This is a genomic window from Halomonas kalidii (assembly GCF_030010475.1).
GTDB lineage: Bacteria > Pseudomonadota > Gammaproteobacteria > Pseudomonadales > Halomonadaceae > Halomonas > Halomonas heilongjiangensis.
Genome location: NZ_JASCQN010000052.1, coordinates 56971 through 111927, shown reverse-complemented (window position 1 = coordinate 111927; position 54957 = coordinate 56971). Strand labels below are relative to the sequence as shown.

At 66.3% G+C, this 54957-nt stretch carries 54 protein-coding genes and 6 tRNA genes (2 of these 60 cut by a window edge); 30 read left to right on the top strand and 30 right to left on the bottom strand.

The features are described 5' to 3' along the window. Together QLQ85_RS19835 and QLQ85_RS19830 are read left to right on the top strand one after the other, a co-directional pair. On the top strand, nt 1-174 hold the 3' end of the coding sequence (locus QLQ85_RS19835) for an efflux RND transporter periplasmic adaptor subunit (protein ID WP_282740572.1). It extends 912 nt beyond the left edge of the window; the window shows 174 of its 1086 coding nt (coding positions 913-1086); its start codon lies off the left edge, out of view; its stop codon occupies nt 172-174. Further along, nucleotides 174-3287 (top strand): efflux RND transporter permease subunit, encoded by a 3114-nt coding sequence (locus QLQ85_RS19830; protein ID WP_282740571.1) that lies wholly within the window; start codon nt 174-176, stop codon nt 3285-3287. Before QLQ85_RS19835 ends, QLQ85_RS19830 begins: the two co-directional genes overlap by 1 nt. 80 nt (nt 3288-3367) lie before the next feature. On the opposite strand, the gene QLQ85_RS19825 is transcribed toward QLQ85_RS19830, so the two are convergent. From QLQ85_RS19825 to QLQ85_RS19815, 3 genes are all read right to left on the bottom strand, one after another. After that, nucleotides 3368-3793, bottom strand: a complete 426-nt coding sequence (locus QLQ85_RS19825; protein WP_282740570.1) for a DUF3617 domain-containing protein — start codon at nt 3791-3793, stop codon at nt 3368-3370. 144 nt (nt 3794-3937) lie between these two features. Next, nucleotides 3938-4558 carry a class I SAM-dependent methyltransferase gene (locus QLQ85_RS19820; RefSeq protein WP_282740662.1) on the bottom strand — a complete coding sequence of 207 codons (621 nt, stop codon included), beginning with the start codon at nt 4556-4558 and terminating at the stop codon, nt 3938-3940. 150 nt (nt 4559-4708) lie between these two features. Then, nucleotides 4709-5050, bottom strand: a complete 342-nt coding sequence (locus QLQ85_RS19815; RefSeq protein WP_282740569.1) for a YbjQ family protein — start codon at nt 5048-5050, stop codon at nt 4709-4711. Nucleotides 5051-5570: 520 nt separating this feature from the next. Between QLQ85_RS19815 and QLQ85_RS19810 the strand changes: the two genes are divergently transcribed. Further along, the gene (locus tag QLQ85_RS19810; protein ID WP_282740568.1) at nt 5571-5786 is read left to right on the top strand and encodes a hypothetical protein; all 216 of its coding nucleotides are present in this window, start codon (nt 5571-5573) and stop codon (nt 5784-5786) included. A gap of 170 nt (nt 5787-5956) precedes the next feature. Here QLQ85_RS19810 and QLQ85_RS19805 read toward each other — a convergent pair whose 3' ends face one another. Then, the gene (locus tag QLQ85_RS19805) at nt 5957-7327 is read right to left on the bottom strand and encodes an MFS transporter (protein ID WP_282740567.1); all 1371 of its coding nucleotides are present in this window, start codon (nt 7325-7327) and stop codon (nt 5957-5959) included. Between the two features lie 40 nt (nt 7328-7367). Next, nucleotides 7368-7643, bottom strand: a complete 276-nt coding sequence (locus QLQ85_RS19800) for a metal-sensing transcriptional repressor (protein WP_282740566.1) — start codon at nt 7641-7643, stop codon at nt 7368-7370. 811 nt (nt 7644-8454) lie between these two features. Here QLQ85_RS19800 and QLQ85_RS19795 point away from each other — a divergent pair. The 14 genes from QLQ85_RS19795 to QLQ85_RS19730 all read left to right on the top strand — a co-directional run bounded on the left by QLQ85_RS19795 (nt 8455) and on the right by QLQ85_RS19730 (nt 16523). Then, the gene (locus QLQ85_RS19795) at nt 8455-9738 is read left to right on the top strand and encodes a tyrosine-type recombinase/integrase (protein WP_282740565.1); all 1284 of its coding nucleotides are present in this window, start codon (nt 8455-8457) and stop codon (nt 9736-9738) included. Between the two features lie 68 nt (nt 9739-9806). Beyond that, nucleotides 9807-10172 carry a hypothetical protein gene (locus tag QLQ85_RS19790; protein ID WP_282740564.1) on the top strand — a complete coding sequence of 122 codons (366 nt, stop codon included), beginning with the start codon at nt 9807-9809 and terminating at the stop codon, nt 10170-10172. A gap of 182 nt (nt 10173-10354) precedes the next feature. After that, nucleotides 10355-10885: a hypothetical protein gene (locus tag QLQ85_RS19785; protein ID WP_282740563.1), complete on the top strand. Its 531-nt coding sequence runs from the start codon at nt 10355-10357 to the stop codon at nt 10883-10885. Between the two features lie 94 nt (nt 10886-10979). Further along, nucleotides 10980-11162: a helix-turn-helix transcriptional regulator gene (locus QLQ85_RS19780; RefSeq protein ID WP_282740562.1), complete on the top strand. Its 183-nt coding sequence runs from the start codon at nt 10980-10982 to the stop codon at nt 11160-11162. Continuing rightward, a complete protein-coding gene (locus QLQ85_RS19775; protein ID WP_282740561.1) occupies nt 11159-11434 on the top strand; it encodes a helix-turn-helix domain-containing protein in 276 nt (91 codons plus the stop codon). Before QLQ85_RS19780 ends, QLQ85_RS19775 begins: the two co-directional genes overlap by 4 nt. A gap of 4 nt (nt 11435-11438) precedes the next feature. Then, nucleotides 11439-11834, top strand: a complete 396-nt coding sequence (locus QLQ85_RS19770; protein WP_282740560.1) for a MarR family transcriptional regulator — start codon at nt 11439-11441, stop codon at nt 11832-11834. Beyond that, entirely contained in the window at nt 11831-12136 is a 306-nt protein-coding gene (locus QLQ85_RS19765) for a hypothetical protein (RefSeq protein ID WP_282740559.1), read from the top strand. The genes QLQ85_RS19770 and QLQ85_RS19765 overlap by 4 nt, the downstream gene beginning before the upstream one ends. A 726-nt stretch (nt 12137-12862) precedes the next feature. Then, a complete protein-coding gene (locus tag QLQ85_RS19760) occupies nt 12863-13000 on the top strand; it encodes a hypothetical protein (RefSeq protein WP_282740558.1) in 138 nt (45 codons plus the stop codon). After that, a complete protein-coding gene (locus tag QLQ85_RS19755; RefSeq protein ID WP_282740557.1) occupies nt 12997-13692 on the top strand; it encodes a hypothetical protein in 696 nt (231 codons plus the stop codon). Before QLQ85_RS19760 ends, QLQ85_RS19755 begins: the two co-directional genes overlap by 4 nt. 9 nt (nt 13693-13701) lie before the next feature. After that, nucleotides 13702-15312 carry a methyl-accepting chemotaxis protein gene (locus tag QLQ85_RS19750; protein WP_282740556.1) on the top strand — a complete coding sequence of 537 codons (1611 nt, stop codon included), beginning with the start codon at nt 13702-13704 and terminating at the stop codon, nt 15310-15312. Between the two features lie 4 nt (nt 15313-15316). Beyond that, nucleotides 15317-15733 (top strand): DUF5681 domain-containing protein, encoded by a 417-nt coding sequence (locus QLQ85_RS19745; protein ID WP_282740555.1) that lies wholly within the window; start codon nt 15317-15319, stop codon nt 15731-15733. Further along, nucleotides 15720-15956, top strand: a complete 237-nt coding sequence (locus QLQ85_RS19740) for a hypothetical protein (protein WP_282740554.1) — start codon at nt 15720-15722, stop codon at nt 15954-15956. Before QLQ85_RS19745 ends, QLQ85_RS19740 begins: the two co-directional genes overlap by 14 nt. Next, nucleotides 15943-16233 carry a hypothetical protein gene (locus tag QLQ85_RS19735; RefSeq protein WP_282740553.1) on the top strand — a complete coding sequence of 97 codons (291 nt, stop codon included), beginning with the start codon at nt 15943-15945 and terminating at the stop codon, nt 16231-16233. Before QLQ85_RS19740 ends, QLQ85_RS19735 begins: the two co-directional genes overlap by 14 nt. Further along, a complete protein-coding gene (locus tag QLQ85_RS19730) occupies nt 16230-16523 on the top strand; it encodes a hypothetical protein (RefSeq protein ID WP_282740552.1) in 294 nt (97 codons plus the stop codon). Before QLQ85_RS19735 ends, QLQ85_RS19730 begins: the two co-directional genes overlap by 4 nt. Nucleotides 16524-16650: 127 nt before the next feature. On the opposite strand, the gene QLQ85_RS19725 is transcribed toward QLQ85_RS19730, so the two are convergent. The 7 genes from QLQ85_RS19725 to QLQ85_RS19695 form a co-directional block, all read right to left on the bottom strand. After that, nucleotides 16651-16738 (bottom strand) — tRNA-Ser (locus QLQ85_RS19725). Between the two features lie 127 nt (nt 16739-16865). Further along, complete coding sequence (locus QLQ85_RS19720; RefSeq protein ID WP_282740551.1) at nt 16866-17369, bottom strand: YiiD C-terminal domain-containing protein; 504 nt, start codon at nt 17367-17369, stop codon at nt 16866-16868. Between the two features lie 179 nt (nt 17370-17548). After that, nucleotides 17549-18109 carry a nitroreductase family protein gene (locus QLQ85_RS19715; RefSeq protein ID WP_282740550.1) on the bottom strand — a complete coding sequence of 187 codons (561 nt, stop codon included), beginning with the start codon at nt 18107-18109 and terminating at the stop codon, nt 17549-17551. Nucleotides 18110-18151: 42 nt separating this feature from the next. After that, nucleotides 18152-18982 (bottom strand): NADPH-dependent 7-cyano-7-deazaguanine reductase QueF, encoded by an 831-nt coding sequence (queF, locus tag QLQ85_RS19710; RefSeq protein WP_282740549.1) that lies wholly within the window; start codon nt 18980-18982, stop codon nt 18152-18154. A 4-nt stretch (nt 18983-18986) separates the two neighbouring features. Next, nucleotides 18987-19760 (bottom strand): ABC transporter permease, encoded by a 774-nt coding sequence (locus tag QLQ85_RS19705; protein ID WP_282740548.1) that lies wholly within the window; start codon nt 19758-19760, stop codon nt 18987-18989. Then, nucleotides 19757-20719: an ABC transporter ATP-binding protein gene (locus tag QLQ85_RS19700; RefSeq protein ID WP_282740547.1), complete on the bottom strand. Its 963-nt coding sequence runs from the start codon at nt 20717-20719 to the stop codon at nt 19757-19759. Before QLQ85_RS19700 ends, QLQ85_RS19705 begins: the two co-directional genes overlap by 4 nt. 70 nt (nt 20720-20789) lie before the next feature. Beyond that, complete coding sequence (locus QLQ85_RS19695) at nt 20790-21248, bottom strand: MarR family winged helix-turn-helix transcriptional regulator (RefSeq protein ID WP_282740546.1); 459 nt, start codon at nt 21246-21248, stop codon at nt 20790-20792. 59 nt (nt 21249-21307) lie between these two features. Between QLQ85_RS19695 and QLQ85_RS19690 the strand changes: the two genes are divergently transcribed. Continuing rightward, nucleotides 21308-21871: a YIP1 family protein gene (locus QLQ85_RS19690; protein ID WP_282740545.1), complete on the top strand. Its 564-nt coding sequence runs from the start codon at nt 21308-21310 to the stop codon at nt 21869-21871. Nucleotides 21872-21941: 70 nt separating this feature from the next. Here the strand turns inward: QLQ85_RS19690 and QLQ85_RS19685 are convergent. The 5 genes from QLQ85_RS19685 to QLQ85_RS19665 all read right to left on the bottom strand — a co-directional run bounded on the left by QLQ85_RS19685 (nt 21942) and on the right by QLQ85_RS19665 (nt 22522). Continuing rightward, nucleotides 21942-22017 (bottom strand) — tRNA-Glu (locus QLQ85_RS19685). Between the two features lie 117 nt (nt 22018-22134). Continuing rightward, nucleotides 22135-22209 (bottom strand) — tRNA-Gly (locus QLQ85_RS19680). Nucleotides 22210-22249: 40 nt separating this feature from the next. Next, a tRNA-Glu gene (locus QLQ85_RS19675) sits at nt 22250-22325 on the bottom strand. A gap of 23 nt (nt 22326-22348) precedes the next feature. Further along, a tRNA-Gly gene (locus QLQ85_RS19670) sits at nt 22349-22423 on the bottom strand. A 23-nt stretch (nt 22424-22446) separates the two neighbouring features. Continuing rightward, a tRNA-Glu gene (locus QLQ85_RS19665) sits at nt 22447-22522 on the bottom strand. A 198-nt stretch (nt 22523-22720) separates the two neighbouring features. Here QLQ85_RS19665 and msrB point away from each other — a divergent pair. The 6 genes from msrB to QLQ85_RS19635 all read left to right on the top strand — a co-directional run bounded on the left by msrB (nt 22721) and on the right by QLQ85_RS19635 (nt 29391). Further along, nucleotides 22721-23122, top strand: coding sequence for a peptide-methionine (R)-S-oxide reductase MsrB (gene msrB / locus QLQ85_RS19660; RefSeq protein WP_282721447.1), 402 nt, complete (start codon nt 22721-22723; stop codon nt 23120-23122). 81 nt (nt 23123-23203) lie between these two features. Then, nucleotides 23204-24184 (top strand): ribosome biogenesis GTPase YlqF, encoded by a 981-nt coding sequence (ylqF, locus tag QLQ85_RS19655; protein WP_282740543.1) that lies wholly within the window; start codon nt 23204-23206, stop codon nt 24182-24184. Nucleotides 24185-24228: 44 nt separating this feature from the next. Then, entirely contained in the window at nt 24229-25458 is a 1230-nt protein-coding gene (locus QLQ85_RS19650) for a pyridoxal phosphate-dependent aminotransferase (protein WP_282740542.1), read from the top strand. 106 nt (nt 25459-25564) lie between these two features. Then, nucleotides 25565-26470, top strand: a complete 906-nt coding sequence (gene htpX, locus QLQ85_RS19645) for a protease HtpX (RefSeq protein WP_282740541.1) — start codon at nt 25565-25567, stop codon at nt 26468-26470. Between the two features lie 141 nt (nt 26471-26611). Continuing rightward, the gene (locus tag QLQ85_RS19640; RefSeq protein WP_282740540.1) at nt 26612-27115 is read left to right on the top strand and encodes a molybdopterin-dependent oxidoreductase; all 504 of its coding nucleotides are present in this window, start codon (nt 26612-26614) and stop codon (nt 27113-27115) included. 5 nt (nt 27116-27120) lie between these two features. Beyond that, entirely contained in the window at nt 27121-29391 is a 2271-nt protein-coding gene (locus tag QLQ85_RS19635; protein ID WP_282740538.1) for an ATP-binding protein, read from the top strand. 21 nt (nt 29392-29412) lie between these two features. Here the strand turns inward: QLQ85_RS19635 and pdxB are convergent, their stop codons facing one another. Beyond that, on the bottom strand, nt 29413-30576 hold the full coding sequence (gene pdxB, locus QLQ85_RS19630; protein WP_282740537.1) for a 4-phosphoerythronate dehydrogenase PdxB: 1164 nt from the start codon (nt 30574-30576) through the stop codon (nt 29413-29415). A 91-nt stretch (nt 30577-30667) separates the two neighbouring features. On the opposite strand from pdxB, the gene QLQ85_RS19625 reads away from it, so the two are divergent. After that, complete coding sequence (locus QLQ85_RS19625; protein ID WP_282721440.1) at nt 30668-30949, top strand: hypothetical protein; 282 nt, start codon at nt 30668-30670, stop codon at nt 30947-30949. 18 nt (nt 30950-30967) lie between these two features. Here QLQ85_RS19625 and QLQ85_RS19620 read toward each other — a convergent pair whose 3' ends face one another. Both QLQ85_RS19620 and rlmKL read right to left on the bottom strand, forming a co-directional pair. Continuing rightward, nucleotides 30968-31312, bottom strand: coding sequence for a glutaredoxin family protein (locus QLQ85_RS19620; RefSeq protein ID WP_282740536.1), 345 nt, complete (start codon nt 31310-31312; stop codon nt 30968-30970). A 79-nt stretch (nt 31313-31391) separates the two neighbouring features. After that, the gene (gene rlmKL, locus QLQ85_RS19615) at nt 31392-33605 is read right to left on the bottom strand and encodes a bifunctional 23S rRNA (guanine(2069)-N(7))-methyltransferase RlmK/23S rRNA (guanine(2445)-N(2))-methyltransferase RlmL (protein WP_282740535.1); all 2214 of its coding nucleotides are present in this window, start codon (nt 33603-33605) and stop codon (nt 31392-31394) included. A 277-nt stretch (nt 33606-33882) separates the two neighbouring features. Here rlmKL and rmf point away from each other — a divergent pair, with 277 nt between their 5' ends. Next, a complete protein-coding gene (gene rmf / locus QLQ85_RS19610; protein ID WP_102627532.1) occupies nt 33883-34089 on the top strand; it encodes a ribosome modulation factor in 207 nt (68 codons plus the stop codon). An 86-nt stretch (nt 34090-34175) separates the two neighbouring features. Here rmf and QLQ85_RS19605 read toward each other — a convergent pair whose 3' ends face one another. The 5 genes from QLQ85_RS19605 to QLQ85_RS19585 form a co-directional block, all read right to left on the bottom strand. Continuing rightward, nucleotides 34176-35210 (bottom strand): quinone-dependent dihydroorotate dehydrogenase, encoded by a 1035-nt coding sequence (locus QLQ85_RS19605; RefSeq protein WP_282740534.1) that lies wholly within the window; start codon nt 35208-35210, stop codon nt 34176-34178. A gap of 109 nt (nt 35211-35319) precedes the next feature. Then, nucleotides 35320-40161, bottom strand: coding sequence for an NAD-glutamate dehydrogenase (locus tag QLQ85_RS19600; RefSeq protein WP_282740533.1), 4842 nt, complete (start codon nt 40159-40161; stop codon nt 35320-35322). 190 nt (nt 40162-40351) lie between these two features. Further along, nucleotides 40352-41458, bottom strand: coding sequence for a tRNA (uridine(54)-C5)-methyltransferase TrmA (gene trmA / locus QLQ85_RS19595; RefSeq protein ID WP_282740532.1), 1107 nt, complete (start codon nt 41456-41458; stop codon nt 40352-40354). A gap of 55 nt (nt 41459-41513) precedes the next feature. Further along, the gene (gene murI, locus QLQ85_RS19590) at nt 41514-42290 is read right to left on the bottom strand and encodes a glutamate racemase (RefSeq protein ID WP_282740661.1); all 777 of its coding nucleotides are present in this window, start codon (nt 42288-42290) and stop codon (nt 41514-41516) included. Between the two features lie 210 nt (nt 42291-42500). Then, nucleotides 42501-43046, bottom strand: coding sequence for a hemerythrin domain-containing protein (locus tag QLQ85_RS19585; RefSeq protein WP_282740660.1), 546 nt, complete (start codon nt 43044-43046; stop codon nt 42501-42503). A 221-nt stretch (nt 43047-43267) separates the two neighbouring features. Here QLQ85_RS19585 and QLQ85_RS19580 point away from each other — a divergent pair, with 221 nt between their 5' ends. Continuing rightward, nucleotides 43268-44617, top strand: a complete 1350-nt coding sequence (locus QLQ85_RS19580) for a replication-associated recombination protein A (protein ID WP_282740531.1) — start codon at nt 43268-43270, stop codon at nt 44615-44617. Nucleotides 44618-44828: 211 nt separating this feature from the next. Here QLQ85_RS19580 and lolA read toward each other — a convergent pair whose 3' ends face one another. Continuing rightward, a complete protein-coding gene (gene lolA, locus QLQ85_RS19575; protein ID WP_282740530.1) occupies nt 44829-45458 on the bottom strand; it encodes an outer membrane lipoprotein chaperone LolA in 630 nt (209 codons plus the stop codon). A gap of 134 nt (nt 45459-45592) precedes the next feature. Continuing rightward, on the bottom strand, nt 45593-48709 hold the full coding sequence (locus QLQ85_RS19570; protein WP_282740529.1) for a DNA translocase FtsK: 3117 nt from the start codon (nt 48707-48709) through the stop codon (nt 45593-45595). Nucleotides 48710-48875: 166 nt separating this feature from the next. On the opposite strand from QLQ85_RS19570, the gene aat reads away from it, so the two are divergent. The 3 genes from aat to infA all read left to right on the top strand — a co-directional run bounded on the left by aat (nt 48876) and on the right by infA (nt 50722). Further along, the gene (gene aat, locus QLQ85_RS19565; protein ID WP_282740528.1) at nt 48876-49634 is read left to right on the top strand and encodes a leucyl/phenylalanyl-tRNA--protein transferase; all 759 of its coding nucleotides are present in this window, start codon (nt 48876-48878) and stop codon (nt 49632-49634) included. Beyond that, nucleotides 49631-50368 (top strand): arginyltransferase, encoded by a 738-nt coding sequence (locus tag QLQ85_RS19560; protein WP_282740527.1) that lies wholly within the window; start codon nt 49631-49633, stop codon nt 50366-50368. Before aat ends, QLQ85_RS19560 begins: the two co-directional genes overlap by 4 nt. A 135-nt stretch (nt 50369-50503) precedes the next feature. Next, nucleotides 50504-50722, top strand: coding sequence for a translation initiation factor IF-1 (gene infA / locus QLQ85_RS19555; protein WP_013332816.1), 219 nt, complete (start codon nt 50504-50506; stop codon nt 50720-50722). Nucleotides 50723-50828: 106 nt separating this feature from the next. On the opposite strand, the gene clpA is transcribed toward infA, so the two are convergent. From clpA to icd, 3 genes are all read right to left on the bottom strand, one after another. Then, entirely contained in the window at nt 50829-53105 is a 2277-nt protein-coding gene (gene clpA / locus QLQ85_RS19550; RefSeq protein ID WP_282721429.1) for an ATP-dependent Clp protease ATP-binding subunit ClpA, read from the bottom strand. 140 nt (nt 53106-53245) lie between these two features. After that, on the bottom strand, nt 53246-53575 hold the full coding sequence (gene clpS, locus QLQ85_RS19545; protein WP_102627574.1) for an ATP-dependent Clp protease adapter ClpS: 330 nt from the start codon (nt 53573-53575) through the stop codon (nt 53246-53248). Between the two features lie 211 nt (nt 53576-53786). After that, nucleotides 53787-54957, bottom strand: partial view of an NADP-dependent isocitrate dehydrogenase gene (gene icd / locus QLQ85_RS19540; RefSeq protein WP_282740526.1) — the 3' portion only. The gene runs 86 nt beyond the window's last position; the window shows 1171 of its 1257 coding nt (coding positions 87-1257); its start codon lies off the right edge, out of view; the stop codon is at nt 53787-53789.

Below are 54957 nucleotides of genomic sequence, written 5' to 3'. Positions count from 1 at the left end.
CGACGCCTCGGCCAGGCCGAGATCCTCGAGGGGCTCGCGCCCGATGAGCTGGTGGTGTCCCACGGCGTGCAGCGGGCCCGCGAAGGTGACCGCGTGCGCCTGCTGGGCATCGCCGGCGACGAGGCCTCGATCCGCGAGATCCTCGAGACACAACGCGACGAGGGAGACGCCTGATGCGCCTCTCCGACATCTCGGTGCAACGCCCGGTACTGGCCACGGTGCTGGCGCTGCTGATCGTCGCCTTCGGCCTGCTCTCGCTGCAGCGGCTCTCGCTGCAGGAGTACCCGGCCATCGACCCGCCGGTGGTCAGCATCGACACCCGCTACCCCGGGGCCGCCGCCTCCGTGGTGGAGTCGCGCATCACCCAGGTGCTCGAGGACCGCATCGCCGGCATCGAGGGCATCGAGGTGGTCACGTCGTCGAGCGAGGACGGCCGCTCGCGGATCGACATCGAATTCCGACTCGACATGGACATCGACGCCGCGGCCAACGATGTCCGCGACCGTATCGCCGGCGCCCAGCGCAACCTGCCCGACGACGCCGATCCGCCCGAGGTGCAGAAGGCCGACTCGAGCGAGGAGATCGTGGTGTGGCTGAGCCTTTCCGGCGAGGGCTACAGCATTCCCGAGCTCACCGACTACGCCAACCGCTTCCTGGTCGACCGCCTCTCGGTGCAGCCCGGCGTGGCCCGGGTACGGGTCGGCGGTGGCAGCGACTACGCCATGCGCGTGTGGCTCGACCGCAATGCGCTGGCGGCACGCGACCTCACCGTCGGCGACGTGGAGAGCGCCCTGCGTGCCGAGAACGTCGAGCTGCCCGCCGGCGCCATCGAGTCCCGGGAGCGCCAGTTCATCGTGCGCCTGCCCCGCGGCTTCGCCGAACCCGAGGACTTCCGGGGCCTGGCACTGGGCCAGGGCAGCGACGGTTACCTGATTCGCCTGGGAGACGTGGCCCGCGTCGAGGTCGGCTCGGTGGACGACCGTTCGATGTTCCGTGCCAACGGCGTGCCCATGGTCGGCCTGGGCATGATGCAGCAGTCCACCGCCAACGTGCTGGAGCTCTCCCAGGGGGTGCAGGCCGAGATGGAGCGCCTGCAGGGTTCGCTGCCCGAGGACATGGAGCTGCGCCTGAACTTCGATGCCTCGGTGTTCGTCGCCGGGGCCATCCAGCAGGTGGTCATTACCCTGTTCATCGCCATGGGCCTGGTGGTGGTGGTGATCTTCATGTTCCTCGGTAATGTGCGCACCACCCTGGTGCCGGCGGTGACGGTGCCCATCGCGGTGATCGGCTCCTTCACCGCCCTGGCGGCCATGGGATTCTCGATCAACCTGCTCACCCTGCTGGCACTGGTACTGGCCATCGGCCTGATCGTCGACGACGCCATCGTGGTGCTCGAGAACATCAACCGCCGCATGCACGACTACGGCGAGACGCCGCTGGTGGCGGCCTTTCGCGGCACCCGCCAGATCGCCTTCGCGGTGGTCGCCACCACCCTGGTGCTGATCGCGGTGTTCGTGCCGCTGAGCTTCCTGCAGGGCAATGTGGGCCGGCTGTTCTCGGAGTTCGCGCTGACCATGGCGGCCGCCGTGGCCATCTCCAGCCTGCTGGCGCTGACGCTGACGCCGATGATGGCCTCCAAGATCCTCAGGCCGACCATGTACGACAGCGCCGCGGCACGGGGGGTCCAGTGGCTCCTCGAGCTCTCCCAGCGCCTCTATCGCACGCTGCTGGAGCTCGTGCTCAAGGCGCGCCTCGCGGTACTCGCGGTGTTCGTGGCGCTGATCGCCGCCACCGCCTGGATGGCCGACCAGCTGCCCAACGAGTACACGCCCCAGGAGGACCGCGGCAACTTCTTCATCCTGGTCAACGGGCCGGAGGGCGCCACCTACGACTACATGCTCGACTACATGGACGAGATCGAGACACGGCTGATGCCGCTGATCGAGTCCGGTGACGCCAAGCGGGTGGTGGTTCGCTCGCCGATGGGCTTCGGCAACATCGAGACCTTCAATGGCGGCTTCGTGATCATGGGCCTGACCGACTGGGGCAGCCGCCGCAACGCCTGGGAGATCATGGATGACGTGCGCGGCCGCCTCGCCGATCTGCCCGGCGTACAGGCCTTCCCGGTGATGCGCTCGGGCTTCGGCCAGCGCACCGAGAAGCCGGTGCAGTTCGTGCTCGGCGGCGGCACCTTCGAGCAGCTCGCCGAGTGGCGCGACCTGATGCTCGCGCATATCCGCGAGCACAACCCGCGCCTCACCGGCCTGGACAGCGACTACCGCGAGACCCAGCCACAGCTGCGGGTCGACATCGACTACCAGCGCGCCGCGGCGCTGGGCGTCACCGTCAGCGAGATCGGCCGCACCCTGGAGGTGCTGCTCGGCGGACGCAACGTGACCCGCTACGTCGACGACGGCGAGGAGTACGATGTCATCGTCGAGGGCGACCGCGCCAGCCAGAACAGCCCACGCGCGCTGGACAACATCCAGGTGCGCTCATCACGCTCCGGTGAGCTGATCCCGTTGGCGAGCCTGGTGACCTTCTCCGACTATGCCGGTGCCAGCACCCTGAACCGCTTCAACCGCATCCGCGCCATCACCATCGATGCCAACCTGGCCGGCGGCTATCCGCTGGGCGAGGCGCTCGAGTATCTCGAGCAGACTGCCGCGGAGATCCTGCCCCCCGAGGCCCAGACCAACGTGGCCGGCCCGTCGCGGGACTACCGCGAGGCCAGCGGCGCGACCACCTTCCTGCTGGTGCTCGGCGCCCTGGTGGTGTTCCTGGTGATGGCCGCCCAGTTCGAAAGCTTCGTGCACCCCTTCGTGATCATGCTCACCGTGCCCCTGGCCATGAGCGGTGCCCTGCTGGGGCTGCTGGTCACCGGCCAGTCGCTCAACATCTACAGCCAGGTGGGGCTGGTGATGCTGATCGGCCTGGCGACCAAGAACGGCATCCTGATCGTCGAGTTCGCCAACCAGCTGCGCGACCAGGGCCTGGCCTTCCACGACGCCCTGGTCGACGCCGCGGTGACCCGCCTGCGGCCGATCCTGATGACGGCGGTGACCACCATGGCCGGCGCCGTCCCGCTGATCGTCTCCGGCGGCGCCGGTTCCGAGGCGCGCATGGTGATCGGCACCGTGATCATCGCCGGGGTGGCCGCCGCCACCTTCTTCACCCTGTTCGTGGTGCCGGTGGCCTACGACCTGCTGGCGCGCCACACCGGCTCGCCCGGCGAGGTGAAGCGCCGCCTGGACTCGGAGATGGGCGACGGTCCCGCCGGACACTGAGCCGAGCCCCCCCGCCAGCGACGCAAACGACGAAGGCCACCGAACGGTGGCCTTCGTCGCTGTAGACCGCGGACCGGGAATCAGCAATCGCCGATACGTTCCCCATCGATGGCGGTGTGCATCTCCAGCTCGCCCATGGGCGACTCGGTCAGGATATCCACGCCGCCCTCGACCCGCTCACCGAGGAACGACATCTGCCCATCGATGTTGGCCTCGCCCCCCTCGGCACGGCACACCATGCGGTAGTCGATGCCATCGGCGGAGACGTTGTGCTCGAGCAGTTCGCAGCCCTCCTCCTCCTCGATGAGCTGGAATTCCTCGTCCTCCAGGTCGCCCTGGACGATACACTCCTGGTGGGTCTCGGTCTGGTCGGGAATCGGTATATCACCCTTCACCGAAGTGGTACTGGTGAACTGCCACTGCCCCGGCACGATGTTGGGGGTGTCGGCCACGGCGGCCAGCGGCAGGGCCAGCACGGCGGCGGCCAGCAGGGAACGAAACGGCATGGGGAGTCTCCCGTCGGTGAATGGTATGCCTCTCCTTCGGCATGCCGGACAGCTTACTCCAATCGGCGACCTTGCCCAATTGCCGGCGGGGAACCGCTGATCGGCGTCGCGACGAGCGCGACTCTCCAGCATCATGAAACCTCGTCAACGGGGAACGGCGGCGCCCCGGAAGTTGAAACCGGCGAACCTCGGGACTTTCGGCAGATAGCCCGTCTCCATGCGCTGAAGGCCGAAGCCGGCGTGCTCGATGAGCTCGGGTATGGCGCGGTTGAGATTGCACCCACCCGCCACCTTGCGCCACAGGGGATTGACTCGGTCCTGCCACTTGCGCACGGCCTCGTCGGGCGCCGCGCCGTGTTCACAGAACAGCAGCTGGCCGCCCGGCTTGAGCACCCGGCGCATCTGCTCGAGCGCGCGGTGCCAGTCCGGAATCGTGCATAGCGTGTAGGTGAGCACCACGGTATCCACGCTGTCGCTTTCCAGGGGGATCTCCTCGCCGGGCAAATCCAGCCAGCGCACCTCGAAGGGTGCGCCGGCGACATTGCGGCGCGCCTTGCGACGCATGCCCTCGGAGGGTTCGAGCCCCCAAACCAACTCGACCCGGTCCGGGTCGTAATGGGGAAGGTTCAGGCCGGACCCCATGCCCACCTCCAGGACCCGGCCCCGCGCCCCCGGCACCACGGCCGCCCGCTGACGATCGACTGCCTTGTGGCCACACGACAAGTGGAGGAGATGTGGCAGAACGTGATTCTCGTAAAAGGACATCAGGTATCGCCGTTCCTTGTGGTCATTGAGTGGCCGAAACACGACCGGTGAGGCGAGCAGCGTCGACATTCTTCATGACGGTGAGCGGCGACAGCACGCGCAGCCTCAGGCTGACGCCGTGTCCCGTCCACTGGATCGGGGAACGCCAGCTCAGGTCCTGGTGACCTTCACGGCGGTGCCGGTGGCCACCAGAAACAGCATCGACTTGCCGCCGCCGGAGATCTCGCTGTAGTCCAGATCGATGCCGATCACGGCGTTGGCCCCCATCTGCTCTGCCTCGCGGCGCAGCTCGTCCAGGCAGGCCACCCTCGCGTCGCGCAACGCGTCCTGGGACGACTTGTTGCGCCCGCCGAAGAAGTCGCGGAGACCGGCGAACATGTCCTTGAGGATGTTCATGCCGAACACGCACTCGGCGGATACGATGTCGATGTGCTCGGTGACACGGTAGCCCTCGAGGTGCGACGAGGTGGTGAGAATCACTCGTTCAGACATGGGAGTCCTCCATTCCTTGGTCCTGGTCACGATGATGGCACGGCACGGTACCCGCTGCCCTGGCCGGCATCCCGGCTCCAGCATGCCCTGTCCGTCGCCGCTTGGAAACCGGCGCCATCCGAGCCGCTTTGCTCTCCTGCGGTTCACGCCGCGCAGTCGGTGCCAGTCGGGCTCGAGTACCGGCGCCGGCGCTTCGTAGGTGTGGGCTTCACCCCAGAATGATATGCCGGCTGAGATCGGGATTGACACTACATGGGCAGGCTGGTTACTGTTCTCGAAGCGCCGATTTGACCCTCAGCTTGCGGGCGCTCTACAAATGCAGCTAAAGCGACGCCAGAGGCCCGCTTTAGCTCATGCAAAGCGGGTTTTTTGTTGTCCGGCCTTCGGGCCACCGCCGATTTAAGCACCAACTTGCGGGCGGGATAGAAATGCAGCTAAAGCGGCGTGCGACTCCACTCCCCTGGGTCGGCGCTTGCCGAACCACTCTTTCCAAAGCACCACAGGGGAAATGGAGACTCTCATGACTCATCTCACCATCGGATCTCACGACCAAACCGCGGCTGCCGTCGCCGGCGCCTCCCCCGCGTCAATTCGCAATAGCCTGGCCGCCCTGCTCGCCTCGGAAGACATCGTGCGCCCGGAACTGCGCAATGCCGCCATCCTCGGGGCGCAGCGCGCATCGCAGGGCACGCGCAGCGGCGTCCGGAATCACCACACGCTGGCGAGGAGGTCGTGACCATGAACCTGCTTGAGGAACTGCTGCTCAGGACCCGGCACCTGGCGGACACCGATGTGCACCCTCTTCGACACGGGGAAGCCCCTGCGAAGTGCCTGGTAAGTGTTGGATGCTTTCGATTCACTATAACTGGCTGGGGTTCCGATAACCCCGAGTGAGCATATCGCACATTACCTGGGCCAGGTGGGGTGGTGACCATCGATCACGAAGACGTGCCGATGCCGGCCTCCAGGGTGATGGTGGGGATGGCTATGAGGTTCCGGCCCCTCCCAACCTTGGTGTTCGTGCTGATGGTGCTCATCGTGGTAGTGCAAGTGAGCATGGGTCATGGGGACATGCTCGTGCTCGCGGACCATGGGGTCATGGGGACGCCAGACACGGGCCGCGAGCCCCGTCGCCGCCAGCGCTATCGTTCCCAGCAAGACGAACGTTCCGGCGAGCCCGAGATGCGCCCCCATCCAGCCCGCCAGCGGGTAGGCGAAGAGCCAGCATCCATGCGACAGCGAGAACTGCGCGGCAAACAGCGCCGGGCGATCCTCGGGCTGGCACGATTGCTTGAGCAGACGCCCGGTGGGAGTCATGACCAGCGAGGCGCCGGCGCCGAGCAGCAGCCACAGCCCCAACAACCCCGCAAACCCTGGTCCGAGCACGCCCAGGTAGAGGCTCAGCGTCATCAGGGCACCGCCCAACAGCATGACCGGACGCTCTGGCAGCCACTCCAGGACCTTCGGCAGCATCAAGGCCACCAGCATGGAGCCCCCACCGGCCGCGGCGAAGGCCAGGGCTACCTCGCGCTCGCCCAGGCCCAGGGTGGAGCGGACGACCACCACGGTGTTGACGATCTGCATGGCGCCGGCGGCCGAGACCGCCAGGTTCAAGGCCAGCAGCCCGCGCAGCCGGGGTGTCTTGAGGTAGATCCGCATGCCGTGGGAGACGCGCCGCCAGACGCCGGGCGCATGCGCCACGGGGTGCGGCGAGGGCAACGTCACCGACACCACCAGGGCCGCCGAGAGCAGGAATGCCAGGGCATTGAGCAGGAACAGGGCATCGAAGCTCATCGCCATCAGCAGCGCCGCCGCGGCCATCGGGCTGAGCAGATTCTCCAGGTCATAGGCGAGGCGTGACAACGACAAGGCCCGCGTGTACTGCCCCTCGTCTTCGAGGAGGTCGGGGATCGTCGCCTGGAAGACCGGCGTGAAGCCTGCCGAGCCGGCATTGAGCAGGAAGATCAGGACATAGACCTGCCAGACCTCGGTGACGAAGGGCAGCACGCAGACCACCGCCGCACGCAGCAGGTCCAGGCCGACCAACAGCCAGCGCCGAGGCAGGCGCGCCGCATAGGCGCCGACCAGTGGAGCGATCCCCACGTAGGCCACCATCTTGATCGCCAGGGCCGTGCCCAGTACGACACCCGCCTGCCCCGCGGCCAGGTCGTGGGCCAGTAGCGCCAGGGCGACCGTGGTCAGTCCGGTGCCGATCAGCGCAATGACCTGGGCCAGAAACAGATGGCGATAGACGCGGTGGGCGAGCACCTGGAACATGGGGCCTCCTCGCGGCGGTAGTGGCGGCTGGAGAGAGCGGTTACAGATAGCGGGCGATCGCCTTGAACTCCTCGACCCGGGCGCGCTGCGCCTTGTCCCGAGGGCCGAGGGCCTTCTCCAGGCAGTGGTCGATATGGTCCTGCACCAGGGTCCGCTTGGCCTGCTGGATGGCCTTCTCCACGGCGTGGAGCTGCTGGGCGATATCCAGGCAGGGGCGTTCGTCCTCGATCATCTGGATCACGCCCTGCAGGTGACCACGGGCGCGATTCAGGCGCTTGATGATGTCGGGGTGCGTCTGGTGGGTATGCGATGTCATCTTCCACTCCTCGTTCTATTCCTATCCCCCTGGAGGGGATGTTAGACGCTTTGCCGACATCTTGCCCGTGCCGCAGATGACAAGGGATGAAGTGGTCAATTGGACCACTTCAGTATCGTTGCTCGACAGGCGATGCGTGGAACAGGGCGAATCCTCGGCCTGGTGTCAGAGTTATATCGGCAAGTGCTGGACTATTGTTGGGCTTACCCGCCAGCACAAGATTGCCGAGGGCGAACAGGGTGAACAGCTACGCCTGGTTGTTGGTGGCGGGGGCCGCCGCCACAATGGTGGCATCGACGATGGTGCTCAGCCTGGGCGAACGAGATCTGCTTCATCGGGTGTCTCGACAGGCGCTGTGACCCCGTGATATGCATCCAGTGTGCTTGCTACAGCAACAGGGTGACAGTCATGGCCTTCCATAACCCGGATTCGAAAATCCGTGAAATCGAGCAGCGCAATGCCCGATTGCGCGCCGGACTCTTTGCCAAGCTGTTTGGCAGTGCCTGGCGTGGATTTCGCAAGGCCTTGTCGTGCCTTCGATTCCGTCGGCGTCAACGTCGAGGCTGACCTCTGCGCTTCCCAAGGCGTGGGTTAGCAGAGATCAGGAAAAGAAAAAGCCGCTGAAATCAGCGGCTTTTTCGATATTCTGTGGCGGAGGGGGAGGCCGCCTCCTCCACACTTCACCGCGTATCACAGCGTATCAACAACCCCGCCCAAGCCCCGTAATATCTAGATTTCTTGTGTTAAGCCATTTCATCGCCTATCATCCAATTACACCCGCAATGTTGGGTAGGTAGTTGGAGGAAGGTCGATGCCGAAGAAAGCCCGCGAAATGTCCGCCGCTGAGGTAAGGCGCCTCACAGCCCCAGGGTTGTACGCCGTTGGTGGCGTTGCAGGCCTGCAGCTGCAGGTGACAAAGAGCGGAGCTCGTTCATGGGTCCTGCGCATCAAGGTGGGGGCCCGTCGCCGGGACATTGGCCTGGGAGGCTTCCCTGATGTCCCCCTGTCCGACGCGAGAGCGAAAGCCCGCACCCTGCGAGAACAGATCGCCTCCGGCATCGACCCTGTAGAAGAGAAGCGCGCCGCCCGCCTGGCCCTGCTGGCACAAACGCAGCGCCTTACCTTCGACGAAGCGACCGGGAAGTTCCTGACCCTCAAGCGCCACGAGTTCAAGAACGCCAAGCACGCCGCGCAGTGGGAGAGCACTCTGGCCACTTACGCCTCGCCTGTCATCGGCGGGAAGCGCGTCGACGAGATCGTCCTGGCTGACATCGAGGAGCTGCTGACCCGGGACAACCTGTGGCTGGCCAAGACCGAGACCGCCAAGCGCTTACGGGGTCGCGTCGAGAAGGTGCTGGATTGGGCCACCGCCGGCGGACACCGCACTGGCGACAACCCGGCCCGCTGGCGCGGCAATTTGGACGCCCGCCTGCCCAACCCGAGCAAGGTCGCCACGAAGCGCCACCACTCTGCCCTACCGATCGACGACATACCCCGCTTCATGCGCCACCTGGCGACCATGGAGGGCAGCGGCGCCCGCTGCCTGGAGTTCGCCATCCTGACCGCTACACGCTCCCGTGAAGCCAAGGGGGTCCGCTGGAGCGAGATCGACCTGGGGGCGCGCCTGTGGACGATTCCCGCTGACCGCATGAAGGCAGGCAAGGAACACCGCGTACCCCTCTCGCGGGCCGCCGTGGCGCTTCTGAAGGCCCTGCCGAGGCACGAGGGCACCGACCTGGTATTTCCGTCTGCCCGCGGCAAACTGCTGTCCGAGAACACGCTGACGGCCGTCATCAAGCGGATGGACAGCGCCATGCCCGAGGGCCAGAAGTACCGCGACCCGAACACCGGCGGCGTCGTCACCGCCCACGGCTTCCGATCGACGTTCAGGGATTGGGCCGGCGAGCGTACCGCCTACCCGGGCGACATCTGCGAGATGGCCCTGGCCCACGTCATCAAGAACAAGGCCGAAGCTGCATACCGCCGCGGCGACCTGCTCGAGAAGCGTCGCCGGCTGATGAAGGACTGGGCGCAATTCTGCGCCGAGGGTGCCACGCAAGCCAGCGTGACACCGATTCGAGCCCAAGAGGGCTGACAAGGTGGCCCCAGGGTGCGGACACACCCCAGGGCCGACACAGCGGCAACTGAATAGGAGAAGCCGTCATGCAAAACCAGTCTACCACCATCGCCCAACACTCCCCCTCCGCCCACCGCGCTGAGGAGTACTGGCTCGACACGACCAGCCACATCGACGCCCAAAGAAACTGCGTCGTCATCCGTGGTTCATTCATGGCCATGCAGCAAATAGGGGCGTCGAAAGAGACCAGCATCAAAGTGATGCGCAGCGTGAAAGAGCGTATCCGCAGCCGCGATGCCGAACCCGCTGCGTGGTTCTTTGGCCCATCTCGTGCAAAGTGGGTATCCGCCCGTATGGATCGCGGCGAGTTAAAGACCAACGAGGAGATTGGTAGGGCTCTGACCGGCAACAAGCTCGAGGGTGACTCAACAAGACCGGCGCTCCTGGCGTGAGCTGATGCCGCAGGGCGAACCTATGTGGGTTCGGATGTTGGGAAACGGGGATCAGGCTTGCTTGATCCCCGTGGTTACAAGGGTTGCGGCGGACTATGTTTCCGCCTCGCCAAATGCCGGTAGCTGAACAGGAGCTCCGCCGCCGCGCGGAGCTTCCTACAGATCTTCTGGGAGTCTGAGGCATGAAGGATGCCACAAACTGGTGGGCACAGCAGCCTGGATGGGCACACCTGTTGCCTGAGCGGCTGCGCGAAACCTGGCCTTGGTTTGAGGCGGTGTGGGCATTCGACTATGGCGACCCGCGCCAGCTCGCTGACTTGATTCTCACCGATGCCATTCCTCCCGAATACACGGCTGCCGTGGCTGCCATTGTGGCAGGGGAAAGGAAGCCAAACCGCAAAGCCACCGCCAAAGCTAAGATTCCAGCCAAAGAGCGAGCAGAGACTGCCGTTCTCGTCTCAGTTTGCCAAGGCGCTCGAGATGAAGTGAAGTTTCGCGCCTTCAATCCTTGTCGTGACCCAGATCGCCTGAACGGTATCGGTGCCGGCGCAGTAGCAGACTCCATTGAACCCGTTGAGCTGATGCGGAATGCCGACAAGCTGGGGCGGAAGTGCCTGCAAACGGCTGCTGGCCATTGGGGTGTTAGCACCGAAACCATCGAGAACCTGATGCGCGAAGCAAAAGCCCGGTTGGCCGCCTGGCCAGAGGTGTAGAACAAAGGCCATTGTTCTACACGGGCACTTTAGGACAATCTTTTATGCGCCGGCATGATCGTTCCCGTACTCACGCAACACGGGAAGATCCTCGATGACCTACCTGACAGTAAAACAGATAGCCTCTCGCTTGGCCGTTTCCGTGCCAACTATATGGCGATGGTCCCGCGACCACGATAGCTCTTTTCCCCGCCCCATCAAGTTAGGCCCTAACTGCACCCGCTGGCGCCTGGCCGACCTCGAAGAGTGGGAGAACCGCGAGGAGGTGGCGCAATGAGTACCGACATGAAAAAGCCCGGGGTGGAGACTCGGGCCAATTCAAATACCATCGCCATTGATCCTACCACCCACGCCGGCAGAATCCTAGCGGCACTGCGCGAACGCCCGATGAGCAACATTGAAATCATCTGGCAGCTCAATATCGCCCACCCGCCGGCTGCCGTGCGGGATCTTCGCCAGGCTGGCGTCCGCATCGATACAGAGCCACACCCCCACCCCTCGAGGCCCGGCGAGAAGATCAAACGCTATCACCTCGTCGGCGAGGGGTGATCGTATGGCGAAGCGCAGCATCGCCAAGACCAAGTGGCAGGGTGGCTACCTCGCCCTGCCCAAGGTTGTCATGGAGGACGATGATTTCCGCAGCCTCCCGCCCTCCTCTCTCAAGGTGCTGATGGCCCTTGCGTGCCAGTACAACGGAAAGAACAACGGCGACCTATCGGCCACTCACTCGACGATGAAGGCTTGGGGTGGCATGTCCCATACCACGCTTGGGAAGGCCCTCAAGCATCTGCAGGAGCGTCGGCTAGTCGTGAAGACCAGGGATGCCCTCATTGGACGAGAGGGAGCCCGTTGCGCCTTGTACGCCCTCAGCTGGCAGCCGATCGATCCGTGTGACGGCAAGCTCGATGTGCCCGACACGAACACGCCACCAAGGAGGTGGAGTCCATGATTTCGATTCTGACCGACTCCAGAAAATGGAGTGCCTCACTCCAGAAAATGGAGCAGTTGCCCGGTACGGCACAGTCTTTCTCGGCAAACGCTCCAGAAAATGGAGCAGTTGGGCCAATTTCGGAAGGCTTACGACTCCAGAAAATGGAGACCTTACTAAGTTACCAATGGGGTATGGGGTTCAATCCCTTTGATCGGGCGATGATGGGCATGGTCGAGAGCAAAAATCGTCGCGCGCCGCTGATCGCCTGCGTACAGGCTGGAACAGGGACCGGCATATCCCCAGGCTTCTTGCTATCCTGACAATCTGTTGCATGGAGGTCAGGATGAGACTCATCGCAATCGCACTACTACTTCTCCCCCTCGCCGCTCAGGCCCAGGTCATGCGCTGCCCTGATGGATCCTACCAATCCCGATGCTCGGGCGGGCAGGCCGTGCAGGGTGGTGGAGTGTCGAGCTACAGCGCCCCGGCCCCGCCCCGGGATATACCGCGGCACCAACCCACACTCCAGCGTGACCGCATCCAGGCGCCTCGCTCAACGCATCAGCGCGCCCAGTCCGCCCCGCAGATCAGCCGCAACGACCTGGTAAAGGCCCGAAGCCGCGGCATCATTCTGATGGGGATGGAAGAGCGCGATGTCGTGCATATCCTTGGGCGACCGCACACCGTCGACGTGGAGACGGGGTCGCGCCGGTCGTGCCGACACCTGTTCTGGAAAGAGCGAGGGCTGTGGAGCGACTACGTCAGGCTGTGTGACGGCCGAGTGGACTACCACCGAAAAGATAACCAGTAGACAACCACCCCGCTCCGGCGGGGTTTTTTGTACCTGCACGGACGATGTGGCGGACACCTACTCCGCCAATCCTCCAGATTCCCCCTGTGTCATGAGAGTTAATTTCATATCATCCAACATCATACCCAACATAATGATGGATAAATCATCGGTATTCTGATATTACTGTTCATATATCCATGCTGGATACATAGCCATGAAAAATCAGCCAGGCCGCCCCAAGGGGGCACGAAACATGAAGCCCAGCAAGGCCGCCATCAACGACTACTACCGCCTGCTCCAAGCCAAGGCCGACAAGGGCGACACCTACGCCGCCGCCAAGCTGATCGAGCTCGACATGCTCGACCAACAACGAAAGGAAACCGCACAATGAAATATTCCGCACCGCTAAAGCATATCGTTCAGCGCCTCACCGCAAGCCAGAAGCCCAACACCAGCCGCCACGCGCTCAAGATTCACGGCCACGTCAAGGCCTTGGCGAACGCCGTCGAAAGCATGGAGGCCATCGCCACGAACCGCGACCCGACGCAGACCGAGGCCGCACACGAAGTGCGGATTGCCAAGGCTGCCCGACAGCTAATGCAGCACGGCGAAAAGATGAAGGCCCAGCTTCATGACGGCATGGCGGAAGGGCTTGGCGACATCAACGGCGAGATCCGCACCAAGAACAACTTCAGCGCTCACCCGGTATACGGCCCCGAGGTTCGCCACGCGCTGCGTCTCATGACCGACCAGCAGCGGCACGACGTGGTGCGCCAGGCGCTGGATAAGGGCGACGGGCAGACCATGGCGGCCATCATGGAAGCCCCCGAGGTCACCACCGGCCTGGATCCTAAGCAGATGACTGCCTACCGGGAAGCGTTCGAGAAAAAGCACACCCCCGAGTTGGTCGAGCAACGCGAAGAGCTTTACGAATCCTTCGACGCTGGCCTGGTCGCGCTTCGCAACGCCGACAACGCCGCACGCGAATGGCTCAAGCCTGGCCGCCTGCGCGAGATCGAGGAAGCCCAGGAGCGGCACAGCAACGCTACGCGCTCGTTCGAATCCAGCGTCCAAGCGGTGTGAGGTGCTGATATGTCCGACCAGTCAAGGCTTGAAATCGTCATCGACTCGCGGCGCGCCGAGGGCAACCTGCGCAATGTGCGGAGCGACCTGCAGGCGGTCGAGAAACAGGGGCTCGTGTCCGCCCAGGCGCTGCGCCGTATGGCTGCCGGGGCTGTCGCAGGGGCCACGGCCGCCGCCGGCACGCTGGCATTGCTGACCCGCCAGGGCCAGAGCTTCATCGACACGCAGGCCAAGGCCGCCGACCGCATCGGTGCCACCATCGACGGCCTTCGGGCTGCGCAGATCGTCGCCGCTGACTACGGGGTGGCGAACAACTCCCTGGCCCGCTCCCTGGCCCGCCTGAACCGTGGCCTAGTGGATGCCAGGGAGGGCAGCAAGAAGGGCGCCGCCGCCCTGAAGCAGCTTGGGCTGTCCGCTGATGACCTGATCAACATGGACGCCGACCAGCGGCTTGGGGCCATCGCAGGCCAGGTGGAGGCCCTGGGGATCAACGCCGCGGACACCACCTCCATCCTGCGAGACCTTGGCGTCAGGAACGAGGAGCTGGTCAACGTCCTGCAGGGCGGGGCTGAGGCCTTCGGGGCTGCCCGGCAGGAAGTGGATGAATACGGCCTGTCGTTGTCCCGGGTGGATGCCGCCCGGGTGGAGAAGGCCAACGATGCCATCGCCCGCATTCCCCGCGTGCTCGAGCCGATCCGCAACCAGCTCGCCATCACCCTGTCCGAGCCCCTCAACGACGTGGCCGATCGCTTCAACGATGCTGCCCGGGAGTCCCAGGGTTTCGCCGGCACCGTGGTGGATAGCGTGGAGTGGGCTGCCCGTGGCGTCGCTGAGCTACTGGATACCATCGATTCGGTTCGTATCGGCTTGATGAAGGTGCAGCGGGTGCAGCTCCAGGCCGAGGCGCTCGGGGCGAATATCCGGGCCAGCGTGCTGGGCAGTGATGGCCCGACGCCGCAGCAACAGGCATTGGAGGCCTTCGACGCCGACCTTTCCCAACTGTCCGGCGGCGATTCCAACGCGGCCCGGGTGTCGGCGTACTTCGACGAGCTGGCCGACAGCATCCGCGAGAACTATGAGGCCCGGAGGCTTGAAACCGACGAGCTGGGCAACGCCAGCGACGGTCTGCACAACTTCACCGACGACCTGGAGAGCACCGCCCGGGACGTTGCCGAGTCCACCGAGGACACTGCCGACGCCATGGGTACCGCGGCGGTCGCTGTCCGTGACTTCGCCAATACCGCAGCCAGGGCGGCACAGCAGCTTGAGGCCGCAGCTGACCCGCGCTACACCCCAGGCGCTGGCGGCGGCACGATCGAGGAGCGCGCCCGCGCCCGCTTCGAGGAAAGCGCCTTCCGGCCCGGCGACCCCAGCGTCATCAACTACGCCCCGAACCCCACCGCCCGGCCCACCTGGTCCATGGACTACCTCGACACCGTGCCGGGGAGCGTCTCCACCGCCGGGGGGCCGGCAATGTCCGGGGCGCCCACGCACAGGGGCTCGGTCCATGTCACTGTCGCCGGTAAGGACGGGCAGGAAGCGTCGGGCGAGATTGAGGCCGACGACGCCTTTGCACAGCGCCTCGTGAGCGTCCTTAGTGGCGCGGCAGGAGGGTCGTAATCCAATGGCCGAACGAGACGGAAAGGGGCGCTTCACCAAGGGACAGAGCGGCAACCCCAGCGGCAGGCCGCGGAAGGCTGACGAGCTGCGCAAGCTGCTGGAGGGTGACGCCGAGGTGGTCGCCCGCAAGATCATTGACGCTGCCAAGGGTGGTGACATGAACGCCTGTCGTATGGTGGTGGAACGCATCCTGCCCGCCGTTCGCCCTGCTCACGCCTGCGTGACGTTCTCCCTGGACGAGAGCAAGCCCCTTGCCGACCAAGCCCGCCAGATCCTCACCGCCATCGCTGCCGGCCAGATGCCGCCCGACCAGGGTAAAGCCCTACTGGACGCCCTCGCCTCACTGGTGCGGGTGGTGGAACTGGACGAGATCGACCGCCGACTGAAAGCCATCGAGGAGACGAACAGTGTACCGAGCTGAGAAGGACGAGGCCCGCAGTGCGGCATGGTACGAGCGGCAGGTGCATCGCCGAGCGTGGGGCGAGGCGCTGGAGAGCCACCGCGTGGCCATCGTCGTGAAGGGCCAACAGCGCGCCGTGCTGGCCGGGCGCGACCTGGAGGAGCTACGCCACCGGGCATTCACGTTCGCCGCCGCCCAGGGCTGGCGGAGGGCCGTGGTGGAGGTGATTCATGGCACGCAGTAGCCTTGCTGACCTGGAGAAACGCCTGGCCGCCCTAGAGGAAACCTGCGGCGAGCCAACCGAGATATGGATCGAGCCGCCCGAGCGTGGCCTAGCCGGCTGGGAGTGTATGGGGCAGAACGCGCATCCTGCCGAGAAGGTTCACCGCCTGCCCGATGAGTCTGATGAAGACTTGGCCGACCGCGCCCGCGAGTGTATGCGCCGGATGCGCCGGGAAGGCGGCTATACCAGCCCGGCGGCCGTCTACTTCGCTTTCGACCATGAGGGGGTGAGCCGATGAGCCGGGAGAGGCTGAGGCAGCGCCTGGAGAAGTTGGAGAACGACCGGTTCATCACCGCCGATGGTGTGGAAGCCGTGTTCATCACCGTGGTGGACAACAGCAAGGAAGGTGCCGGCCGGCCCCTGGAAGTGCTCGGGTGGCGATACCAGCGCCACGGGGCCGATGACGTGGTGACGATGCGAGAGCCGGGAGAAGCTGACGACAGGCTGCGCGAGCGTCATATGGCCGATGTTCGCCCGCTGCTGCCCCGGGGAAGCGTGCCGATGTTCCTGCCGATCAATCCAGAGTGAACGCGGCCGAGGCGGCGCCACGCCATCCTGACGCAAAAAACCCGCCTCGCTACCGTTTTCGGCATGTTGGGCGGGTTGTTGGGCAGCTTGAGAAAACTTCTCTAAGCTACTGATATTCAAAGATAGATGGCGGAGGGGGAGGGATTCGAACCCTCGAAGCCTTTCGACTTACACACTTTCCAGGCGTGCTCCTTCGACCACTCGGACACCCCTCCGCATTGTCATTCTCGAGTCGAAATACTGGTTGGCCCATATCCTGGCCCGCCGTCATCTCCTCTAGAACGGCGCATATGCTAACGTCTTAAGTGCGCGATTGCAAGCCGCTTTTTCCGTAACGAGCCCTCAGCCGGCGGGCAGCACCGCATAGCTGCCGCGGGCCTCGAGGCACAGGGTATCGCCGCACCAGAGCTTCTGGACCAGGGCGATACGCCCCCTGCCCCGGCCGGCGATCTGCTCGGCCAATGCCACTGGCCCGTCGTCATTCTCGGGCAGGCACACCAGTCGATAGTCGCCGGTGACCGGGGCCAGGAAGCGCTGGCTGGCCTCGGCCACCACCACGTCGCGGGCCATGCTGTGGCGACGCAGCCAGAGCGTGGTCCAGCACCAGCCGAGGAGCGCGGTCTGGGCGGCCAGGGCTCCACCGAAGCCGGTGCCCTTGTCGTTGAGGCTGGGTGCCAGGTCGAGCGCCCAGATCAACTGTTCCTCCTCGCGCCGCATCGAGCGGATGCCCAGGTGCTCGACCATGGGGATCGCCTCGGCGAGCCAGGCCAGGAAGCGGGCCGGGTCGTCCTCCCGGCCGGGGGCCGGCAACGGCAGGCGGGGATGGGCAATGCCGATCTCGCGCATGTTTATCTCTCCCGGCTAGCAGCCTGTCGGATTTGACCGATCGTCACGAGAAAAACGGATTTCGAGACAAGTTTATCGATCTGACGAGGCGAATAGCACGCTATTTAACGAATCAGATCGAATGAAATTGGCCGAAAACCCGGGTTTCGCAGTAGATCAGCGTTAAGTCCGACAGGCTGCTAACTCCAGTGCTCGAGGAAGTCATCGATCCGGTGTTCGGCCAGCGGCTTGTGGCGGCCGGCGAGCTGGCCCAGGTAGAGGAAGGCGACAATCTCGTCGTCCTCACCCAGGCCGAGCCCCTTGCGTACGGTGGGATCGAACGCGTACTTGCCGCTGCGCCACATGGCACCGAGCCCCAGGGCATGGGCGGCGAGCATGATGCCGTGGGCGGCACAGCCGGCAGAGATCACCTGCTCGATCTTCGGCACCTTGGGAATATCGGGGGTGACCCTGGCGATCACGGCGATGATCATGGGCGCGCGCAGCGGCTTCTTGCGCGCGGCGTCCAGGGTCGCGTCCTCGCTATGCGGATCCTCGCGGAATTCGGCCTCGGCGAACAGCTCGCCCAGCCGCGTAAGGCCCTCGCCGGAAAACTCGATGAAGCGCCAGGGGCGCAGCTCCTTGTGGTCCGGGGCACGCAGCGCCGCCCGGTAGATCGCCTCGAGCTGCTCGGGACTCGGCGGCGGCCCTGTCAACTTGCCCATGGAGCTGCGTTCGTGCAGCAGCGTCATCGCGTCCATGTCGCTCTCCTGTTGAGGTATTGTCGCACTCTAACGAAGGCACTACTGGCGCGCCAGCCGCAGCGGCTCGGGGGGACGCTCGCCGGGGGTGCCGCGCCAGGGGCTGATGTCGAGCCCGCCACGGCGCACGTAACGCGCCAGCACCAGCAGCCGCTCGGGGCGAGCCCGGGCCATCAGGTCGGTGAAGATGTGCTCGACGCAGTGTTCGTGGAAGTCCTGATGCTGGCGATAACCGATCAGGTAGCGCAACAGCCCTTCGCGGTCGAGCTTCGGCCCTCGGTAGCGGATCAGCACGCTACCCCAGTCGGGCTGGCCGGTGACCGGGCAGTTGGACTTGAGCAGGTGCGAATACAGAGTCTCCTCGACGACCTCCACTCCCGCCTTGAGGTGGTCGGCGCTGGGCGTATAGTCGCTGACCTCGATGTCCAGGTCGTCCAGGCTCTCGCCGGGCAGGCGTCGGGGGGCGAGCGCCTCGTCGTCGACATCGAGCAGTTCGACGGAGACCGGGGCACCCGCGGCGGCGGAAAGGTCCGCGACCAGGGTGTCGCTCACCCGCTCGCGGCTGTCGAAGCGGGTCTGGTTGAAGCCATTGAGATAGAGCTTCCAGGACTTCGACTCGATCAGGTTGGGGGAGTCCACCGGCAGGCGAAAGCGCGCCACGGCGACCACCGGCTTGCCGCGGGCGTTGAGCCAGGAGACCTCGAAGGCGTGCCACTCGTCCTCGCCGACGAAGGGCAGCGCGCCTTCCTCGATACCCAACGGCGCACGATTGGCGGCGCGGGCGATGGGATAGAGCAGCCCGGCGTCGTAGCGCTCCGGGTAGGCGGACTCGCGACCCAGCGGGGCGTGCTCGAGGGTGTCGGGACGATCCATACGCTTAACTCCTGATGCCCTTGCCATGCTCGAGCATCCACAGGGCGATGGTAAAGAGCACCGCGATGAAGGCGACGATGGCGGTCAGCGCCCAGCCCACCGGGATGTCGGACACCCCGAGGAAACCATAACGGAAGACGTTGACCATGTAGAGGATGGGATTGAGCATCGACACGCCCTGCCAGAAGTTCGGCAGCAGCGTGATCGAATAGAAGACCCCGCCGAGATAGGTGAGCGGCGTCAGGATGAAGGTCGGCACGATGGAGATGTCGTCGAACTTCTTGCCCAGCAGCGCGTTGATGAAGCCGCCGATGGAGAACAGCGCCGCGGTCAGCACCACCACCCCGACGGTCAGCAGCGGGTGCGCCACGCTGATGCGGGTGAAGAACAGCGAGACGAGGGTGACGATCAGCCCCACCCCCAGGCCACGGGCCATGCCCCCCAGCACGAAGCCGCACAGGATCACCCAGTTGGGCATCGGCGAGACCATCATCTCCTCGATGGAGCGCTGGAACTTGTTGGAGAAGAAGCTCGAGGCCACGTTGGAGTAGCTGTTGGTGATCACCGCCATCATGATCAGCCCGGGGACGATGAAGTCCATGTAGCTGAAGCCGTCCATCTCGCCGATACGCGAACCGATCAGGCTGCCGAAGATGATGAAGTACATGGTCATGGTGATCGAGGGCGGCAGCAGGGTCTGGGGCCAGATCCGTGTGAAACGCTTGGTCTCCTTGTGCACCAGGGTCCAGAGGGCGATGGCAATCTGGGTCGGGCTCATGCGCGCGCCTCCGCCGCCTCGGCAGCGGCCTTGTCGCTGTTGCCCTGCTCCACCATGGAGACGAACATCTCTTCGAGGCGGTTGGCGCGGTTGCGCATGGAGACCACCTCGATGCCCTGTGCGCCGAGGGCGGTGAAGATATCGTTCATGCGCTGGCCGCGGCGCACCACCACCGCCAGTTGGGCACTGTCCACCTGGTGGACCTCGAAGCCCTCGATCGCCGGCACCTCGGCCACCGGGTGCGCCAGGTCGAGCAGGAAGGTCTCGGTATCGAGCTCGGCGAGCAGCTCGCGCACGCTGGTATTCCGGATGATCTCGCCGTGGTTGATGATCGCTACGTTGCGGCAGAGGCTCTCGGCTTCCTCGAGATAGTGGGTGGTCAGGATGATGGTGGTGCCCTCCTCGCGGTTGATGCGGCGCATGTACTCCCACATGCTGCGGCGCAGCTCGATGTCCACCCCGGCAGTGGGCTCGTCGAGGATCAGCAGCCTCGGCCGGTGCATCAGGGCCCGGGCGATCATCAGCCGGCGCTTCATGCCGCCGGAGAGCATGCGCGCGCTGCCGTTGCGCTTGTCCCACAGGCCAAGGTCCCTCAGTAGTTGCTCGGCTCGCGGCAGGGCCTCGCGGCGCGGCATGCCGTAGTAGCCGGCCTGGGCCAGCACGATGTCGATGACCTTCTCGAACTGGTTGAAGTTGAACTCCTGGGGCACCACGCCCAGGTGGTACTTGGCGCGGGCGAAGTCGCGGTCGATGTCGATGCCGAAGATCGTGACCCGGCCGGCGGTCTTCTGCACCAGCGAACAGACCACCCCCAGGGTGGTGGACTTGCCGGCGCCGTTGGGGCCCAGCAGGGCGAAGAAGTCGCCCTCGGCGACGTCGAGATCGATGCCCTTGAGGGCCTGGAAGCCATTGCCATAGACCTTGGTCAGGTCACGGATGGACAGTGCCGGTTCGGCCATGGGCGATCCCCTCGGTTGTTGAGCCATATCAACGAAACAGCCTCTGGACATTGGGGTATGAGCAGAAACTTCAAGGCTTGCCCTCACCACGCGGCAGATGGAGTTCCTGCTGCAGGTAACCCAATTCAGGCTGATGCCGCGCAGCGATCCGCTCCACCAGTTGGCCGCCCTTCTCGAGGAGATGCACTTCCATGCGTCGTCGATCCTCCCGACCGGGGCGACGCTCGACCAGCCCGGCCTCCTCGCAACGCCCGACCAGTGCCACGGTGCCGTGATGTTTGGCCTGCAGCCGCTCGGCCAGCTCACCCACGGTGGCCCACTCACGCCCTTCGAACCCCTTGAGGTGCAGCAGCAGTTGGTACTGCAGCGAGGTGAGACCATGCTCACGGCAGATGTCCTCGCTGTGGCGCTGGAAACAGCGCAACCGATGGCGGAACTGGGAAAGTCGCTCGAAGTCTTGCTTGGTCAGAACGTCGGGGGACGGATCACCCTGGCCGAACATGGTGGCCTCCTTGACACGCTGGAGCATGGCAACTAGTCAATATCATAACATGATATAAATCGGCGGCGTGTCATCGGAGGCATCCCATGAATCTCTCGACCATTCTCTATCTGCCCTTCTCCCGCACCGCGGGCTGGAAAGAGCTCCAGCAACGACAGGTATCGATTCCCGCCGTCGCCTGGCTGGTCGTGGTTCCGTTGTCGCTGCTGCCGCCGATCATGCTCTACTATGCCGGCACCCACTACGGCGACGAGTTCATCGCCGGCTTCGCCGATCGTCCCTGGCGCCACATCACCACCATCCTGTTTCTGGCGGAGTTGCTGACCTTCTTCGTCATGGGCTGGCTCATCCGTTCGGTCGTCAACGGTTACGGAATGTCGATCAGCTACCATGACGCCTACCTGCTGGCCGCACTGGCACCGCTGCCGCTCTGGGCATCTTCCGTGGTGCTGGCGGTCCCCAGCCTGCTGCTCAATGTGCTGGCCGTGCTGATGGCGCTGTGCATCTCGTGCAGCCTGATCTTCCACGGGTTACAGGGGCTGTGTCAGCAACAGGATGACGACATGGCGGCGATGTCGGCGACCTACACCATCATGGCGGCCGGCGCGCTCGCCTGGGGGCTGCTGATGGTGATCGTCTGGGCGTACTGAAGGGCGGACAGCTATCGGAAGGGGCACGACTGGAGCGGGAAACGTGTCTGGTGCCGCAACACGAGCGAAATGGCGTCCCATAGGGGGTTCGAACCCCTGTTCCCGCCGTGAAAGGGCGGTGTCCTGGGCCACTAGACGAATGGGACGTATTGGTGCTGTTTGGAGCGGGAAACGAGATCGATGGGGCTGCTATCAGCCGGACCGGCGCACCGGCTCGCGACCCTCGCTTTCCTACCCCTCCACCGTGGTGGAAGTACCGAAACTGGAGCGGGAAACGAGATTCGAACTCGCGACCCTCGCCTTGGCAAGGCGATGCTCTACCACTGAGCTATTCCCGCAGATCCCGCAAGGTTCGATCGCCTGGGCGATCACCGGAAGTGGCGTCCCATAGGGGGTTCGAACCCCTGTTCCCGCCGTGAAAGGGCGGTGTCCTGGACCACTAGACGAATGGGACGCATCAGCTTTCTATATAAAGCTTGGAGCGGGAAACGAGATTCGAACTCGCGACCCTCGCCTTGGCAAGGCGATGCTCTACCACTGAGCTATTCCCGCACTCCGGCACCTGATGAGTCGAGTGGCGTCCCATAGGGGGTTCGAACCCCTGTTCCCGCCGTGAAAGGGCGGTGTCCTGGACCACTAGACGAATGGGACACATGTCTCGGCTCGTCGAGGTGGCGCGTATGTTACTGAGCACCCTGAAAGCTGTCAAGCCTGGTTCCAGCCGTCGTTGAACGGGCGTGACCGAAGACGGAAAACCCCTGGCATGGGGGTGGGTAGATGGTGCCACAATGTAAGCATCGGCCCGGTGGCCGATGCTGCCCCTGACCAGGCCAGACCAGGAGAGACGCCATGCGAAGGAAGATCGAAAAGAGTGACGCCGAGTGGCGCGAACAGCTGACCCCCGAGCAGTACCACGTGACCCGCGAGAAAGGTACCGAGCGCCCCTTCAGCGGTGACTACCGGGTCACCGACGAGCACGGCATCTATCACTGCGTCTGCTGCCACGCCCCGCTATTCGAGAACGAGCACAAGTTCGATGCCGGCTGCGGCTGGCCCAGCTTCGACCGCCCCCTGGTCTCGGGCTGCGTCGAGGAGCACCCCGACACCTCCCAGGGCATGCAGCGCACCGAGGTGACCTGCGCCCGCTGCAACGCCCACCTGGGCCATGTCTTCCCCGACGGCCCGGCCGAGACCACCGGACTGCGCTACTGCATCAACTCGGTGGCGATCCAGTTCCATGCCGGCGAGTAGGCGACTGACCTGACCTGAAACGGGCGACCGTCTGGTATGATGGTCGCCCTTTTCATTTTCAGGCTCGCAGGAGTGGCTCCGATGCTCGGCTGGTACCCGGGACACATGAACAAGGCGCGCCGGCAGATCACCGAGGCGCTGCCGGAGATCGACGTGGTGGTCGAGGTACTCGACGCCCGGCTGCCCTACTCCAGCGCCAACCCCATGCTCGCCGAGCTGACCCGCCACAAGCCGGTGCTGAAGGTGCTCTCCCGCGCCGACCTGGCCGACCCCGAGCGCACCCGCGAGTGGACCGCCCACTTCGATGCCCAGGCCGACACCCGGGCCCTGCCCGTGACCACCACCAACGCCCGTGAGCTCAAGCGTATCCCCCGGCTGTGCCACGAACTGGCGGGGCAGGTGCGCGTCGATCGTGACGTGCGGGTGATGGTCATGGGCATCCCCAATGTCGGCAAGTCGACCCTGATCAACGGCCTGGCCGGGCGCTCCATCGCCAAGACCGGCAACGAGCCGGCGGTGACCAAGCGCCAGCAGAAGGTGCGCATCGCCGGCCGGGTGGCGCTGATCGATACCCCCGGGGTGCTGTGGCCGAAGATCGAGGACCAGGCCAGCGCCTACCGCCTGGCCGCCAGCGGCGCCATCCGTGACACCGCCATCGACTACGTGGATGTGGCCGTGGTCACCGCCGCCGAACTCGCGCGGCGCTATCCCGAGGCACTCAAGGCGCGCTACAAGCTCAAGGCGCTGCCGGCCTATACGCCCAACCCCGAGGCCGAGCGGGTCGAGGCCGACGGCCCGGCGCGCGTCGACCTGCTGGCGCTGGCCGGCTTCGACGGCCATGCGATACTGGCCGAAATCGCCGCCCGGCGCGGCGGCCTGCGCCCCGGCGGCGAGGTCGACCTGCACCGCGGCGCCGAGGTGCTGCTGCACGAGCTGCGCGATGGCAAGCTCGGCCGGCTGACCCTGGAGACCCCGGCGGACATCCCGCCCGAGCCCATAACTGAGCCTGAGCCTGAGCCGGCTTCCGCCGAGGGTGACGCCGCCACCGGCGACACCGCATAATCACACGCTCGTACCCGCCATTGCCTGCATGGACACTGGAAGACATGGACACCTCCCCGATCCGGAAATCGCACAAGCTGCATAACGTCTGCTACGACATCCGCGGCCCGGTGCTCGACCACGCCAAGCGCCTGGAAGAGGAAGGCCAGCGCATCCTCAAGCTGAACATCGGCAACCCCGCCCCGTTCGGCTTCGAGGCCCCGGAGGAGATCCTCCAGGACGTGATGCGCAACCTGCCCACCGCCCAGGGCTACTGCGACTCCAAGGGGCTCTACTCGGCGCGCAAGGCGATCATGCAGGAGTGTCAGCGCAAGAACATACCCAACGTCGGCATCGAGGACATCTACATCGGCAACGGCGTCTCCGAGCTGATCGTGATGGCCATGCAGGCGCTGCTCAACGACGGCGACGAGGTGCTGATCCCGGCCCCCGACTACCCGCTGTGGACCGCCGCCGCCAACCTCTCGGGGGGCCACGCGGTGCACTACCTGTGCGACGAGCAGGCCGACTGGGCACCCGACCTCGCCGACATCCGCGCCAAGGTGACCGCCCACACCCGGGCCATCGTGATCATCAACCCCAACAACCCCACCGGCGCGGTCTATCCGCCGGAGGTGGTGCGCGAGCTGCTGGACATCGCCCGCCAGCACGACCTGGTGGTGTTCTCCGACGAGATCTACGACAAGATCCTCTACGATGACGTCGAGCACGTCTCCACCGGGGCGCTGGCCACGGAGGACCAGTTGGTGGTGACCATGAACGGGCTCTCCAAGAGCTACCGCTGCGCCGGCTTCCGCTCCGGCTGGATGATCCTCTCGGGGCATATCGCCAAGCAGCGCGCCGCCGACTTCATCCAGGGGCTGACCATGCTCGCCTCGATGCGCCTGTGCGCCAACGTACCGGCCCAGCACGCCATCCAGACGGCGCTCGGCGGCTACCAGTCGGTCAACGACCTGATCCTGCCCGGCGGGCGCCTGCTGGCCCAGCGCGACATTACCTTCGAGAAGCTCAACGCCATCCCCGGGGTCTCCTGCGTCAAGCCGAAGGGCGCGCTCTACGCCTTCCCTCGCCTCGACCCCAAGGTGTTCAACATCCGCGACGACCAGCAACTGGTGCTCGACCTGCTGCTGCAGGAGAAGATCCTGCTGGTCCAGGGCACCGCCTTCAACTGGCCGGACCCCGACCATGTGCGCATCGTCACCCTGCCCTGGGCCGACCAGCTCGAGGATGCCCTGGACCGCTTCGCCCGTTTCCTGTCGCGCTACCGGCAGTGAGCGCCGCGCTTGAAACCCGGCGGGTGAGACCGTATCTAAGCAACAGCTTCTGGACGCCGCGAGCTGGGTGTCGCCCCCTGACGATGATGACTGGAGAACCGGCAACATGATGAGAATCCTGCTCTTCCTGGGCACCAACCTGGCGGTGATACTCGTCGCCAGCATCACCCTGCGCCTGCTGGGAGTCGAGGGCTACCTGCGCGGCCAGGGCCTGAACTTCAATGCCCTGCTGATCTTCTGCTTTGTCTTCGGCATGGCCGGCTCCATGGTCTCGCTGTTCATCTCCAAGTGGATGGCCAAGCGCGGCACCGGCACCGTGGTGATCGAGACGCCCTCCAATGCCACCGAGAAGTGGCTGCTCGACACCGTGGCGGAGCTCGCCCGCGACGCCGGCATCAAGACCCCCGAGGTGGGCATCTTCCCCGCCCAGCAGTCCAACGCCTTCGCCACCGGCTGGAACAAGGACGACGCCCTGGTGGCGGTCTCGGCCGGCCTGCTCAACCGCATGCGCCCGGAAGAGGTGCGCGCGGTGCTGGCCCACGAGATCGGCCACGTGGCCAACGGCGACATGGTTACCCTGGCGCTGATCCAGGGCGTGGTGAACACCTTCGTGATGTTCTTCGCGCGGGTGGTCGCTCACCTGGTCGACAACTTCCTGCGCAGCCGCAGCGATGGTGCCGGCGGGCTCGGCTTCATGGGCTACTTCGCGGTGGTGATCGTCGCCGAGATCGTCTTCGGCATCATCGCCTCGGCCATCGTCGCCTGGTTCTCGCGCTTCCGCGAATACCGCGCCGACGCCGCCGGCGCGCAGCTCGCCGGCTCGGGGGCCATGATCAACGCCCTGGCGCGCCTCAAGGCCGAGACCGAGATGCCCGACCAGATGCCGGACACCCTGACGGCCTTCGCCATCACCACCGGCCAGACGCGCAAGATCATGGAGCGGCTCTTCGCCAGCCACCCCCCCCTGGATGATCGCATCCGGGCGCTGAAGGAAGCCGCCTATCGGCAGTGACGCCCGCCCTCGATGATGCATCGGGCCCGCCAATCCGGCGGGCCCGATCATTTCCGGCCTATCGCACGACGAACGTTGACGCCCAGGTGCGTGAGCCACCTTATACTAGGTGTCTCAGTTTCCCTTGCCATGGACGACACAATGCGCCAGTTCCTCTTGATCGTCTCGCTACTGCCCTGGTTCGCAGCCGGCCCGGCAGTGGCCCTGGAAGCCCCCCAGGGGCCGGTCCTGCTGACCGTGACCGGCCACATCGCGCACACCAACGCCGGCGATGAAGCCCACTTCGACCGTGAAATGCTGCTGGCCCTGCCCCAGCGCGTCACCATCACCCACACCCCCTGGCACGACGAGACCGTCACCTTCTCCGGGCCCCTCGGCCGCGCGCTGCTCGACGCCGTGGGGGCAGAGGGCGAGATGTTGCGGATCAGGGCGCTGAACGACTACGCCGCCAGCGTCCCGGTGCAGGACCTGATGGAGCATGACGTCATCCTGGCCATGTTCATGAACGGGGAGCCGCTCAGGGTCAGGGACCAGGGACCGCTGTTCGTCATCTACCCCTTCGACGAACACCCCGACCTGCTCTCCGAAGGGGTCATGGCCCGCTCGGTATGGCAGGTCAACCGCATCGACGTACGGCTCGACTGATCCCCATGAGCCGACTCCTGCCCGCCAGCATGCTGCGATACAGGATCGCGACCTTTGCCGCCATCCTGTTGTTTCTCTCCGCCCTGGTCACGGCCGGGGCCGTCCACCAGCGGCAGCAGCAAATCGAGAACAAGATGCTCGGGAACCTGACCTGGGCGACCTACCAGTTCGACCGGGAGGTGCGCGATCTGAGGCTGGCCCTGAGCGACATCTCCGACGAGCGGCTCGAGGACCTGCAGCTTCGCTACGAGATTCTCGTCAGCCGCGTCACCCTCTTCGGCCAGGGCGAGCTTCGTCAAGCGATAGCCGGCACCTCCCTGACCGAAGGCCTGCGAGACGCCAACGAACATATCCGGGCCCTGGCCCCCCTCCTCGCGGCCATCACCGCCGGAGAACAGCCACTCGACCGCCAGCAGCGCCAGCGGATAGACGCACGACTCGTCGAACTCCAGCAGATCACCTCGGCTCTGCTGCTCGATACCAACACCTATGCCGGCAGGCTGCGTACCGCCGAACGCAACGGCCTGCTGAAGCTCTACGGCGTGATGCTCACCCTGACCGTGCTGCTGATGCTCTCCGGCATCGTGCTGGTGGTCTCGCTGATCCGGGAGGGCCGCGAGCATGCCCACAAGACGCGCATGCTGGAGAACCAGGCCCGCGAGCTCGACGACACGGCGAGCCGGGCCGAGCAGGCCAGCCAGGCGAAATCGGAGTTCATGGCGGTGATGAGCCATGAAATCCGTACGCCGCTCAACGGCGTGGCGGGCGTCGCCGACCTGCTGACCGATGAGCCGCAGAGCGAACGCGGACGGGCGCTCATTGCGTCGCTCAACGATAGTGTCCTGAGCCTGCAGGCCGTCATCAACGACGTGATCGACTACACGAAGTTCGAAGCCGGTTCCCTCGACCTGGAGACCGAGCCCTTCGACATTCGCGCCTTCATCGAACAGCTCTGTCGCGGCTACCGGCTGCGCAGCGAGAAGCGCGCCATCCGCTTCCGCTGCCGGGTGGAGGACGAGGTGCCCGCCTGCCTCGAAGGCGACATCAACCGCCTGCGCCAGATCTTGATGAACCTGCTGAACAATGCCTTCAAGTTCACCGATCAAGGCAGCGTCAGCCTGACGGTGGCACTCGCCGATGCGAATGGCATACGCTTTTCGGTGGATGACTCCGGCTGCGGTATCCCGGAAGATCGCCAGGAGGCACTGTTCAAGCCGTTCTCCCAGGTCGACAGCTCCATCGCACGCCGCCATGGAGGCTCCGGCCTGGGGCTGGCCATCTGTGATCGGCTGGTGGCGGCCATGAAGGGCCGCATCGGGGTCGAGAGCCATCCGCAACGTGGCAGCCACTTCTGGTTCGAAGTCCCCCTTCCCGCTGCCGATGCCCCGCCCCTGGTCTCGAGCCTTGCCACCTGTGCCGTTAGGGAGCTGCCACCGCTGCCCCGCGGACGCGTGCTCGTGGTCGAGGATCAGGCCATCAATCGCGACATCGTCTGCGCCATGCTCGAGAGCCTGGGACAGAGCGTCGTGTTGGCGGAAAATGGCGAGCAGGCCCTGGCCATGCTGTCACGACAGGACGTCGACCTGGTCTTCATGGACATGCAGATGCCGGTAATGGACGGCGTGACTACCACCCGGTGCTGGCGCGAGCGGGAGAGCCACCTCTCGGCGACACGCCTGCCCATCGTCGCCATAACGGCGAACGTGATGCCCGTCGACAGGCAACGCTGCATGGACGCCGGCATGGATGAGGTGATCTGCAAACCCTTCACCCGCCACGACCTCTACCGGGTACTGGCCCACTACCTGAATGCCTCATCCGGTGCCGGCCCCTTGCCCTCATCGCCACCCGGTGACGAGGCAGTCGGCGGCCAAGCGGACCATACGGCCCATGCGCCGGCCGACGCCACCGCAGACGGTGAGCCACTGCTGGACCAACAGGTGCTCGAGGAACTGACGGACTCACTTGGCAGTCAGGCCACCGGCAAGCTCAACGCCCGGTTCCTGGCCCTGCTGCCCGAACAACGGCAATGCATGGCCAGGGGAATCGCCGAGCGGGATCGCCGCGCGCTCTTCGAAGCGGCTCACTCCCTGAAGGGCGCCGCCGCCTCGCTGGGCTGCGAGGCCCTCGCCCGGGCAGCCGCCAGGCTCGAGCGGGACGCCGGGCATGCCGACTTTGCCTCCCTCGGTGAAACCGTCACCCGACTCGAACGCCTCGAGCATGCCACCGCCCGCGCCCTCGGATCCCGGCAACTTGCCGGGGCCGACGGCGACTGACCACCTCGGTCTCCCTGTCCCTCAGACCGGCAGGTCACCGTGCTCGCGGGCGATGAAGCCGGCACCTTCCAGCAGGGGAGACAGCCGCCGGGCCTCCTGTCGCAGCTCGACTTCCAGGGTCGCGAATTCGCGGCGCAGCGGGTAGCGGGCACGGCAAGCATCGAAGCCCCTGGCCATGCCCTGGCGGCGCGACTCGCGCAGCAGGCTGTCGTGGTCGCGGCGTACGTCGTGGACGGCCCGGGCACACAGCCGCAGTGCCTCCTCGGCCTCCAGTCCCCCTTGCAGCACCAGGCGCGATACCGGCGGTGACGGCAGCAGGTCGCCGAGCGTCACGCGTGCCGGCAGCCCGAGATGCCGGGACAGTTCCCGGTAGACCTGGTGGGTACCACGCAGCTTGCCGTCGAGGCTGTGGCCGGCGATGTGCGGCGTGGCGAGCGCCGCCAGGTCATGCAGCGTCGCATCGATGCCGGGTTCATGCTCCCAGACATCGAGCACCGCGGTGATATCGCCCTGCCCGGCCAACCGCTGGCGCAGCGCCTGGCCGTCGATGCAGCCGCCGCGGCCGGCATTGAGCACCACCGTTCCCGGCGCCAGTTCGGCGATCCGTTCGGCATCGAGCAGGTGGTGGGTGGCATGCCCCCCCCCGGTGACCAGAGGAGTGTGCAGACAGACCACATCACAGGCATCGATCAATGCCGCCAGTTCGACGAAACCCTGGGGCCCCTCCCGCTCCGCCCGGGGCGGATCGCAGGCCAGGCAGTCGATGCCCAGGGCCTCGAGCCGCCCGAGCAGCCTTCCACCGACGTTGCCGGCCCCGACGACGCCGACCCGGCGGTCGGCCAGCCGCCAGCCCTGGCGCTCGGCCAGGGTCAGCAGGCTGCCGAGAACGTAGTCGACCACCGCCTCGGCGTTGCAGCCGGGGGCACTGGCGAAGGCGATGCCGTGGCGCGCCAGGGCAGACTGGTCGACATGGTCGGTGCCGATGGTGCAGGTACCGACGAAACGCAGCCGCGAGGCCTCCTGGAGCAGCGCCTCGTCGACCCGGGTGATCGAGCGCACCACCAGGGCATCGGCATCGCGCACGGCCCCGGCATCGATCTCGCGACCCGGCAACCGGACCACCTCGCCAAGCCCGCCGAAACAGGTGTCTGCGGCGGGCACATTGGCATCGACAAGAATCTTCATGGCGGCTTGTTCGGCTCCGGCAAGGAATTACAATACGCCACACCATACCACTCTGCCGCCAAGCCCGGCACAGAGCACTGCGGGAGCTTCAATGATCGTTCGCTGGGAAACCGACCATGACTATGTGCTGGTACATGTCCATCAGGACATGTTCGGCGACTGGATCTTCAGCCGCGCCTGGGGCCAGATCGGCACCCAGTTCGGGGGGCTCAAGCACCGCCTGGCCGACGACCACGCCCAGGCGATGATGTGGCTCGGCGACGAAGCCACCATCCAGGCCTCCCGCGGCTTCCACAAGGTGCTGGAGGTAGAGGCCGAGTCCGCCGAGGGACAGGCAGCGGTCAGGCAGCTCTCGTTGCTCGACAACGCCTGAGCCCTCGTTCCGAGGTACTCAACCCAGGTAGCGCCGGCCGCCGCGTATCACCGCGCCCCGGGCCGGGCGCGACGGCTCACCCGCCAGCTCCCGCTGCAGTTGCTGCCAGGCGGCCTCATCCAGCCAGCCCCGCGCGGCCAGCCAGGCCGCCAGCCGTGGCGCCTCGAAGCCCCGGTTGAGCGCCTCACCGGCCGCGTCCACCAGTACCGGGATACGCACCCCGTAGCGTTCCAGCAGGGCATCGTCATCGGCGATCTCGACCCGGTCGAGCACCGGCACTTCGTTGGCCAGGTGAACCAACTGCGCCTCGAGCTGCTCGCAGAGATGGCAACCGAGCGTGGTATAGAGCGTCAGGCGCATCATGACGCCTCCCGGTGGCGAATCAGGAAACAGTGGTGCAACGCGGGGCGTCTCTGGCCGGATAGAGAGCGGGTCGAAGGTCTCATGACGCCTCCCGGTGGCGGATCAGGAAACAGTGGTGCAACGCGGGGCGTCTCTGGAAATCCGGATCGAAGGTCCGCTTCGAGATATCCTCCACCGCATAGAACTCGGCGAGGTCGGCATCCAACTGGAAGCGGCGCTGGTTGTTGGAGAACACCAGGGTGCCACCCGGCGCCAGGCGAGCCATGGCCAGGCGTACCAGGCGGCCATGGTCGCGCTGCACGTCCAGGGTGGCCTCCATCCTCTTGGAGTTGGAGAAGGTCGGCGGGTCCAGGAAGATCAAGTCGAACTGCGCCTGGGCGGTCTCCAGCCAGCGCAGGCAGTCGTCGCGCACCACCCGGTGGCGGCTAGGGTCGAGGCCGTTGAGGGCGAAGTTATCCCGCGCCCACTCCAGATAGGTGTTGGAGAGATCGACGCTGACGCTGTCGCTGGCCCCACCCGCCGCCTCGGTGCCCTCGCTCTGCGCCCCCAGTGCCGCCTGCACCGTGGCAGTGCCGGTATAGCAGAACAGGTTGAGGAAGCGCTTGCCGGCGGCCATCTCGCCCAGCATCCGCCGCACCGGGCGGTGGTCGAGGAACAGGCCGGTGTCGAGGTAGTCACGCAGGTTGACCCACAGCCGTGCCCGGCCCTCGCGCACTTCGAAGCGCTCGCCGCTGGCGGCCTGCTTCTGGTACTGGCCCTTCCCGCTCTGGCGCTCGCGGCGCTTGACCACGATCGCCGCCGGGTCCGCGCCGAGCACCTCGGGCAGCACCGTGAGGGCATCGAAGAGGCGCCTCTGGGCCTGGTCGGCGTCGATGGTCTTGGGCGGCGCGTACTCCTGGACATGCACCCGCGTGCCATAGACATCGATCGCCAGAGCGTACTCCGGCATGTCGGCGTCATAGAGTCGATAACAGCTCTCGCCGGACTGCTTGAGCCATTTGCGCAGCCGCTTGCGGTTCTTCTCCAGGCGATTGGCGAACATCTGCGCCCCCTTCGAGAGCCGGGGCCGAGGCACCGGCTCTGTCCCGGCCTGGCCTTCGTCGGCCTCGGGAATCGCCATCAGCAGCAGCCGGGCATCCAGCGGACCGTTCTTCAGCGAGTAGTGCTTGTGGGCACGCAGGCCGATGCGGTGGCCCAGGTCGGGGTTGGCGGTGAAGACCGCCAGCTGCCAGCCGGGAAAGACCGCCCGCGCCCGTTCGCCGAGCTGACCGTAGAGCGTCACCAGTTCGGGCAGCTCGCCCAGGCGCTCGCCATAGGGCGGGTTGGTGATCAGCAGGCCCCGAGCCTCGTCCGACACCCCCACGGGGCGCTCGAGCCGGTCCAGCGAGGCGCCATGGAACTCGATGAGCGCAGGAATACCGGCGCGCATGGCGTTGGCCCTGGCCGCAGCCAAGGCCGGTGGGCTCTCGTCGAAGCCGAACAGCCGTGATCGACAGCGCTTGCGCCCGATGCTCGCCCGGGCCTCGGCCTCGCGGCGCAGCTCCCGCCACAGCCGCTCATCATGGCCGGCCCAGCCGTGGAAGCCGAAGCGTTCCCGCGCCAGGTTGGGGGCGATATCGGCGGCGATCAACGCCGCCTCGATCAGCAAGGTGCCGGCGCCGCAGAGCGGGTCGACCAGCGGCGTACCCTGGCGGGCCTGTTCCGGCCAGCCGGCGCGCACCAGCAAGGCCGCGGCCAGGTTCTCCTTGAGTGGCGCATGACCGACGTCGCGACGATAGCCCCGGCGGTGCAGGCTATCGCCGGAGAAGTCCACCCCCAGGGTCAGCCGGCCGCGATGCAGGTTGGCGTAGAGGCGCAGATCGGGGTGACGCAGGTCGACATCGGGCCGCGGGCGCCCCTCGGCGAACAGCCGCTCCACCACCCCGTCCTTGACGGTCTGGGCACCGAAACGGGTGTGGCGAATCGCCTCGGAGCGCCCGTGGAAATCCACCGCCAGACTGCCGCCGGGCCCCAGGTGGGCCCGCCAGTCCACCGCCGCGACGGCATGACGCAGCTGCTCCGGTGTCTCGACTCCCTCCTCGCGCACCAGGCACAATACCACGCGGTTGGCCAGGCGCGACCAGAGGCAGATCCGGTAGGCGCTCTCGAGGCTGGCCCGGAAATGCACCCCGGCCACGGTGGTCTTGCCCGGCTCGCCCCCGAGTTCGGCGAGCTCGTCGGCCAGCAGGAGCTCGATGCCCTTCGGGCAGGTGGCAAGGAATACCAGTGAATCAGTCACTTGTGTCTCAGTCATGTAAGGTCCATCGGTCCATGGTGGGGATGGAGCGTGGCCATTACCACCGAGTGAACGGGATGTTACAAATCAACGGTCGACAACGTCGACCCCGTTGCGCTATCAATTAGTCAGTAGCTACTGAACAACGCATGCGTTCGCTGTCAACGGGTCTCCTCCGTCGCACAGCCGGTAACTTTTGGCCGGCAGGTGGGGGATGGCCCCGAGGATCGAAAACGGGCGGGCTCAGCCTTTTTCAGGACGGGCCCAATCCGGTACCTTTTCAAGAGGTAGTCCAATGAAACGACAGAAACGTGATCGCTTCCAGCGCGCCTATATTCATGGCTACAAGGCAGGTGTCTCAGGTCGTTCCCGCGATGATTGTCCGAGCCAGGACATCAATCTTCGTGAATACTGGATGAGCGGTTGGCGTGAAGGTCGTGGCGACCATTGGTCCGGCATGACAGGTGTCTCCGGTATACACAAGAACCCCATGGTGATGTGAACCCACTACCCTCCTTCGAGGTTCCTCACCGGCCGTCATCGACGGCCAGCAGATAGAGCCCGTGGCCATGCCACGGGCTTCTTGATTCATGAGACCTCGTGTCGCTCGGCGTGGACCTTCAGTGCCCGTGCACACTCCCCTACCAGCCGCGGCCCGCGGTAGATGAAACCCGAATAGAGCTGCACCAGGTCGGCCCCGGCCTCGCACTTGGCCACGGCGGCCTCGCCGCTGTCGATCCCCCCCACGCCGATGATCGGCATCGTCGGCAGGTGACGGCGCAGTTCGCGCACCACCGCATTCGACGGCTCGAGGACCGGCCGACCGGAGAGCCCCCCCTGCTCGTCGCCATGCACGAGCCCCGCCACCGCCTCCCGCGATACGGTGGTGTTGGTGGCGACCACCGCATCGATGGCATTGGCCGCAAGCGCCCGGGCCACCAGCGCCACCTCCTCGGCGCTCATGTCCGGGGCGATCTTCACCGCCAGCGGCACCCGCCGGCCGCTGTCACGATCGAGCATCCGCCCCGTCTCGCGCAACGCACCGAGCAGTTGGTCGAGGTGCTCGCCGAACTGCAGGTTGCGCAGCCCCGGCGTGTTGGGCGAGGAGACGTTCACCGTCACGTAATCGGCATGGGCGTGGACCTTGTGCAGGCAGGTCAGGTAGTCGTCCACCGCCCGCTCCACCGGCGTGGTCAGGTTCTTGCCGATGTTGATGCCGATCACGCCGTCATAGCGGCTCTTCCGGACCCGCTCGACCAGGTGGTCCACCCCCGCATTGTTGAACCCCATGCGGTTGATGATGGCTCCCTGCGCCGGCAGTCGGAACAGCCGGGGCCTGGGGTTGCCCTCCTGGGGTTTCGGCGTCACGGTGCCCACCTCGACGAAGCCGAAACCCAGCGCGCCCAGGGCGTCGAGGTGATCGGCGTTCTTGTCGAGCCCCGCCGCCAGGCCCACCCGGTTGGGGAAACGCAGCCCCATCAGCTCCAGCGGGTCGTCGACCCGGGGACCGGCCAGTCGCCCGGCAAGCCCCAGCCGGCCGGCCAGGTCCAGCCCCGAGAGCGCGACCCCGTGGGCGGTTTCGGCATCGAGGCGGAACAGGAGCGAACGGGCGAGCGAATACATGGCATCTCCAGGCGGTGTCGAGCGAGCGGGCGGGAGTATAGCAGCCCGGGCGCCCGGAAACGACGAACCCCGCCAGCGGGGTTCGTCTCTCACACCATGCCGACTCGCCTCAGGTTTCGCGGCTGCTTTCGGCCAGGTCGACCAGCTCGCGCACCGCGACCGCAAAGAGCGGGAAGCCTCCCTGACTACCGCTGCCCACCTGTTCGAGCAACCGGCACCAGCGCCCGTGCATGGTGTCGTGAAGCTGCAGCCACCGGTCGACTCGCTCTACCGGGTTGCGCGGCCCGCCTTCCATGCCGAGCACGCTCACCGACAGCGCCAGTTGCTGACGGTCGACATCGTCACGGAAGGTCTCGCGGGCCTTGGCCTGCCAGGTGTCGCGTACCTGGAGATCGGTGATCTTCTGGATCAACCACGGCAGCTCCAGGCGATCGCCGATCTCGTAGAACGCCTCGGCCACCCGCTGGGGCTTCTCGCCGGTCTGGCGCGCGGCCTGGATGATGCCGAGCGCGGTATAGAGGTTGCTCGTGGCGGCCACGGTGGCGGCCAGCGCCGCGGGCACCCCCGCCTCCACCAGCTCCTTGCGCCGGGCTTCCCAGGCCTCGTGTTCCTCGCCACGCAGCCGCTTGCCGATGTTCTCCTGCAACTCGGCCAGGCGCGGGGCGAAATAGGCGATCGCATCCTGGGGGGGCATGCCGAGGCGCTGACGCAGGAACCAGCGGGTGGCCCGGCGCAGCGTACGCATCAGGTCGAGCATCATGTCGTACTGCACCTGGCTCGGCACCTGGTTGTCCAGGGCCTCGATCTGCTCCCACACACCCGCCAGCTGGAAGCTTTCCCGAGCAACGACATAGGCTCGGGCGATGTCGGCACGATCGGCACCGGTGGAATCGATCAGCCGGCGCATGAAGACGATGCCCATGTGGTCGACCAGGTCGTTGGCCACCTGGGTGGCCACGATCTCGCGCTTCAGCCGGTGTTCGTACATCTCGTCGCGGAAGCGCTCGACCAGCACCTGCGGGAAGATGCGTTCGACATGCCGCATGACGGTCGGGTCGTCCGGCACCTCGGAAGCGATCAGGTCGCCCTTGAGCACGCTCTTGGCATAGGAGATCAGCACCGAGAGCTCGGGCAGCAGCATGCCCTGCTCGTTGGCGGCCCGCTCCTGGAGCTCCTCGTCGGAGGGCAGGAACTCGAGCTCCCGATCGATCTGGCCGGCGGCCTCGAGCTCGCTGATGAAGCGACGGAAGGGGCCGATGCCCCGACGCGAGAGGATCTCGGAGAGATCCAGCGCCTGGGTCTGGCGATAGTTGTCGAGGATCACCAGCTCGGCGACCTCGTCGGTCATGTCGGCGAGCAGCTGGTTGCGCTGCTTGCCGGTCATGTCGCCGCGCTTGACCACCTCGTCGATGAGGATCTTGATGTTGACCTCGTGGTCGGAGCAGTTCACCCCACCGGCGTTGTCGATGAAGTCGGTGTTGACCCGCACGCCCTTGGCGGCGGCCTCCATGCGGCCATGCTGGGTGAGCCCGAGGTTGCCGCCCTCGCCGACCACACGGCAGTTGAGGTCACGGCCGTCGATGCGCAGGGCGTCGTTGGCCTTGTCGCCCACCTCGGCATCGGTCTCGTCGCTGCCCTTGACGTAGGTGCCGATGCCACCGTTCCAGAGCAGGTCGACCTCGGCCTTGAGCATCGCGCGGATCAGCTCGTTGGGGGGCAGCTTGTCCTCCTTGATGCCGAACACCGCCTTCATCTGCGGCGAGATCGGGATCGACTTGGCGCTGCGCCGGAACACCCCGCCGCCCTCGGAGATCAGGCCGGCATCGAAGTCTTCCCAGCTCGAGCGCGGCAGGTCGAACAACCGCTTGCGCTCGGCGAAGGTAGCGGCGGCATCCGGATTCGGGTCGACGAAGATATGCAGGTGGTTGAAGGCGCCCACCAGCCGGATCGTCTCGGAGAGCAGCATGCCGTTGCCGAAGACGTCGCCGCCCATGTCGCCGATGCCCACCACGGTGAACGCATCACGCTGGGTATCCAGGCCCAGGCCACGGAAGTGGCGCTTGGTCGACTCCCAGGCCCCCTTGGCGGTGATGCCCATCTTCTTGTGGTCATAGCCGTTGGCGCCGCCCGAGGCGAAGGCGTCGCCCAGCCAGTGGCCATACTCGGCGGAGATCTCGTTGGCGATGTCGGAGAAGGTCGCGGTGCCCTTGTCGGCGGCCACCACCAGGTAGGCGTCGTCGTCGTCGTGGCGCACCACGTTCCGGGGCGGCACCACCTCGCCGCCGACCAGGTTGTCGGTGACGTCGAGCAGGGCGCGGATGAAGGTCTTGTAGCAGGCGATGCCTTCGCGTTGCAGGGCATCCCGATCGCCTCCCTCGGGCAGCCGCTTGCAGATGAAGCCCCCCTTGGCGCCCACCGGCACGATCACCGCGTTCTTCACCTGCTGGGCCTTGACCAGGCCGAGGACCTCGGTGCGGAAGTCCTCCTGGCGATCGGACCAGCGCAGCCCGCCGCGGGCCACCTTGCCCCCGCGCAGATGGACGCCCTCGACCCGTGGTGAACAGACGAAGATCTCGAAGGCCGGGCGCGGCCGGGGCATGCCGGTGACCTGGGACGGGTCCAGCTTGTAGGCGATGTAGTCCTTGTAGCGACCGTCGGCGCCCTGCTGGTAGTAGTTGGTGCGCAGGGTCGCCATGATCAGCTCCATGTAGCGGCGCAGCAACTGGTCGTCGTTGAGGCTGGCCACGTCGTCGAGCAGTCGCACGATGCGCTGCTGGCAGGCCTCGATCTCGCTGTCGTCGGGCCGCTCCTCGGGGTCGAAGCGCAGCTCGAACAGCGTCACCAGTTCCCGGGTGATCTCCGGGTGGTTGGTCAGGGTGGTCGCCATGTAGTCCTGGGAGACGCCGAAGCGGATCTGCTTCAGGTAGCGGGCATAGCCGCGCAGCATCGCGACCTCACGCCAGTCGAGGTTGGCCCCGATGATCAGGCGGTTGAAGGCATCGTTGTCCGCCTCGCCGACCCAGATGCGCTGGAAGGCCTCGATGAAGGGGTCGCGCATCTCCTGCAGGTTGACCTCGGTGCTGGTGTGATGCTCCAGGTCGAAGTCGTGGATCCAGTAGGTGGCGTCGGTGGCGTGGATCCCGTAGGGACGCTCGCCGATCACCCGCAGGCCCAGGTTCTCCATCATCGGCAACACATCGGAGAGCGGAATGGGGTGGTCGCGATGGAAGAGCTTGAGGTTGACCCCGCTGCCCTCCTCCTCGACCAGGCGATAGAGGGAAAGCGCCAGGGGGATGCCATCGTCGAGCTCGCTGATGTGGTGCAGGTCGTAGACCGCGGTACGGGCGCTGAAATCGTCGCGATAGCCGGCGGGGAAGGCGTCGCGGAAGCGGTCCATCAAGAGATTGGCCTGCTCCTCGCCGAACCCCTCGATGCTGGCGGCCTGGAGGTCGTCACGCCAGTTGCGGGAGAGCAGGGCAACCTTGCCCTCCAGCCGCTTGAGGTCGTAGGCAACGGGATGATCGCCTTCGAAACGCAGGATGAACTGGATACGCGCCAGCACCGACTCCGACAGATACGTGTTGAAGTCGCCGAAGGTGGCGCCCAGCTCCTCGCAGAGCAGGTTCTGGATGCGCAACCGCAGTTCGGTGGAGAAGACGTCCCGCGGCACGAAGACCAGGCAGGAGTAGAACTTGCCGAAGCGATCCTCGCGCACGAACAGTCGTACCCGGCGTCGCTCGCGGATGTCGAGGATGCCCAGCGCCGTCTGCACCAGCTCGTCGATGTCGATCTGGAAGAGGTCGTCGCGCGGATAGACCTCGAGAATCTGCAACAGCTGCTTGCCGTTGTGCCCCCTGGGGTTGAAGCCGGCGATCTCCATCACCGACTTCAGCTTGCGGCGCAGGATCGGCACGTTGCGCGGCGACTCGTTGTAGACCGTGGCGGTGAACAGGCCCAGGAAGCGATGTTCGCCGATCACCCGGCCCTCCTCATCGTAGCGATCGATGGAGATGTAGTCGGGATAGGTCGGCCGGTGCACCCGGGCGTGGTGGGCGCTCTTGGCAAACGACAGCAGTTGCGGGACCAGCACATAGTGGTCGCCGTCGACACCGATCGTGGTGCGGATTCGCTCGTGGTAGCGCGGCTGATCCAGGCGGAAGACCCCCAGTTCACTGCCCTCGACCTTGTCGAGCCGCTCCCGGCCATCCTGCTTGCCGATCTCGTAGGCGTCATAGCCGAGGAAGGTGAAGTTGTCCTGCCGCAGCCACTCGAGGAAGGCGATGGCCTCGCTGTGGTCCTCGGGGTCGATCGACGGCGGGCGGACGGCTCGGATCTCCTCGAGCGCCTTCTCGACCTGATCATGCATCGGTTCGAAGTCTGCCACCGCGGTGCGCACATCGACCAGCACCTCGTGGAGGCTGGCCTGGATATCGGCGAGGACGGCCGGGTCGGTATGACGGTCGATCTCGATGGCGATCAACGACTCGCGCGACTCGGGAGCGCCCGCTTCACGGGGCGAGACGGCCCGTACGAGATGATCCTTGTCGTCACGCGACACCGCCAGCACGGCGTTGTGGATCGCATGCACGGTGATGCCCCGCCGGTTCAGCTCGATGCGTACCGAGTCGACCAGGAACGGCATGTCCTCATGCAGCACCGCCACGAAGGTGTGGGTCGACTGCCAGCCGTGCTCCTCGAAGTCGGGGTTGAAGACCCGTACCTTGGGCGAGGCGGGATCGAACTGCTGGATGAAGTGCCACACCGACAGGGTGGCACCATAGATGTCGTCCAGGCGGCGGTCGGCGAGGTCATCGAAGGGCACCGTGGCATAGAAGTAGCGGGCGAAGGACTCCACCTCGCGGGCCTTGTCCTTGTCCAGCCGATTGGCCAGCCGCTCGGCCAGCTGCTTGAGAAAATCCTGCCTGACTTCGTCGTGCGCTACGTGCTGCATCCGTCACCTCGGCTGCCGACGGCCGCCGAACGGCGGCCGGGAAAAGTTCACGGCGGCTCCATGGCCGCCCTGCCCTCGATCTTACGCCACTCCCCGGACCGCCCCCACCGACTTGCCCTCTTGCTCATGGTGCATGTCGGTTACGCATCAGCGCTTGACTTTCTCTCCGCCTCCTAGACCAAGGTCGCACTCATGTCCGCCGCTCGAGCAGCACCCCGCACTCGCAGTGAGGGGTCCAGGGGAACTGGTCGAACAGGGCGAAACGCCGGATGTCATGGGACCTGGTCAGGGTCTCGAGGTTGTCCGCCAGTGTATCCGGGTTGCATGAAATATAGACGATACGCGAGTAGTCGCTGAGCTGTCGGCAGCTCGCCTCATCCAGTCCGGCCCGGGGCGGGTCGACCAGCACCGTGGTGAAATCGTAGTCGTCCAGCGCCCATTCCGCGACACGCCGCCCGCTCTTCTCGCCCTTCAGCGCCAGCGAGAACTCCTCGGCGGACATCCGACCCACCACCGCGTTGTCGATGCCGTTGGCCTCGAGGTTGAGCCGTGCGCTGGCCACCGAGGTGCGCGAGATCTCGGTGGCCAGCACCCGGCGGAAGTTCTCCGCCAGGGCCACGGTGAAGTTGCCGTTGCCACAGTAGAGCTCTACCAGGTCGCCGTCCTGGCTGTCGCGGGTCACCTCCCGGGCCCAGGTCAGCATCGCGCGACAGATCTCGGCATTGGGCTGGGTGAAGCTGTTCTCCACCTGCTGGTAGGCGAACTCGCGTCCCTCCACCTCGAGACGTTCCCAGACGTGATCCCGCTCGAGCACCAGGCGCTGCTTGCGCGAGCGACCGATGATCATCGCATCGAGCCTCGCCTGCAGCCGTCGCGCCTCGGCTTCCCAGGCTCCGTCCAGCGGGCGGTGGTAGATCAGGGTGACCAGCGCCTCGCCCGCGAGCGTGGTGAGGAACTCCACCTGGAACAGCTTGCGCCGCAGCAGCGGGACGTCGCGAATGGCGTCGAGCAGGCGCGGCATCAGCTCGTTGATCCGCCGACCGGCCACCGGGTAGTCGTCCAGGCGGATGACCGTCTTCTTCTTCGGGTCCTCCGGGTCGACCTCGAACATCGCATAGAAGAGGTCGTCCCCCTCGTGCCAGAGCCGGAATTCGCAGCGCTGGCGATAGTGGCTCGGTGGCGAGGGGAACACCTCCAGCCTCGGCGGCGAGAAGCGGGCGAAGTCGCGGCGGATGCGCACGCGCTTGGCCTCGAGCTGCTGGTCGTAGCGGGCGGGGTCGACGACGGGAACGGCCACGGGGCCTCCTGTAGTGAGAAAAGTAGCGATGAAAGGATGACGAACGCTGCGACGCTCAATCGAGGTGGAGCAGGCTCGGCTCGGCGAAGCCGAATGCCGCCAGCCCCGCCCTCAGGCGCGGGTCCGGGGCGGTGACGAAGCTCTCGCCCGGCCCCCGGCACGGGGCCGGGCCGGCGATCACCTGGGCGACCCGGCGGGCGATGGCATCGCCGGAATCGATCCAGGCGACGCCGCGCGGCGCCGCCTCGACCAGGAAGTCATGCAACAGCGGGAAGTGGGTACAGCCCAGCACCACCGTATCGAGCTCGGGATCAAGCCACAGCGGCACGAGTGCCTCGCGGATCACGTCACGATCAGGGGCCTCGCCGCACACCCAGCGCTCGGCCTCGCCCACCAGCGCATCGGCGGCGACCCGGGTGATCCGGCAGTCGGCGGCGAACTCGCGGATCAGTTGCAGGGTGTAGGGGCGGCCCACCGTGGCACTGGTGGCCAGCAAGCCGACATGCCCCGTCCGGCTGAATTGCGCCGCCGGCTTGATCGCCGGCACGGTGCCGACCACCGGTACCGCGAGGCGCGCCCGCAACGCATCCAGCGCCAGGGTGCTGGCGGTATTGCAGGCCACCACCAGGACGCAGCAGCCACTGGCCGATACCGCCGCCTCGCAGACGGCGAGGATGCGTTGCACCAGCCAGCCGTCCTCGCGAATGCCATAGGGCATCATCGCGTTGTCGCAGGCATAGGCCAGCGCCGCCCCCGGCAGGCGTTCGCGCAGGGCCGCCACCACCGAAAGCCCCCCCACGCCGGAGTCGAATACCAATACCGGCCCGGTCACCGGCACTCACCACAACGCGCTCCCCCCGCCCGGTCAGGAGCGGGGGGCAGGAGACAGAAGGGCGCGAGATGACACGGGTTGACTGGCATCGCTCTGGGTCCCGACGGTACGTTACCGGTCGACTGCTCCCGACGGAGCACTCTGGACCGACCATGGGGACGCATTCTACCTCAGGCGGGCGGCGACCCGAAGCGACCGACGCCAGAACGCTCAGGTCACCTGTTCCGGTGCCTCGCGCAGCTCGGCATAGAGCTCGGGATAGGCTTCCTGGAGGCGTTCCAGCTTAGCAGCGGCGCCCTCCGGGAGCGACTCGGCGAGACGCTGCAGGTCCTGCTCGTCGAAGTGTTCCTGGATCAGCGGGAAGAGCAATTCGTGTTCGTCACGCAGGTAGGCCCGGTGACTCTCCAGATAGGCCTTGAGGTCGTCGGTGAAGCGATCCATCGGCACGACCGCATCCATGAGGATCATGTCGATATCACCGGACAGGCGTTTCAGGCGGGCGCGCAGGCTCCGGTAGTCCTTGGCCAGCCGTTCGGTGACGTCACCGCTCTCGGGAGCCTTCTGCTGCAACTCCTCGGTGCAGATCCGCTCGAGGGGCTGCGTGAAGCCCTCCATGTAGTCCAGGATGTAGTCGACGACCTCCCGCACCAGCTGGAAGTTGGGGCGCTCGCCGGTCGACAGGGTCTTCTGCTTGAGCTGCAGAACGTGCAACATGCGCGCCATATTGGCATGATCCCGACGCAGCTGGGTCAGCATGGTCATGTCGTGACCTCCTCTCCTGTCAGCGATGTGTGGAAGGCATTCTTGGTTGGATTCGCCATCCTGGCCTAGGTTCAGCGACCCACTCGATACCGGAGGGCACGCCGAAGGCGTTGTATCAAGCTAGTGCCTGGCGGCGAGGCTGTCTATCGACCAAGGTCGCATTGCCGACGTCCCCCGCCAGGACATCCTCTTGCCGTTCATCAGGGAGACCGCCCATGGACCTGTTCCACCAGACCAACGGCGATGACGCCGCACCCCTGGCCTTCCGCATGCGGCCGCGGCGGCTGGCCGACTACGTGGGCCAGCAGGCGCTGGTGGGCCCCGACAAGCCGCTGCGCCGCATGGCCGAGACCGGCGTGGTACGTTCGATGATCCTGTGGGGCCCCCCCGGCACCGGCAAGACTACCCTGGCCGAGATTCTCGCCGCGGAGTCCGGCGCTCACCTCGAGCACCTGTCGGCGGTGATGGCCGGGGTCAAGGAGATCCGTGCCGCGGTGGATCGCGCCCGGGCCGCCCAGGGCCAGGGACAGTCCACCCTGCTGTTTCTCGACGAGATCCACCGGCTCAACAAGAGCCAGCAGGACGCCCTGCTGCCCCATGTGGAGTCGGGCCTGCTGACCCTGATCGGCGCCACCACCGAGAACCCCTCCTTCGAGGTCAACTCGGCGCTGCTCTCCCGGGCGCGGGTCCATGTGCTCAAGGCGCTGTCCGAGGCGGAGCTGGTCACGGTGATGCGCCAGGCGCTCGGCGATGCCGAGCGCGGCCTGGGGCGTCGCCGGATCGCCGTGGACGACGGGATACTGGGGCTGCTGGCCCGGGCCGCGGCCGGCGACGCCCGCCGCGCCCTGGGGCTGCTGGAGACCGCCTGCGACTTCGCCGAGCCCGCCGAGGGCGGCGGCGAGACCCTGCGTCGCGAGGCGCTGGAGGACGTGCTCGGCCACCAGGCCAGCGCCTTCGACAAGCAGGGCGACCACTTCTACGACCTGCTTTCGGCGATCCACAAGTCGGTGCGCTCCTCGCGACCCGACGCGGCGCTGCTCTACATCGCCCGCTTCCTCCAGGGTGGCGGCGACCCGCTGGACGTGGTCCGCCGCCTCGCTGCCATCGCCTCCGAGGACGTCGGCAACGCCGACCCGCGCGCCCTGCCCTTGGTCATGGCCGCCTGGGACGCCTACCTGCGTCTGGGCGACTATGAGGGCCAGCGCGCCATCGCCCATGCGGCGATCCACCTCGCCGTGGCGCCCAAGAGCAATGCCATCGACCGCGCCTGGAAGGAGGCCAAGGCCTTCGTCGCCGCCCAGCCGAGCCTGGAGGTGCCCACTTACCTGCGCAACGCGCCGACGAAGCTGATGGCGTCCCTGGGCCACGGCCAGGGCTACCGCTATGCCCACAACGAGCCGGAAGGCTACCCGGCGGGCAGCGCCCACGACTGCTGGCCCGACGAGCTCCCGCACCCGCGTTTCTACCGGCCGACGGCGTACGGTCAGGAGAAGCGCTATGGCCAGCTCATGGCCTGGCGGGAGCAGCTCGACGCCGAGGCAGACGAAGGCGGCAGCGGCGCGTAAGCTCGAAGCTCGAAGCTCGAAGCTCGAAGCTCGAAGCTCGAAGCTCGAAGCTCGAAGCTCGAAGCTCGAAGCTCGAAGCTCGAAGCTCGAAGCTCGGACACAGCATGGGCTTGTCTCCACTCAACGCAAACACCCCCACAGCAATCGCTACGGGGGTGTTCTCTTCCAGCTTAAAGCTTATGGCTGACAGCTCCCGGCGAAGCCGGGCCGGCTAGTGCGTATCGCGGATCACGTCGGTGCCATCGGGAATCTCGAAGACGAACGTGCTGTCGTCGATGGCCTCATTCATCTGCACGTCGAGAAACTCGATGGCGGTCTCCTGGCCGGTGCTGTCGGTCATCTGCAGGAAAGCCAGGCGCTCGCCGCGGAAGGTCATCCTCAGCTCCTCGAACAGGGTATCGGCGGACTTCGGCATCAGGGTGAAGGTCTCGGCACTGCCCTGCTGCTGGCGCGAGACGTCATAGCTGTCGGTCAGCTCGCTGGCACTGCCGGAGAGCAGCAGTGCCGGGGTATGGGTCACCCGCTGGTCGAGCGCCTGCACCGTGACCTGCTCCAGGTCGGGGTCATACAGATAGACCTCCTCCCCATCGGAGACCACCTCCTGCTGGTAGGGCGCATCGACCTCCCAGCGGAACTTGCCCGGGCGCGACAGCCACATGCGGCCACTGGCCTGCTGCAGGCGCTCGCCGCTGCCGTCGAGGATCTGCTGCTCGAAGGCGGCCTCGTAGGTCTGTAGCGGCTCCAGCATGCGGGTCAGGCGCTCGGCGCCTTCGCTGGCCAGGGCCGACACCGGTACGGCGAACGTCAAGGCCAAGGCGGCAAGGGTCTTCTTCACTGTCATCGTCTCTGTCTCCCTGGACGGGTCCATCATGGAATCCTGTCACTCGGACCAAGGGAGCGTCGGCGGGTTGCACGCCCGCCGACGCTTTCATCATTGCTGCATGGTTGAGCGGCACATCGAGCAGCCCCAGGGGATCAGTTCCCCACCGGCGGCGGCGCCAGCACCTCGCGGGCGCCGTTGGTGCCCATGGTCGAGACCACGCCGGCCATCTCCATGGCCTCGACCAGGCGGGCGGCCCGGTTGTAGCCGATCTTGAAGCGGCGCTGCACCGCCGAGATGGAGGCCCGGCGCGAGTCGGTCACGAACTGCACCGCCTCATCGTAGAGGGCGTCCTGCTCGGCGTCGTCGCCGTCGACACCTTCGGCCTCCAGGCCGGTGAGGGCCTCGGCGGAGACGCCGCCGGAGAGGATCTCGTCGATGTACTCGGGCTCGCCGCGGCGCTTCCAGTCTTCCACCACCCGGTGCACCTCGTCGTCATCGACGAAGGCGCCGTGGACCCGGGTCGGCAGCCCGGACCCCGCCGGCAGGTAGAGCATGTCGCCGTGGCCCAGCAGGTTCTCGGCACCGCCCTGGTCGAGGATGGTGCGTGAATCGACCCGCGAGGAGACCTGGAAGGCCATGCGGGTGGGGATATTGGCCTTGATCAGGCCGGTGACCACGTCCACCGAGGGGCGCTGGGTGGCGAGTATCAGGTGGATACCCGCGGCCCGGGCCTTCTGGGCCAGGCGAGCGATCAGTTCCTCGACCTTCTTGCCGACGATCATGAACATGTCGGCGAACTCGTCGATCACCACCACGATGTAGGGCAGCTTCTCGAGCACCGGCGGGCTCTGGTGCATCTCCCAGGGCTGGGGTTCCCACAACGGGTCGGCGACCTGGGCCCCGGCCCGTTCGGCCTCGTCGAGCTTGGCGTTGAAGCCGGCGATGTTGCGCACGCCCATGGAAGCCATCAGCTTGTAGCGGCGCTCCATCTCGGCGACGCACCAGCGCAGGGCGTTGGCGGCCTCCTTCATGTCGGTGACCACCGGCGCCAGCAGATGCGGAATCCCGTCGTAGACCGACAGCTCGAGCATCTTGGGATCGACCATGATCATCCGCAGCTCGTCCGGGGTGGCCTTGAGCAGCATGGAGATCAGCATCGCATTGACCCCCACCGACTTGCCCGAGCCGGTGGTGCCGGCCACCAGCAGGTGGGGCATCTTGCCCAGGTTGGCTACCACCGGCCCGCCACCGATGTCCTGGCCGAGGGCCAGGGTCAGCGCCGAGGCCTCCTGCTGGTAGCGGTCGGAGTCGATCACCTCGCGCAGGCGGATCATCGCCCGCTTGGGGTTGGGGATCTCGATGCCCACGGTGGGCCGGCCGGGAATCACCTCCACCACCCGCACGCTCTTGACCATCAGCGAGCGCGCCAGGTCCTTGGCCAGGTTGCTGATCTTGGAGACCTTCACCCCCGCCGCGGGCTTGATCTCGAAGCGGGTGATCACCGGCCCGGGCCAGGTATCGACCACCTCGGCCTTGACCCCGTACTCGCGCAGCCGCACCTCGAGCAGCTCGGCCATCTCGGCCAGTTGCGCGTCGGTGTAATTGGGCTGGTGGGCCTGGGGCGGGGTCAGCAGGCGCAGGCTGGGTAGCTCGCCGTCGGGATCGGGCAACTCATCGAACAGCGGGCGCTGGCTCTGCAGATGCTCCACGGTCCACAGGGTGGGGCCATCGGGCTGGTCGGCGGCCTCGCGCCCCTGCTCGGCGGTGGCGACCCGCCCGGGGCCATCCGCCTCGGGTTCGTCCAGGCCGGTCTCCGTCCCGGGGAGATCGTCGCGCGCAGCGGCGACCGAAGGCTTCGGGGCCGGCACCTCGGCCTCTTCCTGCGGGTCTTCCCAGCCCAGGCGCGGCTCGTCGTCGTCGTCCCAGTCGGCATCCTGCCAATCGACCAGGCCCGGCTCGCGGCGGCCCCCGTCGCGTGCCGGCGAGTGCGGTGACGAACCCGAGGAGGCCCACGCCGGTGGCGGCGTCTCGGTCTCCGGGTCAGCAGCATCGGGGGCGGACGTCTCCCGCCGCTCGTCGCCGGCGGCCGGTGCCGCGAGGGGATCATCGTCACGGCTGGCACGCAGCGACGGTCCACTCCAGGCCGGCGGTGCCTCGTCATCGTCGGGCAGGACGGGGTCGGGCACCGTCTCCGGCACCCGCCGGGAACCGCCCGCCTCGGACTCGCGGAAGGGATGGGCGGAACCGGTGGCACTGGGGCCAGACGCCGCCGTGGCGCCCACTGCCGCCGCGGCACCGCCAGCCCCGCCGCCAGGTGGCGATGCCGGCGTGCGGGCGCTGTAGGCCGCCTCCGGGCGCTTGGCGGAGGGGGTCTGCTCGGGCACCTCCCAGGGGATCTCGGTGTCGCCATCGTTGCCGAAGCCCGGCTCACGCCGGGTGTCTCCGGCGGCCGCCAGCTCGGGGGCCCGGCCGGGCAGCAGACGCCGCCACCAGCGCTCTCGTGTCGGTGCCTCGGACGCCTCCTCGGCGGGCTCGGCAGCTGGTACCTGGACCGCCTGTTCCTCGTCCTCGGCACGCTCGGCCCGGCGCTGCTCGCGCCGGTCGGCCGCCAGGCCGAAAGGCTCGGCCAGCCGCTGCCAGAGTCGCAGGGCGCGGTGCCCGAGCTCGTCCATCACCGTGAACCACGACAACCCGGTGAACAGCGGAAAGCCGCAGAGAATCGCCGCCAGCGACAGCAGGCCGCTCCCCCCGGAGCCGACCAGTGGCACCAGGGCGCCGACCAGCCCCTCGCCGAGAATCCCTCCCGAGGAATAGGGCAGCAGGCTGTCAGGGTTGTAGAAGTGCAACGCGCCGAGCGTGGTGGTCCCGAGCAGCAGCAAGACCAGGCCACCGCTGCGTACCGCCAGGGCGGTGGCGTCCCACTCCAGGTGCACCTGCCGGGAGCGGATCAGCCACCAGGCGGCGAACCCCAGCATCCCGGGCCACCACAGGGCACTGGCACCGAACAGCGAGTAGAGAACGTCGGAGAGCCAGGCCCCGATCGGTCCCATCCAGTTGGCAACCTCGGTCTCGGGGCCACTGCGCGACCAGCCCGGGTCGGCGGGCTGGAAACTGAACAGCGCCAGCAACACGAAGACACAGGCCGCCAGCAGCATGATCGCCACCCCTTCCCGTGCCGACCCTTGCAACCGCAGGCCAAAGCGCTTCGCCGTCTCCCTGGCGTTGGCCGCACTCACCCGACGCGGCGACACCTTCTTCTTGACACTCAAGCGGCCTTCCCCCTTGCGCCACAGTTGGCGTCTTCCGTTTCCATCGCGCCAATCATACCGAGCAAGTGCTTGCCATCACAGGGGCCCGCACAGACCGCAAGCATCTTGAGCCGCGTGGCGGTGAGCGTCACACTTGAGGCCCCGCTGCGCAAGGATTCGATTCTCGATGCTGCCCTGGCTTGCCGATTACCCCGTGCACTTCCCCCCCGTGGAGCAGGCCCTGCGCGATCCCGACGGGCTGCTTGCCATCGGCGGCGACCTGAGCCCGGCCTGGCTGCTCGCGGCCTACCGCCGTGGCATCTTCCCCTGGTACAGCGACGACCAGCCGATCCTGTGGTGGAGCCCCGACCCGCGCATGGTGTTGTTCCCTCACGAGATTCGCGTGCGCAGGAGCCTGGCCAAGCGGTTGCGCAACGGCGGCTTCCGGGTCACCGCCGACGCCGCCTTCGGCGAGGTGATCGCGACCTGTGCCGGGCCCCGTGAGGGGCAGCCCGGCACCTGGATCACCGACGCCATGCGCGAGGCCTATGCCCGACTGCACGCCCTGGGTGTGGCCCACTCGGTGGAAGTGTGGCGCGATGGGCGGCTGGTCGGTGGCCTCTACGGCGTGGCCCTCGGCCCCGTCTTCTTCGGCGAATCGATGTTTTCCCGCGAACCGGACGCCTCCAAGGTCGCCCTGGTGCACCTGGCCAGGGCCATGCAGGACGGCGGCGGCCGGCTGATCGATTGCCAGATGCACACCTCCCACCTGGCCAGTCTCGGTGCCCGGGACATCGCCCGGGCGGAGTTCATCGGCTATCTTGAGAAGTGGCTGGGCAAGACACCGGAAGCCAGCGCGGATGATACCTCGATCATCCCCCCCGGCTGGTCATTCGAACGCCTCGGTGCGGTGCGCCATACGACGCAAGAGAGGGGGAAGCCGTGAGCAGCAATACACCTCGGCAGCCGGTACGGGATCTACGCTTCTTCCTCACCGTGCCGCATGCCTGCAGCTATCTCGAGGGGCGCGAGGCCACCACCCTGTTCCTCGATCCCCAGGAGTCGCCCGGGCGAGGCGTCTACGATGCCCTGGCGTTGCTGGGCTTCCGGCGCAGCGGTCGTCACCTCTACCGTCCGCATTGTGAGGGCTGCAGCGCCTGCATCTCGGTGCGTATCCCGGTGGCCGATTTCGTGGCGAGCCGCAACCAGCGCCGCCTCGCCCGGCGCAACGCCGACCTCTCGCTGCACGTGCGCCCGGCGATCTTCGACAGCGAGCACTACACGCTCTATGCCCATTACATCCGTACCCGTCACGCCGACGGCGACATGTACCCCCCGAGCCACGAGCAGTACCGTACCTTCCTGACCCTCGATCAGGACTATGCCCGGCTGCTGGAATTCCGCCTGGAGGGCCGGCTGGTGGCCGTGGCGGCCTACGACCAACTGGAGCACGGGCTCTCGGCGATCTACACCTTCTTCGACCCCGACCCGGTGCTGGACCGCCGCTCGCTGGGCACCTTCGCCGTACTCTCGCTGGTGGAAAGGGCCCGGGACCTGGGCCTGCCCCACGTCTACCTGGGTTACTGGATCCGCGAATGCCGCAAGATGAACTACAAGCAGGCCTTCCAACCGCTGGAGATACTCGACGGGCGCCACTGGCGGCGCACCCTCCCCGTCTGACCCCGCGTCGAACCGCGCCTTTTTTGCCATGGCGCCCGGCATGCGGCACAATACCGCGCTATTCTGTCGGCACGGGCGTCACCTGCGCGCCTCGGTGCCGCATCGCACCATCATCATCAGCGAGGAACCGCCTATATGGCACGTGAAGACCATATCGAAATGGAAGGCGTCGTCGTCGATACCCTTCCCAACACCATGTTCCGCGTCGAGCTGGAGAACGGCCACGTGGTGACCGCCCATATCTCGGGCAAGATGCGCAAGAACTACATCCGTATCCTCACCGGCGACAAGGTCAAGGTCGAGCTGACTCCCTACGACCTCTCCAAGGGTCGCATCGTCTACCGTTCACGCTGACCCTGCCCGCCCGGCGCACCGCGCCTCCGCTCACGGCCACGAAACGAACAGCGCCCCGTCCGCAGACAGGGCGCCGTGTCGCCGTGGCGAAAGCGCGTGATGCCGCTCAGGGCGCGTCGGCCAGTTCCGACTCGGTGGAGAGGTGCAGTTCGCCGTCCTCGACGCTGACGTGCACCACCCCGCCGTGCTCCGAGAGCTCGCCGAACAGGATCAGCTCCGCCAGCGGCTTCTTGAGCTTCTCCTGGATCAGGCGTGCCATGGGGCGTGCCCCCATGTCGGGGTCGTAGCCCTTCTCGGCCAGCCAGACCCGGGCGGCGTCGTCGACGTCGAGCTGGACCCGCTTCTCGTCGAGCTGCGCCTGCAGCTCCACCAGGAACTTGTCCACCACGCTGCGCACCACCGACATCGGCAGCGAGTGGAACTGGATGATGCCATCCAGGCGGTTGCGGAACTCCGGCGAGAAGGTCTTGCGAATGGCCTCCATGGCGTCGGTGGAGTGGTCCTGGGTCTGGAAACCGATGGAGCGCCGCGTGGCCAGCTCGACCCCGGCGTTGGAGGTCATGATCAGGATCACGTGACGGAAGTCCGCCTCACGGCCGTTGTTGTCGGTCAGGCGGCCGTGGTCCATCACCTGCAACAGCAGGTTGAAGACCTCCGGATGCGCCTTCTCGATCTCGTCGAGCAGCAGCACGCAGTGCGGGTTCTTGGTGATCGCCTCGGTCAGCAGGCCGCCCTGGTCGTAACCGACGTAACCGGGAGGGGCCCCGATCAGCCGCGACACCGTGTGGCGCTCCATGTACTCCGACATGTCGAAGCGCACCAGCTCGACCCCCATGATCTTCGACAGCTGACGAGCGACCTCGGTCTTGCCCACCCCGGTAGGGCCGGCGAAGAGGAAGCTGCCCACCGGCTTGTCCGGCGACTTGAGCCCGGCCCGCGACAGCTTGATGGCGGCCGAGAGGCTGTCGATCGCCTCGTCCTGGCCGAACACCAGCATCTTGAGGTCGCGATCGAGGTTCTCGAGCAACTTGCGGTCGGAGCTGGAGACGCTCTTCGGCGGAATCCGTGCGATGGAGGCCACCACCGCCTCGACCTGGTCGACGTCGATGGTGTCGATCCGCACCTCGGGCGGCAGCAGCCGCTGGTGGGCACCGGCCTCGTCGATCACGTCGATGGCCTTGTCGGGCAGATGGCGGTCGTTGATGTAGCGATCCGCCAGGCGCGCCGCACTCTCCAGCGCCGCGTCGGTGTACTTGAGCTGATGGTGCTCCTCGAAGCGCGACCGCAGCCCCTTGAGGATACGGATGGTGTCCTCCACCGAGGGCGCCATGACATCGACCTTCTGGAAGCGGCGGGCGAGCGCCCGGTCCTTCTCGAAGATGCCGCGGAACTCCTGGAAGGTGGTGGACCCTATGCAGCGCAGCTCACCCGAGGAGAGCAGCGGCTTGAGCAGGTTCGAGGCATCCATCACCCCGCCCGAGGCCGCCCCCGCGCCGATCACCGTATGGATCTCGTCGATGAAGAGGATGGCGTTGGGCTGTTTCTTGAGCTCGGCAAGCAGGTTCTTCAGGCGCTTCTCGAAGTCGCCGCGGTACTTGGTGCCGGCCAGCAGCGCCCCCATGTCCAGGGCGTAGACCACGGCATCGCCGATCACCTCGGGCACGTCCTCCTCGACGACCCGCTTGGCGAGCCCCTCGGCGATGGCGGTCTTGCCGACGCCGGCCTCCCCCACCAGCAGCGGGTTGTTCTTGCGCCGGCGCGCCAGTATCTGCACCACCCGCTCGAGCTCGTGCTCACGACCGATCAGGGGGTCGATCTTGCCCAGCCGGGCCTGCTCGTTGAGGTTGGTGGCATAGCCGGTCAGCGGATTGCCGCCGGTCTCGCCATTGCCCTCCTCGGCCTCCTCGGATTCGGGAGACGGGGACGCGGGGCTCTGGCCGTGGCCGGCCACCTTGGAGATGCCATGGGCGATGTAGTTGACCGCATCGACCCGGGCCACGTTCTGCTGCTTGAGGAAGTAGACCGCCTGGCTCTCCTGCTCGGAGAAGATCGCCACCAGCACGTTGGCCCCGGTGACCTCGCTCTTGCCCGAGGACTGGACGTGGAAGACGGCGCGTTGCAGCACGCGCTGGAAACCCAGGGTCGGCTGGGTCTCGCGGTCGCTCTGATCCTCGGGGATCAGCGGCGTGGTGGAATTGATGAAATCCTGCAGGTCGGACCGCAGCTTGTCGAGGTTGGCCCCGCAGGCCCGGAGCACGTCCGCCGCGGAGGCGTTGTCCAGCAGAGCCAGCAGCAGATGCTCCACGGTCATGAACTCGTGACGCTTGGAACGCGCCACGGTGAAGGCCGTGTTCAGGGTCAGTTCAAGTTCTTTGCTCAGCATGGCAGTCCCCTTCTCGCCGCCTAGGGCTTGCGTCGGATCTTTCGAGGTCCGGCATCATCAACATCGGGCACAAACGCTGCCGTTGCAAGTCTCCTCGCCCAACGGCCGACATCCATTTCCCTTCGCGACCATGTCCGGGATCAGTCCGCCGCTTCGATATCGCTCAGCAGCGGATGCTGACACTCTCTTGCGTATTGATTGACCTGGTGGCTTTTGGTTTCCGCGATATCGCGGGTAAAGATGCCACAGGTCGCCTTGCCCTGGGTGTGCACCGTCAACATCACCTGCACCGCGGTCTCGCTGTCCATGTGAAAGAAGGTCTGCAGCACCTCCACCACGAACTCCATGGGGGTGAAGTCGTCGTTATGCAACACCACCTTGTACAACGGCGGACGGGCCAGCTCCGGATCGGCGCTCTGCACCGCCAGGTCGTCGTCGTCCTCCTCGCCAGGCTCGGGGGGGCGGGTCATGCCTCCCCGGATCGAGGCGTGCCACTCACGCCACGCCTCCTCTTCTGTCTTGAACATAAGAGCCACTATCCATCTCGACAAGCCGGCCACCAGGGTGAGTCTCAACCGTGATTGGACGCCACGGGGCCGACGGGGTTCACTCGGGCGGCCTCAACGCAAAGGCCCCCGCCCGCCAAGCGGCGGACGGGGGCCCCGAGCCCGATGCCGCGACTTACATGTTGTCGGCGACGGCCTGGCCGAACTCGGAGCACTTGAGTAGCTTGGCATCGTCCATCAGGCGATGGAAGTCATAGGTGACCTCACCCTTGGAGATCGCCTTCTCCATGCCCTTGAGCACCAGGTCGGCGGCCTCGACCCAGCCCATGTGGCGCAGCATCATCTCGGCGGAGAGAATCAGCGAGCCCGGGTTGACCTTGTCCTGACCGGCGTACTTCGGCGCGGTGCCGTGGGTGGCCTCGAACATCGCCACGGCGTCGGACAGGTTGGCGCCCGGCGCGATGCCGATACCGCCCACCTCGGCCGCCAGGGCGTCGGAGAGGTAGTCACCGTTGAGGTTCAGGGTGGCGATGACGTCGTACTCGGCCGGACGCAGCAGGATCTGCTGCAGCATGGCGTCGGCGATGACGTCCTTGACCACGATGTCCTTGCCGGTCTTGGGGTTCTTGAAGGTCATCCAGGGGCCGCCGTCGAGTAGCTCGGCGCCGAACTCCTCCTTGGCGATCTCGTAGCCCCAGTCCTTGAAGGCCCCCTCGGTGAACTTCATGATGTTGCCCTTGTGCACCAGGGTCAGCGACTCGCGGTCGTTGTCCACGGTGTACTGCAGGGCCTGGCGCACCAGACGCTTGGTGCCTTCCTCGGAGACCGGCTTGACGCCGATGCCGCAGTCCTGGGGGAAGCGGATGTTGGTGACCCCCATCTCCTCGCGCAGGAACTTGATGACCTTGTCGGCCTCCGGGGTACCGGCCTTCCACTCGATGCCGGCGTAGATGTCCTCGGAGTTCTCGCGGAAGATGACCATGTCCACGTCGCCGGGCTTCTTGACCGGGCTCGGCACGCCTTCGAACCAGCGAACCGGGCGCTGGCACACGTAGAGGTCGAGCTTCTGGCGCAGGGCCACGTTCAGGGAGCGGATGCCGCCGCCCACCGGGGTGGTCAGCGGGCCCTTGATGGAGACGACGTAGTCCTTGACGGCTTCCAGGGTCTCTTCCGGCAGCCAGGTATCGGCGTCATAGACCTGGGTGGCCTTCTCACCGGCGTAGACCTCCATCCAGTGGATCTTGCGCTCGCCGTTGTAGGCCTTCTGCACGGCGGAATCGATGGCGATCTTCATGGCCGGCGTCACGTCGACGCCGATGCCGTCACCCTCGATGAACGGGATGACC

Bases quoted from the DNA above. Each gene is read 5' to 3' on its own strand.
- QLQ85_RS19690 (WP_282740545.1), top strand. From the start codon at position 21,308: ATGAATCTCTCGACCATTCTCTATCTGCCCTTCTCCCGCACCGCGGGC.
- QLQ85_RS19580 (WP_282740531.1), top strand. From the start codon at position 43,268: ATGGACCTGTTCCACCAGACCAACGGCGATGACGCCGCACCCCTGGCC.
- QLQ85_RS19775 (WP_282740561.1), top strand. From the start codon at position 11,159: ATGAGTACCGACATGAAAAAGCCCGGGGTGGAGACTCGGGCCAATTCA.
- QLQ85_RS19705 (WP_282740548.1), bottom strand. From the start codon at position 19,760: ATGAGCCCGACCCAGATTGCCATCGCCCTCTGGACCCTGGTGCACAAG.
- QLQ85_RS19585 (WP_282740660.1), bottom strand. From the start codon at position 43,046: ATGCTGACCCAGCTGCGTCGGGATCATGCCAATATGGCGCGCATGTTG.
- QLQ85_RS19635 (WP_282740538.1), top strand. From the start codon at position 27,121: ATGAGCCGACTCCTGCCCGCCAGCATGCTGCGATACAGGATCGCGACC.
- QLQ85_RS19755 (WP_282740557.1), top strand. From the start codon at position 12,997: ATGAAATATTCCGCACCGCTAAAGCATATCGTTCAGCGCCTCACCGCA.
- QLQ85_RS19830 (WP_282740571.1), top strand. From the start codon at position 174: ATGCGCCTCTCCGACATCTCGGTGCAACGCCCGGTACTGGCCACGGTG.
- htpX (WP_282740541.1), top strand. From the start codon at position 25,565: ATGATGAGAATCCTGCTCTTCCTGGGCACCAACCTGGCGGTGATACTC.
- QLQ85_RS19640 (WP_282740540.1), top strand. From the start codon at position 26,612: ATGCGCCAGTTCCTCTTGATCGTCTCGCTACTGCCCTGGTTCGCAGCC.
- QLQ85_RS19800 (WP_282740566.1), bottom strand. From the start codon at position 7,643: ATGACATCGCATACCCACCAGACGCACCCCGACATCATCAAGCGCCTG.
- lolA (WP_282740530.1), bottom strand. From the start codon at position 45,458: ATGACAGTGAAGAAGACCCTTGCCGCCTTGGCCTTGACGTTCGCCGTA.
- QLQ85_RS19620 (WP_282740536.1), bottom strand. From the start codon at position 31,312: ATGATGCGCCTGACGCTCTATACCACGCTCGGTTGCCATCTCTGCGAG.
- QLQ85_RS19625 (WP_282721440.1), top strand. From the start codon at position 30,668: ATGATCGTTCGCTGGGAAACCGACCATGACTATGTGCTGGTACATGTC.
- QLQ85_RS19600 (WP_282740533.1), bottom strand. From the start codon at position 40,161: ATGCAGCACGTAGCGCACGACGAAGTCAGGCAGGATTTTCTCAAGCAG.
- QLQ85_RS19805 (WP_282740567.1), bottom strand. From the start codon at position 7,327: ATGTTCCAGGTGCTCGCCCACCGCGTCTATCGCCATCTGTTTCTGGCC.
- ylqF (WP_282740543.1), top strand. From the start codon at position 23,204: ATGCTCGGCTGGTACCCGGGACACATGAACAAGGCGCGCCGGCAGATC.
- msrB (WP_282721447.1), top strand. From the start codon at position 22,721: ATGCGAAGGAAGATCGAAAAGAGTGACGCCGAGTGGCGCGAACAGCTG.
- QLQ85_RS19605 (WP_282740534.1), bottom strand. From the start codon at position 35,210: ATGTATTCGCTCGCCCGTTCGCTCCTGTTCCGCCTCGATGCCGAAACC.
- QLQ85_RS19795 (WP_282740565.1), top strand. From the start codon at position 8,455: ATGCCGAAGAAAGCCCGCGAAATGTCCGCCGCTGAGGTAAGGCGCCTC.
- QLQ85_RS19720 (WP_282740551.1), bottom strand. From the start codon at position 17,369: ATGCGCGAGATCGGCATTGCCCATCCCCGCCTGCCGTTGCCGGCCCCC.
- QLQ85_RS19790 (WP_282740564.1), top strand. From the start codon at position 9,807: ATGCAAAACCAGTCTACCACCATCGCCCAACACTCCCCCTCCGCCCAC.
- QLQ85_RS19780 (WP_282740562.1), top strand. From the start codon at position 10,980: ATGACCTACCTGACAGTAAAACAGATAGCCTCTCGCTTGGCCGTTTCC.
- QLQ85_RS19760 (WP_282740558.1), top strand. From the start codon at position 12,863: ATGAAGCCCAGCAAGGCCGCCATCAACGACTACTACCGCCTGCTCCAA.
- QLQ85_RS19770 (WP_282740560.1), top strand. From the start codon at position 11,439: ATGGCGAAGCGCAGCATCGCCAAGACCAAGTGGCAGGGTGGCTACCTC.
- QLQ85_RS19765 (WP_282740559.1), top strand. From the start codon at position 11,831: ATGATTTCGATTCTGACCGACTCCAGAAAATGGAGTGCCTCACTCCAG.
- infA (WP_013332816.1), top strand. From the start codon at position 50,504: ATGGCACGTGAAGACCATATCGAAATGGAAGGCGTCGTCGTCGATACC.
- QLQ85_RS19785 (WP_282740563.1), top strand. From the start codon at position 10,355: ATGAAGGATGCCACAAACTGGTGGGCACAGCAGCCTGGATGGGCACAC.
- clpA (WP_282721429.1), bottom strand. From the start codon at position 53,105: ATGCTGAGCAAAGAACTTGAACTGACCCTGAACACGGCCTTCACCGTG.
- QLQ85_RS19825 (WP_282740570.1), bottom strand. From the start codon at position 3,793: ATGCCGTTTCGTTCCCTGCTGGCCGCCGCCGTGCTGGCCCTGCCGCTG.
- queF (WP_282740549.1), bottom strand. From the start codon at position 18,982: ATGGATCGTCCCGACACCCTCGAGCACGCCCCGCTGGGTCGCGAGTCC.
- pdxB (WP_282740537.1), bottom strand. From the start codon at position 30,576: ATGAAGATTCTTGTCGATGCCAATGTGCCCGCCGCAGACACCTGTTTC.
- QLQ85_RS19730 (WP_282740552.1), top strand. From the start codon at position 16,230: ATGAGCCGGGAGAGGCTGAGGCAGCGCCTGGAGAAGTTGGAGAACGAC.
- QLQ85_RS19650 (WP_282740542.1), top strand. From the start codon at position 24,229: ATGGACACCTCCCCGATCCGGAAATCGCACAAGCTGCATAACGTCTGC.
- QLQ85_RS19695 (WP_282740546.1), bottom strand. From the start codon at position 21,248: ATGCTCCAGCGTGTCAAGGAGGCCACCATGTTCGGCCAGGGTGATCCG.
- QLQ85_RS19715 (WP_282740550.1), bottom strand. From the start codon at position 18,109: ATGGACGCGATGACGCTGCTGCACGAACGCAGCTCCATGGGCAAGTTG.
- aat (WP_282740528.1), top strand. From the start codon at position 48,876: ATGCTGCCCTGGCTTGCCGATTACCCCGTGCACTTCCCCCCCGTGGAG.
- QLQ85_RS19815 (WP_282740569.1), bottom strand. From the start codon at position 5,050: ATGTCTGAACGAGTGATTCTCACCACCTCGTCGCACCTCGAGGGCTAC.
- QLQ85_RS19735 (WP_282740553.1), top strand. From the start codon at position 15,943: ATGGCACGCAGTAGCCTTGCTGACCTGGAGAAACGCCTGGCCGCCCTA.
- rmf (WP_102627532.1), top strand. From the start codon at position 33,883: ATGAAACGACAGAAACGTGATCGCTTCCAGCGCGCCTATATTCATGGC.
- clpS (WP_102627574.1), bottom strand. From the start codon at position 53,575: ATGACCCGCCCCCCCGAGCCTGGCGAGGAGGACGACGACGACCTGGCG.
- QLQ85_RS19745 (WP_282740555.1), top strand. From the start codon at position 15,317: ATGGCCGAACGAGACGGAAAGGGGCGCTTCACCAAGGGACAGAGCGGC.
- QLQ85_RS19700 (WP_282740547.1), bottom strand. From the start codon at position 20,719: ATGGCCGAACCGGCACTGTCCATCCGTGACCTGACCAAGGTCTATGGC.
- QLQ85_RS19750 (WP_282740556.1), top strand. From the start codon at position 13,702: ATGTCCGACCAGTCAAGGCTTGAAATCGTCATCGACTCGCGGCGCGCC.
- QLQ85_RS19810 (WP_282740568.1), top strand. From the start codon at position 5,571: ATGACTCATCTCACCATCGGATCTCACGACCAAACCGCGGCTGCCGTC.
- rlmKL (WP_282740535.1), bottom strand. From the start codon at position 33,605: ATGACTGAGACACAAGTGACTGATTCACTGGTATTCCTTGCCACCTGC.
- QLQ85_RS19820 (WP_282740662.1), bottom strand. From the start codon at position 4,558: ATGTCCTTTTACGAGAATCACGTTCTGCCACATCTCCTCCACTTGTCG.